The sequence below is a fragment of the Streptomyces sp. NPDC055140 genome (genome assembly GCF_053607285.1).
This window is the reverse complement of record NZ_JBSGTG010000004.1, coordinates 4,934-60,518: the sequence shown is the minus strand read 5'-3', so window position 1 is coordinate 60,518 and position 55,585 is coordinate 4,934. Positions and strand designations below refer to the sequence as shown.

54 protein-coding genes and 7 tRNA genes (1 of these 61 only partly in view) are annotated in these 55,585 nt (G+C 70.6%); 45 read left to right on the top strand and 16 right to left on the bottom strand.

Annotated elements, in window-relative coordinates; all coding sequences use genetic code 11:
* Positions 1-1,381, top strand: the 3' portion of a protein-coding gene (locus ACWFR4_RS10410) for an MFS transporter (RefSeq protein WP_453651909.1). 170 nt of this gene lie to the left of the window's left edge; the window shows 1,381 of its 1,551 coding nt (coding positions 171-1,551); its start codon lies off the left edge, out of view; it ends in the stop codon at positions 1,379-1,381.
* A gap of 133 nt (positions 1,382-1,514) precedes the next feature.
* Here ACWFR4_RS10410 and ACWFR4_RS10405 read toward each other — a convergent pair whose 3' ends face one another.
* Positions 1,515-2,186, bottom strand: a complete 672-nt coding sequence (locus tag ACWFR4_RS10405) for a lysophospholipid acyltransferase family protein (RefSeq protein ID WP_453651907.1) — start codon at positions 2,184-2,186, stop codon at positions 1,515-1,517.
* Positions 2,187-2,470: 284 nt separating this feature from the next.
* Between ACWFR4_RS10405 and ACWFR4_RS10400 the strand changes: the two genes are divergently transcribed.
* From ACWFR4_RS10400 to ACWFR4_RS10390, 3 genes are all read left to right on the top strand, one after another.
* The gene (locus tag ACWFR4_RS10400; RefSeq protein WP_453460406.1) at positions 2,471-3,652 is read left to right on the top strand and encodes a glycerophosphodiester phosphodiesterase; all 1,182 of its coding nucleotides are present in this window, start codon (positions 2,471-2,473) and stop codon (positions 3,650-3,652) included.
* A gap of 102 nt (positions 3,653-3,754) precedes the next feature.
* Positions 3,755-4,273 (top strand): RNA polymerase sigma factor, encoded by a 519-nt coding sequence (locus tag ACWFR4_RS10395; protein ID WP_453651905.1) that lies wholly within the window; start codon positions 3,755-3,757, stop codon positions 4,271-4,273.
* Between the two features lie 37 nt (positions 4,274-4,310).
* The gene (locus ACWFR4_RS10390; RefSeq protein ID WP_453460401.1) at positions 4,311-4,808 is read left to right on the top strand and encodes a GNAT family N-acetyltransferase; all 498 of its coding nucleotides are present in this window, start codon (positions 4,311-4,313) and stop codon (positions 4,806-4,808) included.
* 16 nt (positions 4,809-4,824) lie between these two features.
* On the opposite strand, the gene ACWFR4_RS10385 is transcribed toward ACWFR4_RS10390, so the two are convergent.
* Together ACWFR4_RS10385 and ACWFR4_RS10380 are read right to left on the bottom strand one after the other, a co-directional pair.
* Positions 4,825-5,250 (bottom strand): hypothetical protein, encoded by a 426-nt coding sequence (locus ACWFR4_RS10385; RefSeq protein ID WP_453651903.1) that lies wholly within the window; start codon positions 5,248-5,250, stop codon positions 4,825-4,827.
* A 7-nt stretch (positions 5,251-5,257) separates the two neighbouring features.
* The gene (locus ACWFR4_RS10380) at positions 5,258-5,617 is read right to left on the bottom strand and encodes a hypothetical protein (protein WP_266668480.1); all 360 of its coding nucleotides are present in this window, start codon (positions 5,615-5,617) and stop codon (positions 5,258-5,260) included.
* A gap of 539 nt (positions 5,618-6,156) precedes the next feature.
* On the opposite strand from ACWFR4_RS10380, the gene ACWFR4_RS10375 reads away from it, so the two are divergent.
* From ACWFR4_RS10375 to ACWFR4_RS10335, 9 genes are all read left to right on the top strand, one after another.
* Positions 6,157-7,194 (top strand): methionine ABC transporter ATP-binding protein, encoded by a 1,038-nt coding sequence (locus ACWFR4_RS10375; RefSeq protein WP_453460395.1) that lies wholly within the window; start codon positions 6,157-6,159, stop codon positions 7,192-7,194.
* Positions 7,191-7,940: a methionine ABC transporter permease gene (locus ACWFR4_RS10370; protein WP_453460392.1), complete on the top strand. Its 750-nt coding sequence runs from the start codon at positions 7,191-7,193 to the stop codon at positions 7,938-7,940. Before ACWFR4_RS10375 ends, ACWFR4_RS10370 begins: the two co-directional genes overlap by 4 nt.
* A 66-nt stretch (positions 7,941-8,006) precedes the next feature.
* Positions 8,007-8,837 carry a MetQ/NlpA family ABC transporter substrate-binding protein gene (locus ACWFR4_RS10365; protein WP_453460389.1) on the top strand — a complete coding sequence of 277 codons (831 nt, stop codon included), beginning with the start codon at positions 8,007-8,009 and terminating at the stop codon, positions 8,835-8,837.
* A gap of 8 nt (positions 8,838-8,845) precedes the next feature.
* Positions 8,846-9,679 carry a MetQ/NlpA family ABC transporter substrate-binding protein gene (locus ACWFR4_RS10360; RefSeq protein ID WP_453651901.1) on the top strand — a complete coding sequence of 278 codons (834 nt, stop codon included), beginning with the start codon at positions 8,846-8,848 and terminating at the stop codon, positions 9,677-9,679.
* A 130-nt stretch (positions 9,680-9,809) separates the two neighbouring features.
* Positions 9,810-10,457: a GNAT family N-acetyltransferase gene (locus tag ACWFR4_RS10355; RefSeq protein ID WP_453651899.1), complete on the top strand. Its 648-nt coding sequence runs from the start codon at positions 9,810-9,812 to the stop codon at positions 10,455-10,457.
* A gap of 81 nt (positions 10,458-10,538) precedes the next feature.
* Complete coding sequence (cbiE, locus tag ACWFR4_RS10350) at positions 10,539-11,750, top strand: precorrin-6y C5,15-methyltransferase (decarboxylating) subunit CbiE (RefSeq protein WP_453460381.1); 1,212 nt, start codon at positions 10,539-10,541, stop codon at positions 11,748-11,750.
* Positions 11,751-12,105: 355 nt separating this feature from the next.
* Entirely contained in the window at positions 12,106-15,606 is a 3,501-nt protein-coding gene (cobT, locus tag ACWFR4_RS10345) for a nicotinate-nucleotide--dimethylbenzimidazole phosphoribosyltransferase (RefSeq protein ID WP_453651897.1), read from the top strand.
* 167 nt (positions 15,607-15,773) lie between these two features.
* Positions 15,774-17,009 carry a uroporphyrinogen-III C-methyltransferase gene (gene cobA / locus ACWFR4_RS10340; RefSeq protein WP_453651895.1) on the top strand — a complete coding sequence of 412 codons (1,236 nt, stop codon included), beginning with the start codon at positions 15,774-15,776 and terminating at the stop codon, positions 17,007-17,009.
* Between the two features lie 88 nt (positions 17,010-17,097).
* Positions 17,098-17,925 (top strand): TrmH family RNA methyltransferase, encoded by an 828-nt coding sequence (locus ACWFR4_RS10335; RefSeq protein ID WP_453460373.1) that lies wholly within the window; start codon positions 17,098-17,100, stop codon positions 17,923-17,925.
* 7 nt (positions 17,926-17,932) lie between these two features.
* On the opposite strand, the gene ACWFR4_RS10330 is transcribed toward ACWFR4_RS10335, so the two are convergent.
* The gene (locus ACWFR4_RS10330; protein WP_453651893.1) at positions 17,933-19,198 is read right to left on the bottom strand and encodes a serine/threonine-protein kinase; all 1,266 of its coding nucleotides are present in this window, start codon (positions 19,196-19,198) and stop codon (positions 17,933-17,935) included.
* A 196-nt stretch (positions 19,199-19,394) separates the two neighbouring features.
* On the opposite strand from ACWFR4_RS10330, the gene ACWFR4_RS10325 reads away from it, so the two are divergent.
* The 4 genes from ACWFR4_RS10325 to ACWFR4_RS10310 all read left to right on the top strand — a co-directional run bounded on the left by ACWFR4_RS10325 (position 19,395) and on the right by ACWFR4_RS10310 (position 21,590).
* Positions 19,395-19,670, top strand: coding sequence for a hypothetical protein (locus tag ACWFR4_RS10325; protein ID WP_453469594.1), 276 nt, complete (start codon positions 19,395-19,397; stop codon positions 19,668-19,670).
* A 209-nt stretch (positions 19,671-19,879) separates the two neighbouring features.
* Positions 19,880-20,086 carry a hypothetical protein gene (locus tag ACWFR4_RS10320; RefSeq protein ID WP_453469595.1) on the top strand — a complete coding sequence of 69 codons (207 nt, stop codon included), beginning with the start codon at positions 19,880-19,882 and terminating at the stop codon, positions 20,084-20,086.
* 199 nt (positions 20,087-20,285) lie between these two features.
* Complete coding sequence (locus ACWFR4_RS10315) at positions 20,286-21,236, top strand: phosphotransferase family protein (protein ID WP_453468644.1); 951 nt, start codon at positions 20,286-20,288, stop codon at positions 21,234-21,236.
* Positions 21,237-21,305: 69 nt separating this feature from the next.
* Positions 21,306-21,590, top strand: a complete 285-nt coding sequence (locus ACWFR4_RS10310) for a TFIIB-type zinc ribbon-containing protein (RefSeq protein WP_453468645.1) — start codon at positions 21,306-21,308, stop codon at positions 21,588-21,590.
* A 54-nt stretch (positions 21,591-21,644) separates the two neighbouring features.
* On the opposite strand, the gene ACWFR4_RS10305 is transcribed toward ACWFR4_RS10310, so the two are convergent.
* From ACWFR4_RS10305 to ACWFR4_RS10285, 5 genes are all read right to left on the bottom strand, one after another.
* Positions 21,645-21,716 (bottom strand) — tRNA-Val (locus ACWFR4_RS10305).
* Between the two features lie 42 nt (positions 21,717-21,758).
* Positions 21,759-21,830: transfer RNA gene (locus ACWFR4_RS10300), tRNA-Val, on the bottom strand.
* Positions 21,831-21,873: 43 nt separating this feature from the next.
* Positions 21,874-21,945: transfer RNA gene (locus ACWFR4_RS10295), tRNA-Val, on the bottom strand.
* Position 21,946: 1 nt separating this feature from the next.
* Positions 21,947-22,020, bottom strand: a tRNA-Cys gene (locus ACWFR4_RS10290).
* 37 nt (positions 22,021-22,057) lie between these two features.
* Positions 22,058-22,130 (bottom strand) — tRNA-Gly (locus ACWFR4_RS10285).
* Positions 22,131-22,275: 145 nt separating this feature from the next.
* Between ACWFR4_RS10285 and ACWFR4_RS10280 the strand changes: the two genes are divergently transcribed.
* Genes ACWFR4_RS10280 through ACWFR4_RS10270 form a run of 3 tightly spaced genes read left to right on the top strand, consistent with a single transcriptional unit; the run spans position 22,276 to position 25,032 of the window.
* Positions 22,276-23,331: a chorismate-binding protein gene (locus ACWFR4_RS10280; RefSeq protein ID WP_453651891.1), complete on the top strand. Its 1,056-nt coding sequence runs from the start codon at positions 22,276-22,278 to the stop codon at positions 23,329-23,331.
* Positions 23,328-24,149 (top strand): aminotransferase class IV, encoded by an 822-nt coding sequence (locus ACWFR4_RS10275; RefSeq protein WP_453651889.1) that lies wholly within the window; start codon positions 23,328-23,330, stop codon positions 24,147-24,149. The genes ACWFR4_RS10280 and ACWFR4_RS10275 overlap by 4 nt, the downstream gene beginning before the upstream one ends.
* A gap of 58 nt (positions 24,150-24,207) precedes the next feature.
* The gene (locus ACWFR4_RS10270) at positions 24,208-25,032 is read left to right on the top strand and encodes a GNAT family N-acetyltransferase (protein WP_453468648.1); all 825 of its coding nucleotides are present in this window, start codon (positions 24,208-24,210) and stop codon (positions 25,030-25,032) included.
* Between the two features lie 19 nt (positions 25,033-25,051).
* On the opposite strand, the gene ACWFR4_RS10265 is transcribed toward ACWFR4_RS10270, so the two are convergent.
* A complete protein-coding gene (locus tag ACWFR4_RS10265) occupies positions 25,052-25,573 on the bottom strand; it encodes a DsbA family protein (RefSeq protein ID WP_453468649.1) in 522 nt (173 codons plus the stop codon).
* Positions 25,574-25,802: 229 nt separating this feature from the next.
* Here ACWFR4_RS10265 and ACWFR4_RS10260 point away from each other — a divergent pair, with 229 nt between their 5' ends.
* Both ACWFR4_RS10260 and ACWFR4_RS10255 read left to right on the top strand, forming a co-directional pair.
* Positions 25,803-26,240, top strand: coding sequence for a hypothetical protein (locus ACWFR4_RS10260; RefSeq protein WP_453468650.1), 438 nt, complete (start codon positions 25,803-25,805; stop codon positions 26,238-26,240).
* Positions 26,241-26,408: 168 nt separating this feature from the next.
* Positions 26,409-26,588: a hypothetical protein gene (locus ACWFR4_RS10255; RefSeq protein ID WP_453468651.1), complete on the top strand. Its 180-nt coding sequence runs from the start codon at positions 26,409-26,411 to the stop codon at positions 26,586-26,588.
* A gap of 13 nt (positions 26,589-26,601) precedes the next feature.
* Here the strand turns inward: ACWFR4_RS10255 and ACWFR4_RS10250 are convergent, their stop codons facing one another.
* On the bottom strand, positions 26,602-27,162 hold the full coding sequence (locus ACWFR4_RS10250) for a CGNR zinc finger domain-containing protein (RefSeq protein ID WP_453651887.1): 561 nt from the start codon (positions 27,160-27,162) through the stop codon (positions 26,602-26,604).
* A 254-nt stretch (positions 27,163-27,416) separates the two neighbouring features.
* Positions 27,417-27,830: an SsgA family sporulation/cell division regulator gene (locus ACWFR4_RS10245; protein ID WP_003959770.1), complete on the bottom strand. Its 414-nt coding sequence runs from the start codon at positions 27,828-27,830 to the stop codon at positions 27,417-27,419.
* Positions 27,831-28,020: 190 nt separating this feature from the next.
* On the opposite strand from ACWFR4_RS10245, the gene ACWFR4_RS10240 reads away from it, so the two are divergent.
* From ACWFR4_RS10240 to ACWFR4_RS10225, 4 genes are all read left to right on the top strand, one after another.
* Entirely contained in the window at positions 28,021-28,467 is a 447-nt protein-coding gene (locus ACWFR4_RS10240) for a TIGR02611 family protein (RefSeq protein WP_453469834.1), read from the top strand.
* Between the two features lie 85 nt (positions 28,468-28,552).
* Positions 28,553-28,624, top strand: a tRNA-Val gene (locus ACWFR4_RS10235).
* Between the two features lie 327 nt (positions 28,625-28,951).
* Entirely contained in the window at positions 28,952-29,398 is a 447-nt protein-coding gene (locus ACWFR4_RS10230; RefSeq protein ID WP_453466977.1) for an SRPBCC family protein, read from the top strand.
* 53 nt (positions 29,399-29,451) lie between these two features.
* A tRNA-Val gene (locus ACWFR4_RS10225) sits at positions 29,452-29,523 on the top strand.
* Between the two features lie 75 nt (positions 29,524-29,598).
* Here ACWFR4_RS10225 and ACWFR4_RS10220 read toward each other — a convergent pair.
* Positions 29,599-30,324: an exonuclease domain-containing protein gene (locus tag ACWFR4_RS10220; RefSeq protein WP_453466979.1), complete on the bottom strand. Its 726-nt coding sequence runs from the start codon at positions 30,322-30,324 to the stop codon at positions 29,599-29,601.
* 169 nt (positions 30,325-30,493) lie between these two features.
* On the opposite strand from ACWFR4_RS10220, the gene ACWFR4_RS10215 reads away from it, so the two are divergent.
* The 3 genes from ACWFR4_RS10215 (at position 30,494) to thrS (ending at position 34,458) form a co-directional block, all read left to right on the top strand.
* The gene (locus ACWFR4_RS10215) at positions 30,494-31,060 is read left to right on the top strand and encodes a DUF4365 domain-containing protein (RefSeq protein ID WP_376257391.1); all 567 of its coding nucleotides are present in this window, start codon (positions 30,494-30,496) and stop codon (positions 31,058-31,060) included.
* Between the two features lie 40 nt (positions 31,061-31,100).
* Complete coding sequence (locus tag ACWFR4_RS10210) at positions 31,101-32,318, top strand: hypothetical protein (protein WP_453466983.1); 1,218 nt, start codon at positions 31,101-31,103, stop codon at positions 32,316-32,318.
* A 163-nt stretch (positions 32,319-32,481) separates the two neighbouring features.
* A complete protein-coding gene (gene thrS / locus ACWFR4_RS10205; RefSeq protein ID WP_453466984.1) occupies positions 32,482-34,458 on the top strand; it encodes a threonine--tRNA ligase in 1,977 nt (658 codons plus the stop codon).
* Between the two features lie 31 nt (positions 34,459-34,489).
* Here the strand turns inward: thrS and ACWFR4_RS10200 are convergent, their stop codons facing one another.
* Positions 34,490-35,158: a potassium channel family protein gene (locus tag ACWFR4_RS10200; RefSeq protein WP_453466986.1), complete on the bottom strand. Its 669-nt coding sequence runs from the start codon at positions 35,156-35,158 to the stop codon at positions 34,490-34,492.
* Between the two features lie 66 nt (positions 35,159-35,224).
* Here ACWFR4_RS10200 and ACWFR4_RS10195 point away from each other — a divergent pair, with 66 nt between their 5' ends.
* Positions 35,225-35,791, top strand: coding sequence for an HIT family protein (locus ACWFR4_RS10195; RefSeq protein ID WP_116503347.1), 567 nt, complete (start codon positions 35,225-35,227; stop codon positions 35,789-35,791).
* 54 nt (positions 35,792-35,845) lie between these two features.
* Here ACWFR4_RS10195 and ACWFR4_RS10190 read toward each other — a convergent pair whose 3' ends face one another.
* On the bottom strand, positions 35,846-37,513 hold the full coding sequence (locus ACWFR4_RS10190; RefSeq protein ID WP_453466990.1) for a hypothetical protein: 1,668 nt from the start codon (positions 37,511-37,513) through the stop codon (positions 35,846-35,848).
* A 189-nt stretch (positions 37,514-37,702) separates the two neighbouring features.
* On the bottom strand, positions 37,703-39,910 hold the full coding sequence (locus ACWFR4_RS10185; protein WP_453651884.1) for an elongation factor G-like protein EF-G2: 2,208 nt from the start codon (positions 39,908-39,910) through the stop codon (positions 37,703-37,705).
* Positions 39,911-40,179: 269 nt separating this feature from the next.
* On the opposite strand from ACWFR4_RS10185, the gene pgsA reads away from it, so the two are divergent.
* The 15 genes from pgsA (at position 40,180) to ACWFR4_RS10110 (ending at position 55,477) form a co-directional block, all read left to right on the top strand.
* Complete coding sequence (gene pgsA, locus ACWFR4_RS10180; RefSeq protein ID WP_453466993.1) at positions 40,180-40,854, top strand: phosphatidylinositol phosphate synthase; 675 nt, start codon at positions 40,180-40,182, stop codon at positions 40,852-40,854.
* On the top strand, positions 40,851-41,756 hold the full coding sequence (locus tag ACWFR4_RS10175; RefSeq protein ID WP_375996668.1) for a phosphatidylinositol mannoside acyltransferase: 906 nt from the start codon (positions 40,851-40,853) through the stop codon (positions 41,754-41,756). The genes pgsA and ACWFR4_RS10175 overlap by 4 nt, the downstream gene beginning before the upstream one ends.
* A complete protein-coding gene (locus ACWFR4_RS10170) occupies positions 41,753-42,913 on the top strand; it encodes a glycosyltransferase family 4 protein (protein ID WP_453466997.1) in 1,161 nt (386 codons plus the stop codon). Before ACWFR4_RS10175 ends, ACWFR4_RS10170 begins: the two co-directional genes overlap by 4 nt.
* Positions 42,914-43,012: 99 nt before the next feature.
* Complete coding sequence (locus ACWFR4_RS10165; RefSeq protein ID WP_266566506.1) at positions 43,013-43,558, top strand: LemA family protein; 546 nt, start codon at positions 43,013-43,015, stop codon at positions 43,556-43,558.
* A gap of 238 nt (positions 43,559-43,796) precedes the next feature.
* The gene (pdxS, locus tag ACWFR4_RS10160) at positions 43,797-44,645 is read left to right on the top strand and encodes a pyridoxal 5'-phosphate synthase lyase subunit PdxS (RefSeq protein WP_362906110.1); all 849 of its coding nucleotides are present in this window, start codon (positions 43,797-43,799) and stop codon (positions 44,643-44,645) included.
* Positions 44,645-45,250 (top strand): pyridoxal 5'-phosphate synthase glutaminase subunit PdxT, encoded by a 606-nt coding sequence (gene pdxT / locus ACWFR4_RS10155; protein ID WP_453651882.1) that lies wholly within the window; start codon positions 44,645-44,647, stop codon positions 45,248-45,250. The genes pdxS and pdxT overlap by 1 nt, the downstream gene beginning before the upstream one ends.
* Before the next feature lie 75 nt (positions 45,251-45,325).
* On the top strand, positions 45,326-46,078 hold the full coding sequence (locus tag ACWFR4_RS10150) for a YebC/PmpR family DNA-binding transcriptional regulator (RefSeq protein WP_453468143.1): 753 nt from the start codon (positions 45,326-45,328) through the stop codon (positions 46,076-46,078).
* Positions 46,079-46,183: 105 nt separating this feature from the next.
* Positions 46,184-46,732: a crossover junction endodeoxyribonuclease RuvC gene (ruvC, locus tag ACWFR4_RS10145; RefSeq protein WP_116503365.1), complete on the top strand. Its 549-nt coding sequence runs from the start codon at positions 46,184-46,186 to the stop codon at positions 46,730-46,732.
* Positions 46,729-47,337, top strand: a complete 609-nt coding sequence (gene ruvA / locus ACWFR4_RS10140) for a Holliday junction branch migration protein RuvA (RefSeq protein WP_453651880.1) — start codon at positions 46,729-46,731, stop codon at positions 47,335-47,337. The genes ruvC and ruvA overlap by 4 nt, the downstream gene beginning before the upstream one ends.
* Before the next feature lie 53 nt (positions 47,338-47,390).
* The gene (ruvB, locus tag ACWFR4_RS10135) at positions 47,391-48,455 is read left to right on the top strand and encodes a Holliday junction branch migration DNA helicase RuvB (RefSeq protein ID WP_453651878.1); all 1,065 of its coding nucleotides are present in this window, start codon (positions 47,391-47,393) and stop codon (positions 48,453-48,455) included.
* 165 nt (positions 48,456-48,620) lie between these two features.
* Positions 48,621-49,121 carry a preprotein translocase subunit YajC gene (yajC, locus tag ACWFR4_RS10130; RefSeq protein WP_453468145.1) on the top strand — a complete coding sequence of 167 codons (501 nt, stop codon included), beginning with the start codon at positions 48,621-48,623 and terminating at the stop codon, positions 49,119-49,121.
* A 139-nt stretch (positions 49,122-49,260) separates the two neighbouring features.
* Positions 49,261-51,042, top strand: a complete 1,782-nt coding sequence (gene secD, locus ACWFR4_RS10125; protein ID WP_453468147.1) for a protein translocase subunit SecD — start codon at positions 49,261-49,263, stop codon at positions 51,040-51,042.
* Between the two features lies 1 nt (position 51,043).
* A complete protein-coding gene (secF, locus tag ACWFR4_RS10120) occupies positions 51,044-52,165 on the top strand; it encodes a protein translocase subunit SecF (RefSeq protein WP_453468148.1) in 1,122 nt (373 codons plus the stop codon).
* Positions 52,162-52,710 carry an adenine phosphoribosyltransferase gene (locus ACWFR4_RS10115; protein WP_453468149.1) on the top strand — a complete coding sequence of 183 codons (549 nt, stop codon included), beginning with the start codon at positions 52,162-52,164 and terminating at the stop codon, positions 52,708-52,710. Before secF ends, ACWFR4_RS10115 begins: the two co-directional genes overlap by 4 nt.
* A gap of 169 nt (positions 52,711-52,879) precedes the next feature.
* Positions 52,880-55,477, top strand: a complete 2,598-nt coding sequence (locus ACWFR4_RS10110) for a RelA/SpoT family protein (protein WP_453468150.1) — start codon at positions 52,880-52,882, stop codon at positions 55,475-55,477.
* Positions 55,478-55,585: the final 108 nt, after the last annotated feature.

Here is a 55,585-nt window from a genome sequence, read left to right as displayed (position 1 = left end):
TACGCAGCTCCTGTGGATCGGCGACGTCTACTCGTTCGTGATCGCGGGACTTCTGGTCTCCATGGGCAGCCTCGGCGACCGCATCGGCCGTAAGAAGCTGCTGCTCACCGGCGCGGTCGCGTTCGGTGCGGTCTCGGTGCTCAACGCGTACGCGACGAGCCCCGAAACGATGATCCTGGCCCGGGCCCTGCTCGGCGTCGCGGGTGCCACGCTGATGCCCTCGACCCTCGCCCTGATCCGCAACATCTTCACCGACCCGCGCGAGCGTTCCCTCGCCGTCGGCATCTGGGGTGCGGCGGCCTCGGCGGGCGCGGCCGTGGGCCCCGTCGTCGGAGGTTTCCTGCTCGAACACTTCTGGTGGGGCTCGGTCTTCCTGATCAACCTGCCCGTGATGGCGGTCCTCGTCGTCGTCGGCATCAAGCTGCTGCCCGAGTCGAAGAATCCGGCGGGCGGCCCGTGGGACCTGATCAGCGTCGTCCTGTCCCTCGTCGGCATGATCGGCGTCGTCTACGCGGTCAAGGAGGCCGCGTCGCACGGCCTCGGCTGGCAGGTGCCGGCGTCCGGCGTGCTCGGACTGGCCGCTCTGACGTGGTTCGTCCGACGCCAGCTCACGCTGCCCGCACCGCTCCTCGACATGCGGCTGTTCCGCCACCGCGGATTCTCGGCCGCGGTGCTCGCCGACCTGCTCACCATCCTCGGCCTGTCGGGTCTGGTGTTCTTCCTCTCCCAGTTCCTGCAACTGGTCCAGGGACGCGGCCCGTTCGAGGCCGGTCTCGCCGAACTGCCCGCCGCCATCGGCGCGGTGGCGGCCGGACTGGTCGCCGGTACGGTCGCGCGCCGGTTCTCCGTGCGCTCCGTCGTCGCGGGCGGCCTCGCCGCGGTGGGCCTCGCCCTGGCCGGGCTGACCGGGCTCAGTCAGTCGACCGGCTATCCGCTGCTCGGATCGGTGCTCCTGATCGTCGGCGTGGGCGCAGGGTTCTCGTTCACCGTCACGGCCGACGTGATCCTCTCCAGCGTGCCGAAGGAGCAGGCGGGCTCGGCCTCGGCGGTCTCCGAGACGGCGTACGAACTGGGCGCGGCCCTCGGTATCGCCCTGCTCGGCTCCATCGTCACGGGCGTCTACCGGGACTTCACGGCCCCGGCCGGCACCCCGCCCGAGGTGGCGTCGGCCGCCCACGAATCCCTGGGCGGCGCGGTCGAGTCCGTCTCGGCGCTGCCCGCGCACACCGCGAGCGAACTGATCTCGGCGGCGCAGGACGCCTTCGCCGACGGGCTGCGGGCGGCCGCGGGGGTCGGCGCGGCGGTACTCCTCGCGACGGCGGTGGCGGCGTGGTTCCTGCTGCGCGGCCAGAGGCTGGAGGACGGCGTCGAACACCCGTGACGGACGCGGCCGTACGGATGACGACACGGCCGTACGGATGACGCACCTTCACCGGGCGTCCAGGCGTCCATACGCATGACGAAGGGCCGCACCCACCGGGTGCGGCCCTTCGTCATGTTCAAGTGCGACCCGCTCAGGCGGCCTTCGCCTTGGTGGCGTACATGTCCACGTACTCCTGGCCGGACAGGCGCATGACCTGCGCCATCACCGAGTCCGTCACGGCGCGCAGCACGTAGCGGTCGCGGCCCATGCCGTCGTAGCGGGAGAACTCCATCGGCTCGCTGAATCGGACCGTGACGCGGCCGGGCCGCGGGAGGCCGCTGCCGCCCGGCTGGAGCTTGTCCGTGCCGATCATCGCGAACGGGACGACGGGCGCACCCGTCATCAGGGTCAGCCGGGCGATGCCGGTGCGGCCGCGGTAGAGCCGGCCGTCGGGGGAGCGGGTGCCCTCGGGGTAGATGCCGAAGACCTGGCCCTCCTCCAGGACACGGCGGCCCGTCATGAGCGCCGCGACACCGCCGTTCGCGCCGTCCCGGTCGACCGGGATCATGCCGACGCCGGTGAAGAACCACGCCATGACGCGGCCCTTGAGGCCCTTGCCGGTGACGTACTCGTCCTTGCCGATGAACAGGACCTGACGGTCACACACGATCGGCAGCACGATCGAGTCGATGAAGGTCAGGTGGTTGCCCGCGAGAATGACCGGACCGGTGCCCGGGATGTTCTCGGCGCCCTCCACCCGGGGGCGGAACATCAGGCGCATGATCGGTGAGAGCACTGCCTTGATGAACGCGAAACGGGACAACGGGCCCTCCGGTGTCAAGGGGTGGCGGCCTAAGCCGTGGCTGGATGAGCTGAAGTCTGCAGGTGAGGACGATACTCGCGGCCCCCGGCCCGTTGCACATCGGGTTCACGCACTCGATACGCAGTGTTGACCCATATTTACGCTCCGTTGGCCGTCACGCGGCGCGCAGGAGTCACTCCGCATCACCCTTCCGTTCGGTCCAAGGTCTCCCACTGGTCACTCCCGCACACCTACGATCGGTGCGCTTTGACAGGTGCAAGGCAGCGATGTGGGAGGAGTGCTCAATGGGCAAGCGGAAGTCACAGGAGTCCCGGGGGTCGCAGCTCGGCCGCCGTTCGGTACTGGGCGCGGCGGTGCTCGGCGCGGGCGGAGCCGTCCTGGGCGCGCCCGGCGTGGCGAACGCCGACGAGCGGAGCAGTGGCGGACATCACGGTGGTGGTGGCTACAAGAGCCTGCCCGCGCCCACCGTCATCGCGCACCGGGGTACGAGCGGCTACCGGCCGGAGCACACCTTCGGCTCGTACCAGCTGGCCCTGGACATGGGCGCGCACGTCATCGAGGCGGGCGACCTCGTGCCCACCAAGGACGGTCACCTCGTATGCCGTCACGAGCCGGAAATCGGCGGGACGACCGACGTCTCCGCGCACCCCGAGTTCGCCGGCCGCAAGACCACGAAGAGCCTCGACGGGGTCGCCACGACCGGCTGGTTCACCGAGGACTTCACGCTCGCCGAGCTGAAGACCCTGCGCGCCAAGGAGCGCATCCCCGCCAACCGCCAGCGCAACACCCTCTACGACGGCCGCTGGGAGATCCCCACCTTCGAAGAGGTCCTCAAGTGGCGGGAGCGGCAGAGCCGCGAGCGCGGCAAGGAGGTGTGGATCCACGTCGAGACCAAGCACCCCACCTACTTCCGCAAGCTCGGCCTCGGTCTGGAGGAGCGTGTCGCCACGCTCCTGCGCAAGTACCGCGTGAACAGGACGAACTCGCCGGTCTTCCTCCAGTCCTTCGAGCCGACCAGCATCCAGCGCCTGAACAAGCTGGTCGACAACCCGCTCGTCGTGCTCCTGTCGACCGCGAACTCCCGCCCCTGGGACTTCGTCGACGCCGGTGACCCGCGCACCGTCGCCGACCTCATCACCCCCAAGGGCCTCGACGAGATCGCCTCGTACGCCGAGGGCATCGGCCCGACGCTCGACCTCGTCATCCCCAAGGACAAGGACGGCAAGCTCCTCGCGCCCACCACGCTCGTCAAGGACGCGCACGCCGCGGGCCTGATCCTGCACCCGTACACGATGCGCAACGAGAACACCTTCCTGCCCGCCGACTTCAAGAAGGGCACCGACCCGAACGCCTACGGCGACGCGTTCGGCGCCTTCAAGGCCTACCTGGCCACCGGCATCGACGGCATCTTCTCGGACAACTGCGACACGGCGCTCCTCGCCCGTGAGGACTTCCTGAAGGCCTGACCTCCGTCAGCACGCCGTCAACACCGCGCACCCCGGCCCCGGTTGGGGTGACGCACGGCCGCCCCGGCAACCACACGCCCGGGCGGCCGCGTCCCGCCCGGCATGACGTACGACCTGGTCATCGACACCCTGCGCCCGCTCATCGCCGCCGAGGTCTCGGCGGAGGCCCACGCCGGCGCGGGCGAACCCGGCGACCTCGAACAGGCCGTCTGGCTGCGCCTGCTGGAGCGCATCGACACCGACGGCCCGCCCGCCGACCCCGCCGCCTGGCTCACCGCCGCCGTCAGATCCGAGGCCCGCCGCACCCGGCACGCCGCGCTGCGGGAGATCCCGTACGTCACCGAGCCGGCCGACGACTTCGAACACGGCCCGGAACAGCGGGCGCTGGCCGGCGACCGCCACCGCGCGCTGCACGCCGCCGTGCGCAGACTGCCCGGGCGCTGCCCCCGCGTCGTGGCCGCATTCCTGTCGCCGCAGGACCTCACCTACCGCGAGATCGCAGGCGAGTTGGGTATCTCACAGGGCAGCCTCGGTCCGGAACGTTCCAGATGTCTGGGATGCCTGCGCAGAATGCTGGCAGCAGAGGTTGCGGCTCCTGAACCCTGGGGAAAGGAGCGATAGACAACCGGCGGAGCAGGTGAGCGGGAGGCATGCACACATGGGCATGAGCGTGATCATCTCTGCGGCGACCGAGCAGGACGCCGAGAAGATCCTCAAACTTCAGTACCTGTGCTACCAGAGCGAGGCCGAGCTCTACGGCGACTACTCCATCGAGCCGCTGACGGAATCTCTCGACTCGGTCAGGGCCGAACTCGCGGGCGGCACGGTCCTGGTGGCCCGGCTCGGGGAGGAAGTCGTGGCCGCGGTGCGGGGCGCCATGGACGCGGACGGCACGGCCCGGATAGGCAAGCTCGTCGTGCACCCGCGCATGCAGCGCCACGGCCTGGGCGGGCGGCTGCTCGACGCCGTCGAGACGAAGCTCGGCGCGGACGGCGCGGCCAAGCGCTTCCAGCTGTTCACCGGCCATCGCAGCGAGCACAACCTGCGGCTCTACCGGAAGCACGGCTATGCGGCCGTGTCCACGAAGCGCGTCGACGAGCGGCTCACCCTGGTGACGCTCGCCAAGGACGCGGAAGCGGGCGCCTTCGTCGCCTAGGGCCTGCCGACATGCCCTAGGCGGCAGCCCTGCGCGCCTTGTTGAGCCAGAACATGGCAGTCACCGGGAGCAGTACCGGAATGAACAGATAGCCCATGCCGTAGTCCGACCAGACCGTGGCGTCCGGGAACGCCGACGGGTCCGCCAGCGTCCAGGTCCCCACGGTCAGTACGCCCACGAGCTCGGCGGCGCAGCACACCAGCGCCGCCCTGCGGGCCTTCTCCCCGCCGCGCACGAGCGAGTACGTGATGAAGCCGTACACGATGCCCGCGAGCGCCGACAGCGAGTAGGCGAGCGGCGCGTGGTCGAACTCCGTCGAGATCTGGACGGCCGAGCGCGAGACCGCGCCGACCACCATCACGCCGTACAGCCACACCAGCAGCGTGCCGGGGCCGCTGGTCAGTCTCTGCGGCTTGCTGCCGCTCTCGCTCTGTGAGGTCACGGACACCTCAGCCTCCCCAGATGTCGTAGAGCCGCACTTGCAGGACGGCCAGCACGATGCCGCCGGCCGCCACCGTCACCGAACCCCAGCGGGTGCGCTCGGCGAGCGACATGAAGCCGGCCGCCGGGATGCACGCGAACGCGCCGATCAGATAGGCCACGAAGATCGTCGTGCCCTGGTCGGGCTTCTCGCCGCGCGCCAGCTGCACGATGCCGACGATCAGCTGGACCGTGGCGAGCAGTGACACCACCGCCATACCGATGAAGTGCCAGTCCTTGGTCGGCTGGTCGCGGTAGGCGGCGAAGCCGCACCAGGCGGCGAGCGCGAGCGCGGCGACAGCGGTCGCGACCGTCAGGGCATCAAGCATGCCGAGACCCTATTACGGCCGAAAAGGCCCGCTGCGCGCGGCCCCGCCACCGTGGCGTTGGCCACAGCGCGCCGCGTGCGGGGCCGGGCGTGGGCGACGGCGTGAACCACCTCCTGCCCCTGCCCGCACTGGCCGCACGGCTCGCTCGGGCGGCGTCCGGGCCGGGCCTGCCACCGTCCAGGGCTGTCCGCTATTCGGACAGCGGTTCGGGGATCCGGGCGCACTTCTGCTTTACTTTTCGCATGACCACGACGAGCAGCCGCACCCTTGCGACCGAGGCGACGATGACGCCCGGTGCTCGTTGTATGTGTCGAATGTGCGCCTTCTGAGGGCCCCCGCACCGCCTGTTTCTCGCGCCCCGAAGCGAAACGCCGTGCCCTGTCCGTGCCGATGCCGTACGTGACCGGGCCGCCCCGCGCACAGTCCCCCTGGTTCCACCGCCACAGCGAGAACCGTGCTGCGTCCAGGCCGATCCCGACCATGAATGCCCGCCGCAGGCGCTCACCCGCGCCGCGCAATCGACAGTGACGGAATCCCACGTGATCACCACCCAGGGCCTCACCAAGGTCTACCGCTCGCGCGGTCGAGAGGTCACCGCCCTCGACGGCGTCGATCTGCACGTCCGCGAGGGCGAGGTGTACGGCGTCATCGGCCAGTCCGGCGCCGGCAAGTCCTCCCTCATCCGCTGCGTCAACCTCCTGGAGCGTCCCACCTCCGGCACCGTGACGGTCGCCGGACAGGACCTCACCGCCCTCGTCGGCCGCGGCTCCCGCGCCGGCAAGGAACTGCGCGAGGCACGCAGCCGTATCGGCATGGTCTTCCAGCACTTCAACCTGCTGTCCTCGCGCACGGTCCAGGACAACATCGAGCTGCCGCTCGAAATCCTCGGCAAGTCGGGTAAGGAGCGCTCCCGCAAGGCGCTGGAGCTCCTCGACCTGGTAGGCCTCGCCGACAAGGCCAAGGCCTACCCGGCCCAGCTCTCCGGCGGCCAGAAGCAGCGCGTCGGCATCGCCCGCGCCCTGGCCGGCGACCCGAAGGTGCTGCTCTCCGACGAGGCCACCAGCGCCCTCGACCCCGAGACCACCCGCTCGATACTCCAGCTCCTGCGCGACCTCAACCAGCAGCTCGGCCTGACCGTCCTGCTCATCACGCACGAGATGGACGTCGTCAAGACGGTCTGCGACTCCGCCGCCCTCATGGAGCGCGGACAGATCGTCGAGTCCGGCACGGTCAGTGAGCTGCTCGCGACCCCGGGCTCCGAGCTCGCCGCCGCGCTCTTCCCGGTCAGCGGCGACGCGAGCGGCACGGACCGCACGGTCATCGACGTCACCTTCCACGGCGAGTCGACGACCCAGCCGGTCATCTCGCAGCTGTCGCGCACGTACAACATCGACATCTCGATCCTCGGCGCCGCGATGGACACCGTCGCGGGCAAGCAGGTCGGCCGCATGCGCATCGAGCTGCCCGGCCGCTTCGACGAGAACGTCGTGCCGATCGGCTTCCTGCGCGAGCAGGGCCTCCAGGTCGAGATCCAGGGTCACGAGCCCGTACTGCTGAAGGAAGGTGTCACCAAGTGACCTGGTCGGAGATGCAGCCGCTGCTGTCCCAGGCATGTTGGGACACCCTCTACATGGTCGGCTGGGCCACGCTGATCGCCGTCGTCGTGGGTCTGCCCCTCGGTGTCCTGCTGGTCCTCACGGACCGCGGCGGCCTGCTGCAGAACGCCGTGGTGAACAAGGTCATCGGGCAGATCGTGAACATCGTCCGCTCGATGCCCTTCCTGATCCTGATGGTCGCGCTGATGGGCTTCACGCGCTGGATCGTCGGCACCACCATCGGCCGCGAGGCCGCCATCGTGCCGCTCGCGATCGGTGCCATCCCGTTCTTCGCGCGGCTCGTCGAGACCTCCGTGCGTGAGGTCGACGGCGGTCTGATCGAGGCCGTGCAGTCGATGGGGGGCAACACCTGGACCGTGGTCCGCAAGGTCCTCGTGCCCGAGTCGCTGCCGTCGCTGATCTCGGCCACCACCACGACGATCATCGCGATCATCGGCTACTCCGCGATGGCCGGCACGGTAGGCGCGGGAGGCCTCGGCGACCTCGCTATCCGCTACGGCTACCAGCGCTTCGAGGCCGAGCTGATGTGGATCATCGTGGCGATCCTCGCCGTCACCATCGCCATCATCCAGTTCGCGGGCGACAGCGGAGCCCGCGTCCTGCACCGCCGGACCGGCAAGGGCGGCGAACCGCTCCGCTTCCGCGCCTTCGCCGGTCTGCTGCCCGGTGCCGTCACCGCCGACGCCACCCCGGCCAAGACCCGCTGACCCGCTGATCACTGTCTCCCCGCCCCACCCGGCGGGTTGCACCACCCATGGAGAAAGGCACTTTTCGTGCGTAACACCACCAAGATCACCGCTGCTGTTCTCGCCACCGGCGCCCTCACCCTGGGCCTGACCGCCTGCGGCTCCGACAAGGGCGACACCAAGGCCAAGGCGTCCGACCCGCTCGTCGTCGCGGCGACCCCCGTCCCGCACGCCGAGATCCTCGAGTACGTGAAGGACCACCTGGCGAAGAAGGCCGGCCTCAACCTCGAGGTCAAGGAGTTCACCGACTACGTCACGCCGAACACGGCGACGGAGGACGGGTCCGTGGACGCCAACTACTTCCAGACCCAGCCGTACCTGGAAGACTTCAACAAGAAGAACGCCACGCACCTGGAGTCGGTCGCCACGGTCCACCTCGAGCCGCTCGGCCTCTACTCCCAGAAGGCCAAGGCGCTCGGCGACCTGAAGAAGGGCGGCACCATCGCCCTCCCGAACGACGCCGACAACGAGAGCCGCGCCCTGCGCTTCCTCGCCGCCAACAAGCTCATCACGCTCAAGAGCGGCTCCGAGGCCACCGCGACCCCGCAGGACATCGCGAAGAACCCGAAGGACCTCCAGTTCAAGGAGGTCGAGGCGGCCCAGACCCCGCGCTCCCTGCAGGACGTCGACGCCGCGGTGATCAACGGCAACTACGCCATCGGTGCCCACCTCAATCCCGCCAAGGACTCCCTCGCCCTGGAGTCCACGAAGAACAACGCGTACAACAACGTCCTCGCCGTGAAGAAGGGCAACGAGGACGACCCGCGCGTGAAGAAGCTCGCGAAGCTGCTGACGTCGCCCGAGGTGAAGAAGTTCATCGAGGACAAGTACGCCGGCTCCGTCCTTCCCTCCTTCTGATCGCCGCGATGCGCACCGTCACGATTCCCGCAGCCGTCATCGCCGGAGCCCTCGCGCTCGGCCTGACGGCCTGCGGGTCCGGCGACTCGGGGTCCGGCTCCGGCGACAGGAGCGGCAAGCTCGTCGTCGGCGCCACCCCGACGCCGGCCGGCGAAGTCCTCACGTACGTACAGCAACACCTGGCGAAGAAGGCCGGACTCGACCTGGAGATCAAGGAGTTCACGGACTACGTCCTGCCGGACACCGCCCTCCAGGACGGCACCCTCGACGCCAACCTGTACCAGCACAAGCCCTACCTGGACGACTTCAACAAGTCCAAGGGCACCACCCTGAGCGCGGTCGCCGAGGTGTACCTGCCGCCCATGGGGGTCTACTCCAAGAAGGTCGACGACGTCACCGAGCTCCGTAACGGGGCGACGGTGGCACTGCCGAACGACACCACCAACGAGGGCAGGGCGCTCGAACTCCTGGCCTCCAAGGGCGTCATCGGGCTCAAGAAGGGCGCCGGCGCCAACGCGAGCCCGCAGGACATCGCGTCCAACCCGAAGAAGCTCGTCTTCAAGGAGCTCGAACCGGCCCAGCTGCCCCGCTCGTTGGGCGACGTCGACGCGGCCGTCATCAACAACAACTTCGCGCTCGACGCGAACTTGAGCCCGAAGAAGGACGCCATCCTCGTGGAGTCCGTGAAGGGCAACCCGTACAACAACGTCCTCGCCGTCAAGAAGGGCAACGAGGACGACCCCAGGGTCAAGAAGCTTGCCACGCTGCTGACTTCGCCCGAGGTGAAGAAGTTCATCGAGGACAAGTACCAGGGCTCGGTGCTTCCGGTCACCGCCGGCTGACACCACCCGCAAGCACCGCACCTTCACGGGGTCCTCTTCCGCACCGGGAGAGGACCCCGTGGTGCAGTTACGTGCCTTCATGCTGCATGCTGGGCACTTCACCAGGCCATGAAGGTTACGGAGCGGCGCCATGACTACTGGTACTCGGGGCTTCCCGGACATCTCCATCAGCACGGAGCGGCTGGTCCTGCGCGCCCTCGAGGAGGACGACGCCCCCGCTCTCGCCGAGATGATGAACGACGAGATGGTCGCCGCCTGGACCTCGGTGCCCCAGCCCTTCGGTGAGGACCAGGCCCGCACCTGGATCGCCCAGTACGCCCCCACCGAGCGCATCGCGGGCCGCGGCCTCGACCTGGCCGTCACCGAGTTCCTCACCCAGCGCCTGGTCGGCATCGTCCAGCTCAGCAAGACGAACTGGCACGTGGGCTCCACGGAGCTGTCGTACATCATCGCGCCCTGGGCCCGCGGCGAGGGTTACGCGTCCGAGGCGGCGCTCGCCACCGCCCGCTGGCTCTTCCGTGAGCAGGGCCTGGAGCGCCTGGAGCTGCGCACCGCGGCCGACAACACCGCCTCCCAGCAGGTCGCCCAGAAGATCGGCTGCATCAGCGAGGGCGTCCTGCGCAACGCGTGCATAGCGCGTACCCGTACCGAGGACGGCGGCTGGGAGGACCTGCGGACCGACTTCATCGTGTGGAGCCTGCTGCCCGAGGACCTCGACGGCGTCTCCGACGAGTTCGCCGAGACCGGGGGATACACGGCCTTCTCGGACTGGAACTGACCCCAAAGGTCGCACCCAGGTACACCAGGTACGCTCACCGAGCCCGTTCGACCCGCGAGAACCCCCAGGAGACTGACGACGATGGCCGACCGGGTCACGGTGATCGGCTGGGACGGCTCGCCCCTGACCGCGGCGGCACGCTCCGCCCTCGGCGCCGCCACCCTCGTGGCGGGCGCGGGCCACCACCTCGCCCTTCCCGAGGTCCAGGGCCGCGCCGAGCGGATCAGGCTCGGCAGCGTTTCGCTCGCCGCCCGCCGCATCGCCGCCCACCGCGGCACCGCCGTCGTCCTCGCCGACGGAGACCCCGGCTTCTTCGGAGTCGTACGCACCCTGCGCGCGCCCGAGTTCGGCCTCGAGGTCGAAGTGGTCCCCGCCGTCTCCTCCGTGGCCCAGGCCTTCGCCCGCGCCGGCATGCCCTGGGACGACGCCCAGGTCGTCGTCGCCCACCGCCGCACCCTGCGCCGCGCCGTCAACGTCTGCCGCGCCCACCCCAAGGTCGCCGTTCTCACCTCGCCCGGAGCGGGCCCCGCCGAACTCGGACTGCTCCTCGAAGGCGTCCACCGCACCTTCGTCATCTGCGAGGAACTCGGCACCGACCGCGAGCAGGTCACCGTTGTGACCAGCGACAATGCCGCCGACCACACCTGGCGCGACCCGAACGTCGTCATCGTCATCGGCGGCCCGACCGCCCCGTCCGACGACAGTGCCTGGCTCGCCGGAGGCGCCCCCTCGGCCATCCCGCGCGGCTGGGCACTGCCCGCCGCCGAGTACGGCGGCCGCCTCGGCGAGGGCGAGACCGAGCCCCTGCGCGCCGCCCAACTCGCCCGCACCGGACCGCGCGTGGGCGACCTCGTCTGGGACATCGGCTGCGGCAGCGGAGCCTTCACCGCGGAGGCCGCCCGCTTCGGCGCCGCCGTCATCGCCGTCGACCGCGATCCCGACGCCTGTGCCCGCACCCTCGCCACTGCCCGCCGCTTCGGAGTGCAGCCGCAGATCGTGCACGGCACGGCGCCCCACATCCTCGAAGACCTGCCCGAACCCGACGTCGTACGCATCGGGGGCGGGGGAGCGGCCGTCGTCTCCGCCGTCGCCGACCGGCGTCCCGAACGCATCGTGACGCACGCCGCGACACGCGATGCCGCCGAACTCATCGGCAGGGACCTGACGGAGCACGGCTACCGGGTCGAGTGTTCGCTCCTGCAGTCCGTCGAGCTGGACACTCGCGCCTGGACCGAGAAGGAGCGAACCGTGGGGTTCCTGCTCTCCGGGGAGTTGCCCGACCGCAACCCGTGACCCCGTCGCTCCGGGGCGCGCGGTAGGCTGGCCGATCGTTGTACTGCACCTGGACGTCCGGCTTTCCGTCGGTCAATGTCCGGAAAACGCGCCACTTTTGGGGTGCGTGTGGTACGGCAGGACCGGAGGATGCGCAACGTGGCGCAGTCCACAGCGGGCCGTGCCCGATCCAGGTGCGGTGGCAGCCGGCCGACCGGGACAATACCTGTTGTCCTCAGCCGGCTCGTGCCGCACGGCACTCACGCTCGTTCTTCATGACGGGCGGTCGGTGCGCCGCTCCGGTCACTGGGGTCGCATCCCCGGCCGACGGCCGGGGGCTGCCGAAGAAGCACTAACCGATGGGCGAGGGGTACGCATGACCGACACCGGCCAGGTTCCGGGCGAGGGGCTGCCGGAGAACGCAGGCACGGTGGAACAGCCGGGCGTCCCCGCCCCGGGTGCGTACACCTTCCTCGACCCCTCCGAAACCCCCACCGAAGACGACGATCTGCTGCTGATGCCGGGTTCGCAGGGCGCCTGGGGCGAGCCGCAGGCCGCCCCGATGCCCGCCCCGCACGAGCCGGGCCCGCACGAGACGGCGGGCCGGGACAGCGGCCAGGTCGACCTGAACGGCGTCCGAGTGCCGGGGCCCTCGCCCGCCCCGCACCCCGGGCCCGCGCGTCGCCCGCTGCACATGGGCCCGCCCGTGCCGGACGGCACGGGCAGCCCCGTCCGTTCGCTCGCCGACCGCGGCCCCGCGCACACACCGCCGAACCCCATGCCGGTACGTCAGGCGGCCCCGTCCACCACGGAGCCCGAGTACCTCGACATCCCGCGCGACGCGACGGGCGCCCCGGTGCCGCAGCTCGGTGAGATCCCGCCGCAGGGCGCCGCTCCCTGGGGCGCGCAGGCGCCGCAGCAGGGCTTCGAGGCGCCCGCCGCAGAGGTCGCACAGGAGCTCGCACCGGAGGCCGCAGCAGAAACGGTCGTGCCGGACGCCACTCCCGTCGCACCGGCCGCCCCGACGCAGCAGACCGTCGGCGACGCCCCCGTGTTCGCCCAGGCGCCGCATCATCCGCAGGACCTGCGGGACCCGCACGCCGCGCAGGCTGAGCAGACGCCGGAGGGCACGGTGGCCCCGGAGTTCGCCGTCCCCGAGGCGGTGCCGGTGTACGCGGCGGCTCCCGACGGTGTCCTGTTCGCCGAGGAGCAGGCCGCGCCGGCCGAGTACGCCGTCGACTACTCCTCCGCTCCGAACGGTGTGCAGTTCGCGCCGGTCGCGCAGGGCCCCGAGGACGCGCAGTTCGCGGTGCAGTCCGAGCCGGTGGCCGCCTACGCAGGGCATCAGCAGATGGCCGCGCACCCCGGTGAGCTGCCCGTCGGCCCGCACTCCGGCCAGTTCGCCATGGCGCCCGAGGCGGTTCAGGGCCAGCACTTCCCGCAGGCTCCCGCCGAGGGTCCGACGGACCAGGCGGCGCAGCCGCTCGGCCAGTTCGTGCCCGTCGAGGGGATGATCCCCACCACGCCGCACCTGGCGCCGACGCCGCCGCAGCACATGGTCGTGCCGCCGCTGCCCGAGCCCGCGGCCGAGTTGCCCGAACCGGTGGCGCCCGCCGCCCCGGCTCCCGTCCTCATCGACGAGGGCCCCCAAACACCCGACGCGGACCAGGTCCCCCAAGCGCAAGAAGCACACGAAGTCCACGTGGTATCCGAGACACACGAAGCGCACGCGGTCGACGACGCGGCGCACGCGATGAACGAAGCGCACGCGATGAACGAAGCGCACGCGACGAACGAGCCGCAGGCGACGCACGAAGCCCTTGAGCTTCCCCAGGCCGCTGAGATCCCCGAGGCGGCTGAGCTCTCCGGGACCGCCGGGGCGTTCGAGGCGCCTGAGGCGTTCGAGGCGCCCGCCGAGGCCTCTCCCGTCCTCCCCGACGCCGTCGCCGAGACCCCCGTCCCGGCCGAAGTGGAGCCGGAGTCCGCTCCCGAGGCCGCCGAGCCCGTCGCGGAGACGGAGCAGGTGCTCGTGGAGGCTGAGCCGGAGACCCTCGTCCCCGCCCCCCGCGAGGCCGACCCCGCCCCCCAGGACGTGGCGGACGCGACCCCCGAGACGCTGCCGGCCCCGGCCGACGACCTCGCGGGCCCGGCCGCTCCCGGCTACGACGAGGCCGAGCGCGAGGCCGTCCTGCGCGTCATGCGCGAGCGCCGCGACATCCGTAACGGCTTCCGCAGCGACCCGATCCCGCACGACGTGCTGCTCCGTGTCCTGGAGGCCGCCCACACGGCGCCTTCCGTCGGCCACTCGCAGCCCTGGGACTTCGTCGTCATCCGCTCCGCGGAGACCCGGCGCACGATGCACGAACTCGCCATGCGCCAGAAGGACGCGTACGCCAAGTCCCTGCCCAAGGGCCGCGCGAAGCAGTTCAAGGAACTGAAGATCGAGGCCATCCTCGACACCCCGGTGAACATCGTCGTCACCGCCGACCCGACGCGCGGCGGCCGCCACACCCTCGGCCGCCACACACAGCCGCAGATGGCCCCGTACTCCTCCGCGCTCGCCGTCGAGAACCTGTGGCTCGCGGCCCGCGCCGAGGGTCTCGGCGTCGGCTGGGTCAGCTTCTTCGACGAGCGCGAGATGGTCCGCACCCTCGGCCTGCCCGACCACCTCGAGGTCGTCGCGTACCTCTGCGTGGGCTACGTCGACGAGTTCCCGGACGAGCCCGAGCTGATGCAGGCCGGCTGGTCCAAGCGCCGCCCGCTGTCCTGGGTCGTCCACGAGGAGACGTACGGCCGCCGCGCCCTGCCCGGCGAGGACCCGCACGACCTGCTCGCCGAGACCGTCTCCAACATCCGCCCGCTGGACGCCAAGGCGCTCGGAGAGGCGTGGGAGCGGCAGAAGCGGATGACGAAGCCGGCCGGCGCGCTCGGCATGCTGGAGATCATCTCGGCCCAGCTCTCCGGTCTGTCCCGGATGTGCCCGCCCCCGATCCCCGAGCCCGCGGCCGTCGCGATCTTCGCGGGCGACCACGGCGTGCACGCCCAGGGCGTCACCCCGTGGCCGCAGGAGGTCACGGCCCAGATGGTCGCCAACTTCCTGGGCGGCGGCGCGGTCTGCAACGCGTTTGCGAACCAGGTCGGTGCCGAGGTCTGCGTCATCGACGTGGGCGTGGCGAGCGAGCTCCCGGCGACCCCGGGCCTGCTGCCCCGCAAGGTCCGCGCCGGCACCGCCGACATGACCACCGGGCCCGCCCTGAGCCGTGAGGACGTCAAGGCGGCCATCGAGGTCGGCATCGAGACGGCCCGCGACCTCGTCGCGGCCGGCAACAAGGCGCTCCTCACCGGCGAGATGGGCATCGCCAACACCACGGCGTCGGCCGCCCTGATCTCGGTCTACACGGGCGTCGACCCGTCCGAGGTGACCGGTCGCGGCACGGGCATCAACGACGAGACCCACGCCCGCAAGGTCGAGGTCGTCCGCCGCGCGCTCGACCTCCACCAGCCGGATCCGGCCGACCCGATCGGCGTCCTCGCCGCGGTCGGCGGCCTGGAGCACGCGGCGATGGTCGGTCTTCTCCTGGGCGGCGCGTCGCTGCGCACCCCGGTGATCCTGGACGGCGTCAGCGCCGGAGCGGCCGCCCTGGTCGCCCGCGCCGTCGCCCCCGAGGTCCTCGCGGCCTGCATCGCGGGCCACCGCAGCGCGGAGCCCGGCCATGTGGCGGCCCTGAACAAGCTGGGCCTGCGCCCCCTGATCGACCTGGACCTCCGCCTCGGCGAGGGCACGGGAGCACTCCTCGCCCTGCCGATCGTCCAGAGCGCGGCCCGTGCCATGCACGAGGTGGCGACGTTCGACTCGGCGGGCGTCACGGAGAAGTAGCAGGGCCGAGGGCGGCAGCCCTCACCGCCACAGGGGCGGGCCGGGACACGGGTCCCGCCCGCCCCGTACGCTGAACCCGCACGTCAAAGGCCCGCTCCAGCGCCGAAGCGAGCCTCGTACAGGCATCACCCGTCACACGCGCCACCCGCACGAGGAGCCGCACGCCCATGGCCGCAGAACACCCCGCGTACCCCGTAGGCCTCCGTCTCACCGGCCGCCGCGTAGTCGTACTCGGCGGCGGCCAGGTCGCCCAGCGCCGCCTCCCGGCCCTCATCGCGGCGGGCGCCGACATCCACCTGGTCTCGCCCACCGCGACGCCCTCGGTGGAGGCCATGGCGGACGGCGGTGAACTCACCTGGTCGCGGCGCCCGTACGCGGACGGGGACCTGGCCGACGCCTGGTACGCCCTCATCGCCACCGGCGACCGCACCGCGAACGAGGCGGCCTCCGCCGAGGCCGAGCGCCACCGTGTCTGGTGCGTCCGCTCCGACGACGCCGACGCGGCCACCGCCTGGACGCCGGCCACCGGCCGTTCCGAGGGTGTCACGGTCGCCGTCCTGACCACCGACGTCGCCGGCCGCGACCCCCGCCACACGGCGGCCGTGCGCGACGCGATCGTCGAGGGCCTGCGCGACGGCACGCTCGTCGCCCCGCACCACCGCACCCGAACCACCGGCGTCTCCCTGGTCGGCGGCGGCCCCGGCGACCCCGACCTGATCACCGTCCGCGGCCGCCGTCTCCTCGCCGAGGCCGACGTCGTCATCGCGGACCGGCTCGGCCCCCGCGACCTGCTCGACGAACTCCCGCCGCACGTCGAGGTGATCGACGCGGCGAAGATCCCGTACGGCCGGTACATGGCCCAGGAGGCCATCAACAACGCGCTCGTCGAGCACGCCAAGCAGGGCAAGGCCGTCGTACGACTCAAGGGCGGCGACCCGTACGTCTTCGGCCGCGGCATGGAGGAGGCCATCGCGCTGGAGGCCGAGGGCATTCCGTACACGGTCGTCCCCGGCATCTCCAGCTCGATCTCCGTCCCCGGCGCGGCCGGTATCCCGGTCACCCACCGCGGCGTCGCCCATGAGTTCACCGTGGTCAGCGGCCATGTCGCGCCCGACGACGAGCGCTCGCTCGTCGACTGGCCCGCACTAGCCAAGCTGCGCGGCACCCTCGTCGTCCTCATGGGCGTCGACAAGATCGGCAGGATCGCCGAGACCCTCATCGCGCACGGCAAGTCCGCGCAGACGCCGGTCGCCCTGGTCCAGGAGGGCACCACGGCCGCCCAGCGCCGCGTGGACGCGACCCTGGAGACGGTCGAGGAAGCCGTCCGCGCCCACGAGGTGCGGCCCCCGGCCGTCATCGTCATCGGCGACGTCGTCGCGGTGGGCCCGCGGCACACCGCGTGACCCGTCACGAACCCCCACACGTAACCAGCGGTAACAGAACTCGCTCCGAGCCGTTGGCACCGCACCCAGGACAAGGCAGTATCAACCTGTGGCTGAAGCTCAAGGTCTCATCACCATCGAAGATCCCGACGACCCGCGCCTGCGCGACTACACGGGCCTGACCGACGTAGAGCTCCGCCGCAGGCGCGAGCCCGCCGAGGGCCTCTTCATCGCCGAGGGCGAGAAGGTGATCAGACGGGCCAAGCAGGCCGGGTACGAGATGCGCTCCATGCTGCTCTCAGCCAAGTGGGTCGACGTCATGCGCGACGTCATCGACGAGGTCCCGGCCCCGGTCTACGCCGTGAGCCCGGACCTCGCCGAGCGCGTCACCGGCTACCACGTGCACCGCGGTGCCCTCGCCTCGATGCAGCGCAAGCCGCTCCCGACCGCCGACGAACTCCTCGCCACGCAGCGCCGCGTCGTCGTCATGGAAGCGGTGAACGACCACACGAACATCGGCGCCATCTTCCGCAGCGCGGCCGCGCTCGGCATGGACGCGGTCCTGCTCTCCCCGGACTGCGCCGACCCGCTCTACCGCCGCTCGGTGAAGGTCTCCATGGGCGCCGTCTTCTCGGTCCCGTACGCACGCCTCGAATCCTGGCCCAAGTCCCTGGAGTCGGTACGCGAGGCGGGCTTCAGCCTGCTCGCGCTCACCCCCGACGAGAAGGCGAAGAGCCTCGACGAGGCGGCCCCGCACAAGATGGACCGCGTGGCCCTGATGCTCGGCGCCGAGGGCGACGGCCTCTCCACCCAGGCCCTGGTCGCCGCCGACGAATGGGTGCGCATCCCGATGGCCCACGGCGTCGACTCGCTCAACGTGGGAGCGGCGGCCGCGGTCGCGTTCTACGCGGTGGCCACCGGCCGCCCCCGGTCCTGACCGGACCTCAGAGGTAGGGGCGGGGCAACGTCTCCTGCGCGTGCACGCCGTCGCGCGGCTCACCGAGCCCGCGCGACGGCCCCTGGCAGCCCTGCGCCGCCGCGATCCCGAGCGCCACGAGCAGCGTCACCACCACGAACACGAAGAGCCGCTGGCGCAGCAGCCGCGGATTGGCGGGCCGACGCTTCCCGGTCCCCGTCGTACGTGGCCCCTGCCGCCCGCCGTTGCTGCGGGGCGCGGGGCGCGAGCCCGAACGCGTCGTGTTGCGGGGCGCGCCCGGCCGTGTGCTGCCGCCGGTCCGTGAGGAACCGTTGCTCGGCCGCGGCGGGGGAGTGCCCTGCGGAGCGCGGCGCTGCGTGCGCTGCTCCGCGTACTGCTCGGCGAGCCGGCCCGTGGGCCGGTCGGTGTCCCCGCGCGGGGCGGGCGGCCTGGCGTCGCCGAGGCCCTGCGCCTCGCGGGCCGCGATCTCCTTGAGCCGCAGCGACAGTTGGAGCGTGCTGGGCCGCTCCTCGGGGTCCTTGGCGAGGCAGGCCCGGATCAGCGGGGACAGGGCGTCCGGTACGCCGTGCAGCTGGGCCTCCTCGTGCACGACCCGGTACAGCATCACTTCGGAACTGCCGTGCCCGAAGGGCGAGTCGGCCATCGCCGCGTACGCGAGGGTGGCGCCGAGCGCGAAGACGTCCGTGGCGGGCGTGACGGCGGCGCCCCGCACCTGCTCAGGGGCGAGGAACCCGGGGGAGCCGACGGCCGTACCGACGTGGGTGAGCGTGGAGGCGCCGGTCGCCCAGGCGATGCCGAAGTCGATGATGCGCGGGCCCTTGGGCGACAGCAGGATGTTCGACGGCTTGAGGTCGCGGTGCACGACGCCCGCCTCGTGCACGGCGACGAGCCCCTCGGACAGCGCCGCACCGACCGCGGCCACGTCGGAGGCGGCCAGCGGACCCTCTTCGGCGACCTTGTCGTGCAGCGAGGGCCCGGGGACGTACTGGGTGGCGAACCACGGCTTGTCGGTGTCGAGATCGGCCGCGACCAGGCGGGCCGTGCAGCCGCCCCTGATCCTGCGGGCCGCGGAGACCTCGCGCGCGAAGCGCGACCTGAACTCCTGGTCCTCCGCGAGATCGGGCCGGATCACCTTCAGCGCGACCCGCTGGCCACGGCGGTCGGAGCCCAGATAGACGACGCCCATCCCGCCCGCGCCGAGCCGCCGGTGAATCCTGAACGAGCCGACGACACGCGGGTCCTCGCGCCTCAGGCGCATCATCGCCATGTCCATCCCCGCTGCCCGGTCCGTTTGACGAGCGACAGCTTACGTTTCCACGGCCGGGTGCGCGCATAGGCCGCGCCCTCGCGATCCGATCGATTGTCAGTGCCCGGTGGGAAACTTGAGAGGTGGTCAGGGAAAGCGTGAGCGGTGCGGCCCGCGCCTGCCATGATCGCCAACCATCCGTCGTAGAAGGGGGATTGGGCCTGTGAAGGGTGACCGAGTGGAGATAGTCGTGGACGCGGGGGACACGACGCGCACGTACGAGGTGGTGGCGAGCCGGGCGGGCCGCCGGGTCGAGACAGCGGTCCGCAGGGGCGTGGTGGAAGTGAGCGAAGTCACCCGCTCCGGCACTGTCGTCCGTACGGCACGTTTCATGGCGACCCGGGTACTCGCCCTGGTCGAGCAGCCGGTACCCAGGGAGGAGCCCTCGGAAGCGGCGGCCCGCGCCGCGCGTCCCCTCCGGGAAGACCCCGAGGCCTAGCCCGAGACCTAGGTCTCCTTCTCCACCCAGGGGAGTAGGCGAGGGAGCGGCGGTCATCCTCCGGGAGGCCCGGCAATCGGTACGAGGGCATGACGACCGTGGCTCCTGACACGCCTAGATTTGAGGTCAAGCGGCGGGTGCAAGCACTCGTCCCCCGAGGTCAGGTACCCGCCGCTGCCAAACCGAAGATCTTGACCGGGAGAGGAACCATGGCGTACACGGCACCGCGGACTATGGTCCGCACGCAGGGACGCAGGGCATTCGCCGCGTTCGGCGGCCGTCGTTCCGAGCGCCGTCACCCCTTGGTGGCGACGGCCATGGTTCTTCCCCTGGCGGCCCTGCTCGTAGTCGTCTTCGGCGGCTGGGACGCAGTGGTCACACAAGCGTCGTCCGTGGGCGTGATGCTGGGGCGCTGAGCGGCGCCCCAGGCCCGGAAGAGCGGTCCGGGCGGGGACATCCGGCCATGAAACCCCGTGGGGACGGGGGTGCGGCGGACGGCACATGATGGCCGCGCAGCTGGGGAGCTGCGCGGCCATTGTTCTGCCCGCGCACCCGTAAGCCCCATTGTCGGTTTCTGCGTACGCTCGTAACGACACCATCCGGGGGGAAACACCGATGACCGCACCCTTCCTGCTGCCCGCACTCACCGCCACGGCACGCGGCACGGCGCACCGCAGCAGCCAGGGGCCCTGCGCCTGCCCGGCCACAGAAGCCGTACTCGCCGACCGGGCGGACGGCACGGTCGTGCGTCACGGAGACATCGTCGCCAAGGCCCACGCCCCGGGCACGGATCCCGCCGAGCTCAACGCCCGCCTCGCCGCGGCGGCGGCACTCCCCGACATCCTGCTGCCGCCCCTCACACCGGTCGCGGCGGATCTGCACGACCGGCTCGTCACGTTCTGGCCGCACGGCAGCCCCGTGGACCCCGACGCCCCCGAACGCGCGCCGTGGGAGGACGCGGCCACGCTCCTGGCCCGCCTCCACGCGGCGCCCACGGCGGAACTCCCGGGCCCGCTACCGCCGATGCGCGGCCCGGCCAAGGCGGCCCTCGCCGTCGCGCGGCTCCTGGCCGCCGGCCCTCACCCGGCGTCCGCCCCGATCCTGCGCGCCTGGTCGGGCCTGCCGCCCTGGGCCCGCGCCGAGACCCCCGCCCGGCACGCGTCCGCCCTGTGCCACGGCGACCTGCACCTCGGCCAGCTCGTCCGCCGCCCCGCCGGCACCGGCCCCTGGCTCCTGATCGACGTCGACGACCTCGGCACCGGAGACCCGGCCTGGGACCTCGCCCGCCCCGCCGCGTGGTTCGCGTGCGGCCTGCTTCCGGCACAGGAGTGGACGAGGTTCCTCACCGCGTACCAGGAGGCGGGCGGCGCTGCGTCGCTCCAGGGTGACCCGTGGCCCGTTCTCGACGCCCCGGCCCGCGCCCTCACCGTCCAGACCGCGGCGCTCGCCGTGGCCAAGGCCGTCGCGGCCGGTCGGGCGCTCGACGAGGCAGAGGAGGCATTGGTCGACGCCTGTGACCGAATGGCAGTGGTACCGGCCGAGTTGGCACACGGCGTGGCGAAGTAGGGTGCAACGGACCGGTGCCGGGAAGTGTTCCGGCGAAGAAGTGCCGAACGGCGAGGAGTTGAGCCGACCATGCAGTGCCCCAAGTGTCATGCACCGATGCACACGTACAACCGCAATGGCGTCCAGATCGAGCAGTGCAGCGGCTGCCGGGGGATATTCCTCGACTACGGCGAGCTGGAGTCCCTGACGCGCCTCGAGTCCCAGTGGCAGCAGCAGGTGCCGCCGGTGCCTCCGGCCCCGCAGGCTTACCCGTCGGCCCCCGCCCCGGCCTGGGGTGCCCCGCACCACGGCGGTCACCACGGTCACCACGGTCACCACAAGGGCGGCTTCGGCCGGATGCTCTTCTCCTCCTGAGCCGCCCCGCACATGAAGAAGCCCCCGGCCGAAAGGCTGGGGGCTTCTTGAGTGTGCGCGATACTGGGATTGAACCAGTGACCTCTTCCGTGTCAGGGAAGCGCTCTCCCGCTGAGCTAATCGCGCGGGACGGACCAGACTGTATCAGGACCCGTAAGTGGTACTGCGTGCGCGATACTGGGATTGAACCAGTGACCTCTTCCGTGTCAGGGAAGCGCTCTCCCGCTGAGCTAATCGCGCGGGGTTTCGGACCCTCGGGAAGATGACCTTCGCGATGATCCAGTGGACGATACTGGGATTGAACCAGTGACCTCTTCCGTGTCAGGGAAGCGCTCTCCCGCTGAGCTAATCGTCCTTGGAGGTGGAGACGGGATTTGAACCCGTGTAGACGGCTTTGCAGGCCGTTGCCTCGCCTCTCGGCCACTCCACCAGGAGTGTGGGGGTTCGGGAAGATCCCCCACTTCCTGAGCGGACGACCAGGTTCGAACTGGCGACCTCAACCTTGGCAAGGTTGCGCTCTACCAACTGAGCTACGTCCGCTTGTCGTTTCCGTTTCGCTTGCGCGTCCCGGCGACGTGTTGAACTCTAGCGGATTCCTGGGCCAGTACAAAAACGCGTTTGCGCAGCGTGCTGCGGTGCGACCACCCCAGGTCACGCGGGGGACACCCGCCATAGACTCGAAGACGTGCGCGACCTCCCTCACGACCTGCCCCCTCTGGCCCGCTTCGGCGGTCTCGTAGCGACCGAGTTGCGCGACGTGACCAGCGATCCCGAGGCCCTGGACTCCGCCGGCTTCTGGGCCGTGTCCGCGGACTTCGAGGGCCGTCTTGTGTGTGCCCGCTTCGACTTCGTACGGGAGGAGCCCGTGCCCGCCCCGGTCCCCGGGGCCTGGCAGGGGCCCGCGGCCGGTGACTGGACGTCGTCCCTCGACCGGGCCGCGTACACCGAGGGTGTCCGCACGATCCGCACCCGCATCGCGGCCGGCGACGTCTACCAGGCCAACCTCTGCCGCGTCCTGTCCGCGCCTCTGCCCCCGCGAGCGGACGTGGACGCCCTCACAGCGCTCCTCGCGCGCGGCAACCCGGCTCCCTACGCGGGGACCATCCGCCTTCCCGAGCACGGGGTGGAGATAGCCACCGCGTCCCCCGAGCTCTTCCTGAGCCGCACCGGGCGGACCGTCGAGTCCGGGCCGATCAAGGGCACGGGCCGCACCGAGGCGGACCTCCTGGAGAAGGACTACGCGGAGAACGTGATGATCGTGGACCTGGTCCGCAACGATCTCGGACGCGTCTGCGCGACCGGTTCCGTGACCGTCCCGGAGCTGTGCGTCGTCGAGAAGCACCCGGGCCTCGTCCACCTTGTCTCCACCGTCCGCGGTGAACTACGCGACGGCGCGGGCTGGCGTGACCTGCTCGACGCCGCGTTCCCGCCCGGCTCGGTCACCGGAGCGCCCAAGTCCAGCGCCCTGCGCGTCATCGAGGCCCTGGAGACGGCGCCCCGCGGTCCGTACTGCGGCGGCATCGGCTGGGTCGACGCCGACCGGGGCACCGGCGAGCTGGCCGTCGGCATCCGCACGTTCTGGGCCGACCGGGCCGAGGGCGTCCTGCGGTTCGGCACCGGCGCCGGAATCACGTGGGGATCCGACCCCGAAGGTGAGTGGCGGGAGACAGAACTGAAGGCTTCTCGGCTGCTAGCGGTAGCGTCGGGTACGTACCAGGAAAGTGGAGGGATCCCTACGTGAAGATCTGGCTCGACGGCATACTGCAGGACCCCGAGGCCGCCCGTGTCTCGGTGTTCGACCACGGCCTGACCGTGGGCGACGGCATTTTCGAGACCGTGAAGTCGGTCGACGGGAAGCCGTTCGCGCTGACCCGCCACCTGGACCGGCTCGCCCGCTCCGCGCGCGGTCTCGGTCTGCCCGAGCCCGACCTCGACGAGGTGCGCCGGGCCTGCGACGCCGTCCTCGAGGCCAACCCGATGCCGCTCGGCCGGCTGCGGATCACGTACACCGGAGGGCTCTCCCCGCTGGGGTCCGACCGCGGTGACCACGGGCCGACGCTGGTGGTCGCCCTCGGTGAGGCCGCCCGGCGCCCCGACTCCACCGCCACGGTCACGGTCCCGTGGACGCGCAACGAACGCGGCGCGCTCACCGGCCTGAAGACCACCTCGTACGCGGAGAACGTCGTCGCGCTCGCCCGCGCGCGCGAACAGGGCGCTTCCGAGGCTCTGTTCGCCAACACGGTGGGTCAGCTCTGCGAGGGCACGGGGTCGAACGTCTTCGTCGTCCTCGACGGCGAGATCCACACCCCGCCGGTCGCCTCCGGCTGCCTGGCGGGCATCACCCGCGCGCTGGCCGTCGAGTGGACCGGCGCCAAGGAGACCGATCTGCCGTTGGACGTCCTGGAGCGCGCCGACGAGATCTTCCTGACATCCACACTGCGCGACGTGCAGGGCGTGCACCGGGTCGACGGACGCGAGCTTCCCGGCGCGCCCGGTCCCGTCACCGCCAAGGCGATGCGCGTCTTCGACGAGCGCGCGGCGGATGACCTCGACCCGTAGAGCGGACGACTCCTAATCCGGGTGACGTGGTGGTCACAGGGCGGGTAGAACACCCCTGATGACCACCACTCTGCGGCCGACCGAGCCGCTTCAGCGCGATGCCGACGGGACGCGGTCACGCCACTACCAGGTGTGCGTGAACAGCCGTCCCGTCGGGCAGCTGCGTCTGGGCACCCACCCCGTCTACGGCGAGGGGGTGGCCCGGATCCGTGATCTGCGGATCGACGAGGAGGACCGCGGGCGGGGCCGCGGCACCGTCGCCGCGCTCGCCGCCGAGGAGGTGGCGCGCGGCTGGGGTTGCGGCCGGATCGAGGTCTCGATCCCCGCGCCGGCCGAGCGTGCCCTCGCCCTGGCCACCGCCCTCGGCTACGTCGAGCGCAACCGGAACATGGAGAAGGAGCTGCCCGTCGAGCCCCCCACGCTCCCGGCGGGCAGCGCGGGACGGCGCATGACCGGCCCCGAGTTCACCGCGTGGGAGACGCACACGCAGGCCGGTTACGTGCGCACCCTGGTCGAGCGGGGCGTCCCGGAGGCCCAGGCACGCGCCAAGGCCGAGGCCGATCACGCGGCGACGCTCGCGGAAGGGCTCGCCACACGGGACGCGGTCCTGAGCGTGCTCGAAGCGGAGGGCGCGGTCGTGGGCACGCTGTGGGTCGCGCTGCGCGGAGAGAGCGCCTACGTCTACGACGTCGAGGTCGCGGCCGAGCACCGCGGGCACGGCCACGGGCGGTCGCTGATGCTCCTCGCGGAGGCCGAGTCGCACGCCGCGGGCGTCGCCCGCCTGGGGCTCAACGTCTTTGCGGGCAACACCCCGGCCGTCCGCCTGTACGAGTCGCTCGGATACCGGGCGACCGAGTTCCACCTGTACAAGCCGCTGCTCTGAGCGGCCCGCGGGCTCCTGACTACGCGCCGAGCAGCCGGTCGGCGATCTCCTCGACGCGCTCGCGCAGGCCTTCCTGGCTCTTGCCGCCGTCGAGCCGCTCACCGTCGATGACGTACGTGGGTGTGCCCGTGACGCCGATCGCCTTGCCCTCGGCCTGGTCCGCGTCGACGATCAGGATGTGCCGGCCGTCGATGAGCGCGGTGTCGAACTCCTCGGCGTCCAGGCCGAGTTCACGTGCGACCTCGACGAGGAACGGCTCGCCCTTGCGGTCGACCTCCTCGACCCGGCCGAGCACCGCCTCCACGTACGGCCAGCCCTGCCCCTGCTCGAAGGCCTCCTCCGCGGCCTGCGCGCCGGCGAAGGCGTGCTTGTGCTTCTCCAGCGGGAAGTGCCGCAGACGCAGGTCGATGCGGTCGCCGTAGCGGGCCCGCAGCGCGCGCACGTCGTCGAGAGCGGTGCGGCAGTCGGGGCACTGGAGCTCGCACCAGACGTCGAGGACGGGGCGGCCCTGAGGGGCGGAGGCGGGAGAGGCGTCGTTCATGGGACCAGTCTTCCAGCCGGGCGCCGGGGACCCCAACCGGTACCTGCGGCAGACCCCTGATCAGACCCCGGCAGGACCCCTGACAAGCCCGGGACCGGCACCTACGGAGGAGGCCGTACCCGGAAATGTCCCTGAGGTCGGGCTGGACCGTGGCTTCCGGACCCCGGGGCGGTGCAGGATGGAGAGGACGGAATGCTCTGTCGCCCGCTGCCTGTGCCAGGAGGACCGGATGATTGCCGAGACCGTCTGTTCCGCCGTTTCCGTGGCCGGGCTGGGCATCGCCGCGGTCACCGCGTACCGGAAGCGTTTCCTCGCGGCCGCGCGCATAGCGGCGTATTCGCTGGTGCCGATCGGTCTGGTGATGACCGGCGCGGTCGGCTGGCTGGCGGACACCGCTTTCAGCCCGACGGCGTGGGCGGGCTTCGTCGTGCTCGGTGGCGCCTGGCTCCTGTTCATGGTGACCCGCGCGCTGGAGCGCCGCAGCGGTGGCACCCGTAAGGAGCGCAAGGCGGCGAAGGCCGCCGCCGAGACCCAGGCCGTGGCACCCGCAGCCTCCGCCCCCTCGCTGGGGCAGACCGCCCGGCCCGCGGCGGCCCGCCCTGTCGCGAAGCCAGGCTCCGAGGACTTCAGCGACATCGAGGCGATTCTGAAGAAGCACGGCATCTGACCCGAGGAATCTCTCAGGCGGTCGGTCGACCCCGGTCGGAAAACGGAAGTCGCCGGACTCTTCCCGGTCGACCTCGTACCACCCACGTCACGGGATCCGGCGAACTCCCGCTTCTTTTGAGCGTGTTGATCGACTGCGGTGCACCGGCTGCGTCATCATCGCCGCGAGATGCTGGACACAACACAGGGCGGTTCCGCCCCGCAGGCCGACGAGCGACACGAGGCCCTCGCGGCCGACGAACGCCGAGGCTGCCTCTTCGCACTGTCACAGCCGCCCTTGATGATCTTTCTGGCGGTGATCGGCTGTCTGCTGCTCCTGGCTTCGCTGCACGATCTGTTCCTGCTGTGAGGCCCCAGGCCGGTCAGCCCGCCGCCTCCTTGCGGCGCGCCCGGTACGCCGCCACGTGCAAGCGGTTTCCACAGGTGCGGCTGTCGCAGTACCTGCGGGACCGGTTACGGGAGAGGTCCACGAAGGCACGCCGGCAGTCCGGGGCCTCGCACCGCAGCAGCCGCTCCTGCTCCCCGGCGACCACGAAGAAGGCGAGCGCCATCCCGCAGTCGGCCGCCAGGTGGTCGGCCACGGACGCGCCGGGCGCGAAGTAGTGCACGTGCCAGTCGTAACCGTCGTGGTCCGTCAGGCGCGGCGTGGTGCCCGCGGCGGCGACCAGTTCGTTGATGAGCGAGGCAGCGGCGTGCGGATCGGGTGCCGCGAACACGGCGGCGAACCGTCCCCTCACGTGCTGCACCCCGTCGAGGTCACGCTCCGTGAGCGCCCCGACGTCACTGATGTCGTTCCTTCGTACGAATTCGCCCAGGGCTGCCACATCGGCCAGCCCGTCGACGGCCTGCTCGTCGTCCGGTGCGGTGTTCACCAGATCGACCACGGTGTCGAGGGCGCACCGGGTGTCGTGGGTGATCAGCACGATTTGCTCCCTGGCCTGGGGGTCGGGCCTGTGCCCGCCGATGCTGGCCGATGTTATAGGTCCGCCCGGCCGTGTGGCGCCTGGCCGCCGGCCCATGGACGCGCCGACGCCGCCGCCGTGGGTTCCCCCACGGCGGCGGCGTCGGTGTATGCCGTATGCAGTTGTTGTGGCTCGGTCCGTCTCCCCGAGTGGACGGCATCGAGCGGCTCTCGCGGTGCGTGACTCCGGCGGTGCGCCGGCGTCGGCTCCAGGCCTTAGCTTTCGGCCAGGATGTGTGAGAGCTCCGTGTCGAGATCGAAGTGGCGGTGTTCCGTGCCGGGTGGCACGGCCGCGTCGGTCCTCTTCAGGAACGACTCCAGCGCCCTCGCAGGGGCTTCGAGCAGGGCCTCGCCCTCAGGGGAACTCAGAGCGATGCAGACGACGCCTTGGCCGTGACTACGGGATGGCCAGACTCGGACGTCGCCGGTGCCGGTGGGCCGGTGTAGGCCCTCGGCGAGCAGATCGCGGGCGAACACCCACTCGACCGTCTCTTCTGCTCCTGTGTGGAAGGTGGCGTGCACGGCGTAGGGATCGGCCGTGTCATACCGCAGTCCTGCGGGTACAGGCAGTGAGGACTCGCTCGACACAACGAGGCGCAGGTGCAGCTCGCAGCTGACCGTGGTGTTCATAAGCGCCAGGGCCTTTCGCTCAGTGTGCGCTCGGGGATTCGCACGTCGGCGAAATCGACATGCCACCTACGGTGCCGTTGTAAACCCCTCTGAGTGTTTTGAGTGCCTTTAGGTAGCTCGGACGGCGGAGTGTTTCTCGGTCCGGAGCGTCCATTCCGGTGACGGGATTCCGTCGGGTAGGTTTGGTTGTATGAATACGGGGAGTGACGAGGCGGCCGAGTCTGAATCCGTGGCCGCGACGACGGGGGACGGGGCGAAGGCCGAGCCGGAGCTCGGCTCGCGGGCGCCGGAGTTCATCAAGGCCCGCAGAGCCCTGCATCTGAGCTGGCAGGTCGGCGTCTTCGTGATCGGGCTCGCGGTGGTGGTGGCGGGCGTGATCATGCTGCCGCTGCCGGGCCCGGGCTGGCTGGTGATCTTCGGCGGCATGGCGATCTGGGCGACCGAGTTCGTCTGGGCGCAGCTCGTGCTTCGCTGGACGAAGCGCAAGGTCACCGAGGCCACGCAGCGCGCGCTCGACCCCGCGGTGCGCCGGCGGAACATCATCCTGACGTCGGTCGGCGTGGTGATCATCGCGGTGCTCGTGGCGATCTACGTGTGGAAGTTCGGCTTCGAGATGCCGTGGAAGATCAAGGAGTGAGCGGGGTGGTCCGCGAGGGTCGCGCCGGGGGTGTCAGGGCTGGCCGGAGCACCTGCTGACATGCGGTAATGTTCTCTCTGCGCCCGGGCGATTAGCTCAGTGGGAGAGCGCTTCGTTCACACCGAAGAGGTCACTGGTTCGAACCCAGTATCGCCCACCCCGGACCGAGTGCCCCGGAGGCTTCAAGCCTCCGGGGCACTCGGCGTTTCCGCGTCCGGCCGTCATGATCGGCAAGCGCTTTCTGGCTGTGGCGCGCTCCTGGTGTCCGGCGACCGGAACAGGAATCCCATAATCCGTACGGATGCCCGGGATATAAACCCCGCGGGGCCCCATCGGTAATTCGACGGGAGGGCGAACCTGACCCCGTTTCAGAGTTCCCGGACTTCGCCAGGAATCCGGAAGTTCTGACGGTGAATCAATGGCCGTCGCCGTCACGCCAATTCACGTTCAGTTGAGTCACCGCGTAACGGGGGAGACTCGCACCATGGACTGGAACCGCTACCGCTTCCGCACGGTCTGGGACCTGCCCGCGGAGCTCGCCGATGTGTTCGCGGCCCTCGAGCGCGCAGAGGACTACCCCCTGTGGTGGCCCCAAGTGCGCGAGGCGACACCCCTCGACGAGCGCCGCGGCACCGCCCGCTTCCGCTCGCTCCTCCCGTACGACCTGTTCGTGACGGCCACCGCCCTGCGCCGCGACACCGAGGCCGGGGTCCTGGAGATCACCATGTCCGGCGACCTGGAGGGCTGGGTGCGGTGGACCGTGCGCGCGCATGAGGGCGGGACGCGTGCGCTGTACGAGCAGGAGGTGGAGGTGCGCAAACCCCTGTTGCGACGGTTCGCCCTCGTCGGCAGGCCGGTGTTCCTCGTCAACCACGCGCTGATGATGCGGGGTGGGCGGCGCGGGCTCGTCGCGCATCTGCGGCGGCGCTGACCGAACCGGTTTGTTGGAAACCCGCCGGGGCCTGTATGGTTCAACCCGTTCCCGGGCGATTAGCTCAGTGGGAGAGCGCTTCGTTCACACCGAAGAGGTCACTGGTTCGAACCCAGTATCGCCCACCCGGAAGAAAGCCGGTCCGTCAGCTGACGGACCGGCTTTTCTGTGCCCCGGGCCCGAGCCCGTACGGGCAACTCTCAGGCGGCCTCCCGCAGTTCCGTGCGCATCGGCCACGCCGGATCCACCGTCTCCGGATTGCCGCTGCGCGCGAACCACGCCTGCAGCCCACGCGCCTGCGCGGCATGCCACACCGCCTGAAGGGTGTGCAGCTCGGCGGGGGACAGACGCTCCAGGCGGGACGCGAACCGGCGCCCCACAGCCCGTACGACATCCAGGGACGCCTGCGCGTCCGCGGCCGCGTCGTGCGCGCCCTCCAGCTCCACCTCGTAGTGCGCGCACAGGTCCGTCAGGGTGCGGCGGCCCTTGCGGTAGCGGTCCAGGTGTTTGTCGAGGACGCGCGGATCGAGGACGCACAGCGACGAGCTCTCCATGTAGCGGCCGAGCGCGGAGGCGCGATGTCGCCGCAACTCCCGGTCCAGGAGCGTCAGATCGAAGGGCGCGTTCATCACCACGAGCGGGCGGCCCGCCGCGGCCTGCTCGCCCAGCAGCCGGGCTATCTCCTCCATGACGGGAGCCGGCCAGCGGCCGTTGCGCTGGAGGTGCTCGTCCGTCAGGCCGTGCACCTCCGTCGCCCCGGCCGGTACCGGTACCCCCGGATTCACGAGCCAGCGTGAGACACGTGGCCGGCTGCCCGGGGCGTCCTGCACCACGATCGCGGCCGACACGATGCGATCGCTCTCCACGTCCACGCCGGTGGTCTCGGTGTCGAAGGCGGCCAGAGGGCCCTCGTACCAGCACGTCATGTCAATGCAACTCCTCGTTCACACCTGGCAGATGGCCCCTCGCTGCTGCCCGTTTCGGTGATACCCGGGCTGTTTGCGTCGTACGCCGACCGGAGACAACACAGATACGGGTCACGGCAGTTCAGCGGCCCGTCCAGGGGATTCACCTGTTTCGGAAGGCCAGTTGGACATGGCGCTCGCGCAGCCCGAACAGGGTGGGCTGCTGCCCGAGCGGATCGCACCGCCGCGCGGCACACTCGCCACCACCGCCTGCATGGAGACACTCCAGGTGGGCTATCTGCACGCAGTAGCGGCAGCCGCGGGCTGTTCGCTCTCTCAGCCGTTCCCTGACAACGGAATCGACTGGCACGTCAGCCACAGCGCCCCCGGGCACACGGTCGACGACGAGGTCACCATCAAGGTGCAGCTCAAGTGCACGTACCAGCTCCCACCGAAGCCGCCGGGGCCGTCCTTCTCCTTCACGCTCGACAACGCACACCTGGAGAAGCTCGCCCGCACACCGGTGTCGGTGCACAAGATCCTGGTCGTGATGATCGTGCCGCGCTCGCAGGACGACTGGCTGCGGGCCGGCCACGACCGGCTCGACCTGCGGCACTGCTGCTACTGGATCAACCTGGCCGGCCACCCCGTGACAGGGAGGCGCCGCACCACCGTGCGCATCCCGACCTCGCGGATCTTCGACGACCGTGCGCTCTGCGAGATCATGACGCGGATCGGGACGGGCGGGAGGCCCTGAAGGACGCGGGAGGCCCTGACGGACAGGGAGGGAGACCCTGATGCAGCACCGCCCGACCGACGAGCGCCTACGCGCCCTGAACACCGCCCGATCCCACCCCGCCGACCTCGAAGGCCCCGGGCCGGAGCAGGTCGACCCGGTCGTGCTCAACGCATTGCTCGACCGGCACGGCTGGGAACGCCGCGGCGGCGCCACCGGGCGCTATGTGCGCTGGACGCTGCCCGGCGCCTCCGGGCGCACCAGCCTGCTCGTGCCGGAGACCCGCGCCTTCCCCGACAGCGATGACCTGCTCGGCGAGGCCCTCGAGGCACTGGAACGCAGTGGATCGCCCTCCGCGCGGGAGGTACTCGTCTCGCTCGCCGTGCCGAGCGACGAGATCCGCTGGTGGCGCGATGTGCCGGCCGGGCCCGCGGGCAGCGCCGCGTGGCCGGTGGAGGAGCAACTGCGCGCCGCCGCCCGGCGGATGCTGCTGGCCGCCGCGCTCGCCGCCCGGGGCAGGGCCGGCTACTACGGGGCCCGCCACCGCAGGCCCGCCGCCGCTTCGCTGGAGACCGTCCTCGTCGGTGACGCTCCCGGCGGCCGCAGGCTCACCGCGTTCGTGCCCGTCGCCGCGGGCCGCGCGCTCGCCGTCCGGCTCCACCAGGCGCTGTACGCGGCCCGTGAGGCCATCGACTACCGGCGGGCCACCGGCGGCATGGACGCCTTCGACGGCGCGGTCGAGGCGGGGGTGAGCCATGAGCTCGTCGAAGCGCTCGTCGCCCTCGTCCGCGGTACGGAGGGAGCCCGGGTCGGCGTCGAGTGGTCACCGGCGGCCGGGGTGCCCGACGAGTGCACGGCCGGGGACGCCCCCGTCGAGTTCTCGCCCGGCGACCTGGCGGTGCTGCGGGAGGCGAGCGCCCGCTATCTGCAGTCCGAGCCGTCCATCGCCGTCCGCATCACCGGGACCGTCGTGCGCATGCGCAGATCGGGGCCGCGCGGAGAAGGCACGGTGCGGCTGCACGTCATGGGGGGCGCCGATGTACCGCACGTCCGGATGACGCTGGACGAGGAGGCGTACCGGACGGCGGGGCACGCGCATCTCGTGGGGCTGCCGATCAGGGTGCACGGGCGGCTGGAGAGCCGGGGCGGCTTCCGGCGGCTGACCGGGGCCGGCGGAGTGGTGCCCGTACAGGTGGAGGAGGCCGAGCGGGACCGGCTGATGAAGTCGCTCCAGGAGAATCTGGACTTCTTCGAGGAGGCGTGCAGCGGGGACGACTGAGCTCACGGGCTCGTGAGCAGAGGGCTCCCGGTGCATGCACGGGGATCGCGGCGCGGGCCGCGTTGATGCCGTTTCGCGAGTCGGGCCCCGGGCTCGGTACGATCCCCTGTGTATTGCGCGCGTGGCCAGATCATCGCGTGCCCCCTTCAGGTAGGAGAGTCCGGTGTCAGACGTCCGTGTGATCATCCAACGCGATTCCGAGCGGGAAGAGCGCGTGGTGACGACGGGCACTACGGCCGCCGAGCTCTTCGCCGGCGAGCGCACCATCGTCGCCGCCCGCGTGGCCGGCGAGCTGAAGGACCTCGCGTACGCCGTGCAGGACGGCGAGGAGGTCGAGCCGGTCGAGATCTCCTCCGAGGACGGCCTCAACATCCTGCGCCACTCCACCGCCCACGTGATGGCGCAGGCCGTGCAGGAGCTGTTCCCCGACGCCAAGCTGGGCATCGGCCCGCCGGTCAAGGACGGCTTCTACTACGACTTCGACGTGGAGAAGCCCTTCACGCCCGAGGATCTCAAGGCCATCGAGAAGAAGATGCAGGAGATCCAGAAGCGCGGGCAGCGCTTCTCGCGCCGTGTCGTCACCGACGAGGACGCCCGCGAGGAGCTGGCCGACGAGCCGTACAAGCTGGAGCTCATCGGCATCAAGGGCTCCGCGTCCACCGACGACGGTGCGAATGTCGAGGTGGGCAGCGGCGAGCTGACCATCTACGACAACCTCGACGCCAAGACCGGTGACCTGTGCTGGAAGGACCTCTGCCGCGGTCCGCACCTGCCCACCACCCGCAACATCCCCGCGTTCAAGCTGATGCGGAACGCGGCGGCGTACTGGCGCGGCAGCGAGAAGAACCCGATGCTCCAGCGCATCTACGGCACCGCCTGGCCGTCGAAGGACGAGCTGAAGGCGCACCTGGAGTTCCTCGCCGAGGCCGAGAAGCGCGACCACCGCAAGCTGGGCAACGAGCTGGACCTGTTCTCCATCCCCGACCAGATCGGTTCCGGTCTGGCCGTCTTCCACCCCAAGGGCGGCATCATCCGCCGGGTCATGGAGGACTACTCGCGCCGCCGGCACGAGGAGGAGGGCTACGAGTTCGTCTACACCCCCCACGCCACGAAGGGGAAGCTCTTCGAGACCTCGGGCCACCTGGACTGGTACGCCGACGGCATGTACCCGCCCATGCAGCTCGACGAGGGCGTGGACTACTACCTCAAGCCCATGAACTGCCCGATGCACAACCTGATCTTCGATGCGCGCGGGCGTTCCTACCGTGAACTGCCGCTGCGGCTCTTCGAGTTCGGCACCGTGTACCGGTACGAGAAGTCGGGCGTCGTGCACGGCCTCACCCGCGCCCGCGGCTTCACGCAGGACGACGCGCACATCTACTGCACCAAGGAGCAGATGGCGGAGGAGCTCGACAAGACGCTCACCTTCGTCCTCGGGCTGCTGCGCGACTACGGCCTGACCGACTTCTACCTGGAGTTGTCCACCAAGGACCCCGAGAAGTTCGTCGGCTCCGACGAGATCTGGGAAGAGGCCACCGAGACGCTGCGCCAGGTCGCCGAGAAGCAGGGCCTCCCGCTGGTCCCGGACCCGGGCGGCGCCGCGTTCTACGGCCCGAAGATCTCCGTCCAGGCGAAGGACGCCATCGGCCGCACCTGGCAGATGTCGACCGTGCAGCTCGACTTCAACCTGCCTGAGCGCTTCCACCTGGAGTACACCGGCCCCGACGGCACCAAGCAGCGCCCGGTCATGATCCACCGCGCGCTGTTCGGCTCCATCGAGCGGTTCTTCGCGGTGCTCCTCGAGCACTACGCGGGTGCCTTCCCGGCCTGGCTCGCGCCGGTGCAGGCGGTCGGCATCCCGATCGGCGACGCGCACATCCCGTACCTCGAGGAGTTCGCGGTCAAGGCGAAGAAGAAGGGGCTGCGCGTCGACGTGGACTCTTCGTCGGACCGTATGCAGAAGAAGATCAGGAACGCGCAGAAGCAGAAGGTGCCGTTCATGATCATCGCGGGCGACGAGGACATGGCGGCCGGCGCCGTCTCCTTCCGCTACCGCGACGGCTCGCAGGAGAACGGCATCCCCGTCGACGAGGCGATCGAGAAGATCGTCAAGGTCGTCGAGGAGCGCGTGCAGGTCTGACGCCCGCCGCTGACAGCAGCGACGTACGACATCAGGAGGCCCCCGGGAAGTCTTCCGGGGGCCTCTCGTCGCTGTCGCGCCTGAACACCTGGAACATCCAGGACGAGAACGAGCCCGTGATCGCTCCGAGCAACGCCAGGCCGTAGGCCATCAGCGCCACCGCCACCAGACGCCCGAGGGGGGTCACCGGGACCACGTCCCCGTATCCGACGGTCGCCAGCGTCGAGCAGGCCCACCACACGGAGTCCCCGAAGGTACGGATCGTGGCGTGCGGCTGCCCGCGCTCGACCTGGTACTCGGCCAACGCCGCCGCGAATCCGAGCAGCGCGGCGGACATCCCGGCGTAGGTCGCCACGCGCGCGTGCAGGCTGAGCCGCGGTTGTTCGTGCCGCCGCCGCACGGCGTCGTAGGTCCGCACGATCTGCAGTGGGCGCAGCAGCGGCAGCACCACGACCACTGCGTCCAGCCAGTGGCGGCGCACGAACGAGAGCCCCTTGCCGCTGTGGCGCCATCGGACGGCGAAGTCCAGCGCGAAGACGGCCCAGGCGGCGGAGGTCACCGCGAGACACGCGTCGCGCACCGCCTCCGGAAGTCCGTGCCCCAGGACTCTGATCGCGTACGACGCGAGGAACAGCAGGGCCGCCAGCGTCAGCGGGGTCTCCATCCGGTGCTCCCACGGCGTGCGCCGTCTCTCGTCCATCGGTCAAGAATCGCGGGCGGGGACCGGGGCCTGCCCCGCCGACACGCTCCGAACGGGCGAAGTCATATGCTGCACCTCATGACGAGTGAGCCGGAGCAGCACACGGGGCCGGTGGGTGAGCCGGACGGGTTCGGGCGCCTTTGGACGCCGCACCGGATGGCCTACATCCAGGGGGAGAACAAGCCGACCGGACCGGGAGCCGACGACGGCTGTCCGTTCTGCGCCGCACCCGGCATGACCGACGAGGAAGCGCTGATCGTGGCGCGCGGCGCGAGCGTCTACGCGATCCTCAACCTCTATCCGTACAACGGCGGCCACTTGATGGTGCTGCCGTACCGGCACGTCGCCGACTACACGGATCTGGACGACGGCGAGACCGCCGAGCTGGCCCTCTTCACCAAGCGCGCGATGGCCGCGCTGCGCACCGCGTCCGGGGCGCACGGCTTCAATATCGGCATGAACCAGGGCGCGGTGGCGGGGGCCGGCATCGCCGCGCACCTGCACCAGCACATCGTTCCGCGCTGGGGCGGCGACACCAACTTCATGCCCGTCGTGGGTCACACCAAGGTGCTGCCGCAGCTGCTCGGCGACACCAGGACCGCGCTGGCCAAGGCCTGGCCGGACGCCGACTGAGCCGATCGTGACCGGCCGGCCCGGGCGCGTACGCCCCAGGCCGGCCAGGCCCGGCTACGCGTCGTACACGTCGGCGTTCGTGGGCGTCGGGGCCTGGACCAGGCCGCTGAGGAGCGTCGAGCGGGTACCGAACTTCTCGGTGTCCACGCCGTTCTCCTCCAGGACCTTGATGGCCGCCGCGTGCACCACGCGCAGGACCGGGGTGGCCGTGCGCAGCGCGTCGTCCGCCATGAAGCGGTGCCGCCACGGCTTGTCCGCCCACGCGTGCCGCAGTCCGAAGGGCTCGGGCAGGATCAGCTTGCCGCCTATGAAGTCCAGGAGCGGCGGGTACCAGGTGAAGGGCGCGCGCACCGCGAGGCGGACCACCTCGTCGGGCTCGATGAGGGGCAGCTTCTTCTCCACCGTCTCCCAGAACTTGATGGCCTTGGCGACTTCCTTCGTCTTCGGCTCGGGCTTCGTCGTGAACAGGGAGTGCACCGGGCCGAGCGCGTGGCCGGTGATCTCGATGCGCAGCGTCTCGTGCAGCACCGTCACCGTGATCAGCATCGTGATCACCAACTGGCCGTCCCAGAGCGTGAACTGCACACCCAGGTAGTGGCGGTCGCCGCTGCCGAACTGCTGCTCGTTGCAGATCCGCTGTATCTCGTGGTTCTTGATCTGGAAGGCCTCGACGTCGGTGCCGCTGGGGCGGGCCACCTTCTTCGCGTTCTCCCCGATCGGCGAGACGATCCAGTGCTTGATCGACGGTGTCGGGAACCCGCCCGTGTGCAGGGGGCCGCGCTCCAGGAGCCGCAGCTTGTCGTGGATCGCCCGAATGACGTCCCAACTGCGGAACGGGTGGATCTCCGCGCCCTCGTCGCGGGGAATCAACTCCTCGGCGAGCTGCCAGCTGCCCCAGCGGGTGCCCATGCCGAGGATGCCCTTGGGGCCCGCGTAGAACACGGCGTTCGACCGCTGCTCCGCGGTCAGCTTGGCGAGGCTCTGGCGCAGCCGCTCGGCAGCCGTCTCGCCCGGGCTGCCGGGCACCGCCTCCGGGATCTTGGCGCCGATGCCGCCGCCCGCGAGCAGGCTGTCCCAGCGATCCCGCATGTCCTGCGCCGTGCGCTCGCAGATCTGCCGGGCCCACAGCCAGCCGACCACGGGCGCCACGATCGCCGCCCGCAGGTACCAGGCCCAGAAGCCCGTGAACGGCAGCCGGACCATGAAGATCACGGCGACGGCCGCGACCGCCACCATCAGCGCCGTGAACAGCGCGGCCATGCGCTTGTTCTCGTGGCCGGCGATCATGCGGCGGACCTGGAAGACGAGCAGCCACACGATGAGGCCGGGCAGGAAGAGGAGGCCGCACAGCGCCATCACGGCCGTCAGCCAGCTGTCGCGCTGCTTACGGATCCGGTTCGCCGCGAGACAGTGCTCGACGACGACCTGCGGCTCGGTGCCGAAGGATTGGATGAGCGGCTTGCGGGCGCCGCCGAGCAGTCGGCCCTGGACGGCCCGCGAGAACGCCTCGCCCAGATTCGGCGCCGCCAGCGACCAAAGGCCCTTCTTCACATCGGACTTGTGCCACTCACTGTTGGCGGCGAGCAGATCGTCCACCTTCGCGTCCCGGTACGCCGCCGAAGCGAGGGCGTACGTGGCCGCGGTCTGTCCCGCGGAGCCGTGCAACGGCACCTGCGCTCCGGGCCTGAAGTCGAATACGTCGTCCGCCACTGCCGCCCCCATCGCCGCGCGCCTTCGCTCCTGCGGCTTTCCCGACTTCCTTGCCCCGCACACCTGTTGATCAGGTCATCGGCTTGATCAGGTCATCAGCGTATCCGGGCGCACCGACATCCGTCAGGGGACGGCCGAAGCCGCCCGCCCGGAAGGGGACCGGGCGGGCGGCCTGGCTGGCGGGTGGCGGGGGACGGTCAACTACGAGACGTCCTGCGCCTGTTCGCGCATCCTGTCGCCCAACTGCGAAGGCATCGGCTCGTGCCGCGCGTACGCCCGGCTGAACCGCCCCGTGCCGTGCGACAGCGACCGCAGGTCCACCGCGTACCGGCCGATCTCGATCTCCGGGATCTCGGCCCGTACGAGCGTGCGAGACCCCGGCGCCTGTTCCGTGCCGACCACGCGGCCGCGCCGCCCCGACAGGTCGCTCATCACCGCGCCCACGTAGTCGTCCGCGACGAGCACCTGTACCTCGGCGACCGGCTCCAGTAGATGGATCTTCGCGTCAGCCGCCGCCTCCCGCAGCGCCAGCGCCCCCGCCGTCTGGAACGCCGCGTCGGAGGAGTCCACCGAGTGCGCCTTGCCGTCGAGCAGCGTGATCCGCACGTCGATGAGGGGATAGCCCGCGGCCACGCCCTTCGCGGCCTGTGTCCGTACGCCCTTCTCCACGGACGGGATGAACTGCCGTGGCACCGCGCCGCCGACGACCTTGTCCACGAACTCGATGCCGGAGCCGTGCGGCAGCGGCTCCACCTCGATCTCGCAGATCGCGAACTGTCCGTGCCCGCCGGACTGCTTCACGTGGCGCCCGCGGCCCGCGGACCTGTCGGCGAACGTCTCCCTGAGGGAGACCTTGTGCGGTACGACGTCGACCTGGACGCCGTACCGGTTGCGCAGCCGCTCCAGGGCGACGTCCGCATGCGCCTCACCGAGGCACCACAGGACGACCTGGTGCGTCGCCTGGTTCTGTTCGAGCCGCATCGTCGGGTCCTCGGCGACCAGCCGGGACAGGCCCTGCGAGAGCTTGTCCTCGTCCGGCTTGCTGTGTGCCTGGATCGCCAGCGGAAGCAGTGGGTCCGGCATGTCCCACGGCTCCATGAGGAGCGGGTCGTCCTTGGCGGAGAGGGTGTCGCCGGTCTCCGCCCTGCCGAGCTTGGCCACGCACGCCATGTCACCGGCGATGCAGTGGGAGAGCACGCGCTGCTGTTTCCCGAAGGGTGACGAGAGGGCGCCGATGCGTTCGTCGACGTCGTGGTCCTCGTGGCCGCGGTCGGCGAGGCCGTGCCCCGACACATGCACCGTGTCGTCGGGTCGCAGGGTTCCGGAGAAGACCCGTACCAGCGAGATCCGGCCCACGTACGGATCGGACGCCGTCTTCACGACCTCCGCGACCAGGGGGCCGTCCGGATCGCAGACGTTCACCGTGCGCGCGTCGCCCGACGGGGTGGTGACCACGGGGGCCGCGCGCTCCAGGGGAGTGGGGAAACCGCCCGTGATGAGTTCGAGCAGCTCGACCGTGCCGATGCCCTGGCGGGCGCCCGGAGCCGCGGGGGCCGCGGCGAGCACCGGGTGGAAGACACCGCGCGCGACGGCCCGCTCCAGGTCCCCGACCAGCGTCTTGTAGTCGATCTCCTCGCCGCTCACATAGCGGTCCATGAGGGTCTCGTCCTCGCTCTCGGCGATGATCCCCTCGATCAGACGGTTGCGTGCCTCCTCGATGAGCGGCAGCTGATCGAGGTCCGGCTCGGACTCCTTGCGCTCGCCCGACGCGTAGTCGAAGACGCGCTGCGACAGGAGGCCGACGAGGCCGGTGACCGGCGCGTGCCCGTCGGGCCCCGGCTCGCCGTGCAGGGGCAGGTAGAGCGGGATGACGGCGTCCGGGTCGTCACCGCCGAAGAACGTCTCACAGGTCCGCGTCATCTGTTCGAAGTCGGAGCGCGCCGCCTCCAGATGCGTCACCACGATGGCGCGCGGCATGCCGACCGCCGCGCACTCCTCCCACACCATGCGTGTCGCGCCCGCCATGGTCTCGGGCCCGTCGGACGCCGAGACGACGAAGAGGGCCGCATCCGCTGCCCGAAGACCGGCCCTCAGCTCCCCGACGAAATCCGCGTATCCGGGGGTGTCCAGAAGATTGATCTTGTACCCGTCCCATTCGAGGGGCACCAGGGAGAGCTGAACCGACCGCTGCTGCCGGTGCTCGATCTCGTCGTAGTCGGAAACGGCGGTCCCGTCCTCCACCCGGCCCGCCCTGTTCACCGCCCCCGCGGTCAGCGCGAGAGCCTCCACCAACGTCGTCTTGCCCGATCCGCTGTGGCCGACCAGCACCACATTCCTCACGGACGCGGGGTGGTCGGCCGCCGTAGCCCTGCCGGCGGCTCCGGTGTGTGTGTTCGCCTTGTCGCCCATGCCTTGCCTCCCGGTTACTTGCACGGTGAGGTGGCACCCCTGCTGAAGAGGGGGTCCCATTGGGCGCGGACTCGCGGGACCCGCGATGGCGGCTCCGACGACGCCCGCGGTGTCTTCGAGCTTTCCACTCGCGTCACGGTGCGTCCATACGTCGTACGTGATCCCCCGGGGCGCGCGGGTGCCCGTAGGTCGTCCACGCGCGCGCGTGACTACGATGGGCCAGCCGGTGGCCAGAAGGGCCGCGCGGCCATCCGACCCTCGGGAAGGCCATGCTGAACAAGTACGCGCGTGCATTCTTCACGCGTGTCCTCACACCGTTCGCCGCGTTTCTCATCCGTCGCGGGGTCAGCCCCGACGCGGTCACGCTCCTCGGTACGGCCGGGGTCGTGGCGGGCGCGCTGGTCTTCTTCCCCCGCGGGGAGTTCTTCTGGGGCACGATCGTCATCACGCTGTTCGTGTTCTCGGACCTCGTGGACGGCAACATGGCGCGCCAGCTCGGCCGCACCAGCCGCTGGGGCGCGTTCCTCGACTCCACGCTCGACCGCGTCGCGGACGGCGCGATCTTCGGCGGCCTCGCCCTCTGGTACGCGGGATCCGGCGACAACAACATGCTGTGTGCCGTCTCCATCTTCTGCCTCGCCAGCGGCCAGGTCGTGTCGTACACCAAGGCCCGCGGTGAGGCCATCGGCCTGCCCGTGGCGGTCAACGGCCTGGTGGAGCGCGCCGAGCGGCTCGTGATCACCCTCGTCGCCGCCGGCCTCGCGGGGCTGCACAAGTTCGGTGTGCCCGGCATCCAGGTCCTGCTGCCGATCGCCCTGTGGGCCGTCGCCGCGGGCAGCCTCGTGACGCTGATCCAGCGGATGGTGACCGTCCGCAGGGAGTCGGCCGAGGCCGACGCGGAGGCCGCCGCCGAGGCCTCCCAGGAGAGCGGGACCGTATCGTGAGCAACGCGCGCGAACGACTCGTCGACGCCCTCTACGGAGCGGGCTGGAGCACGGTCAAGAAGCTCCCCGAGCCCGTCGCGGTCCGCCTGGGCCGTACCATCGCCGACCTCACGTGGAGGCAGCGCGGCAAGAGTGTCCTGCGCCTGGAGTCCAACCTCGCGCGCGTGGTGCCCGACGCTTCCCCGGAGCGCCTCAAGCAGCTTTCCAGGGCGGGCATGCGCTCGTACCTGCGGTACTGGATGGAGTCGTTCCGGCTGCCGTCCTGGAGCGCGGACCGGGTCAGGAACGGCTTCGACATCGACGACGCCCACCTCCTCACCGACGGCCTCGCGTCCGACAAGGGCGTCATCCTGGCCCTGCCCCACCTGGGCAACTGGGACCTGGCGGGTGCCTGGGTCACCACCAAGCTGGAGACCCCGTTCACGACGGTCGCCGAGCGCCTCAAGCCCGAGACTCTCTACGACCGCTTCGTGGCCTACCGCGAGAGCCTCGGCATGGAGGTCCTGCCGCACGAAGGCGGATCCGCCTTCGGCACGCTCGCACGCCGACTGCGCGCCGGCGGCCTGGTCTGCCTGGTCGCCGACCGCGATCTGTCCGAGTCCGGCGTCGAGGTGAAGTTCTTCGGCGACACCGCGCGCATGCCCGCGGGGCCGGCGATACTCGCCCAGCAGACCGGCGCCCTGCTCCTCCCGGTGACCCTCTGGTACGACGAGTCGCCCGTCATGCGCGGACGCGTCCACGCCCCCATCGAGGTGCCCGAGACAGGTACCCGCGCCGAAAAGACGTCTGTCATGACGCAGGCGCTGGCCGACGCCTTCGCCACAGGGATCGCCGACCACCCGGAGGACTGGCACATGCTGCAGCGCTTGTGGCTCGCTGACCTCGAGGAGCGCCGACCGTGAAGATCGGCATCGTCTGCCCGTACTCCTGGGACGTGCCGGGCGGCGTCCAGTTCCACATCCGCGACCTCGCGGAGCACCTCATCGCCCTGGGGCACGAGGTGTCCGTCCTCGCCCCGGCCGACGACGAGACCCCGCTGCCGCCGTACGTCGTCTCGGCGGGCCGTGCCGTCCCCGTGCCCTACAACGGCTCGGTCGCCCGGCTCAACTTCGGCTTCCTGAGCGCCGCGCGCGTGCGCCGCTGGCTGCACGACGGCACGTTCGACGTGATCCACATCCATGAGCCGGCCTCGCCCTCGCTGGGGCTGCTCTCCTGCTGGGCCGCGCAGGGCCCGATCGTCGCCACGTTCCACACGTCGAACCCGCGGTCCCGCGCCATGATCGCCGCGTATCCGATCCTCCAGCCCGCCCTGGAGAAGATCAGCGCGCGGATCGCGGTGAGCGAGTACGCGCGCCGCACGCTCGTGGAGCATCTCGGCGGGGACGCGGTCGTCATCCCGAACGGCGTCGACGTGGACTTCTTCGCCCGCGCCGAGCCCAAGGCCGAGTGGCAGGGCGGCACCATCGGCTTCATCGGGCGCATCGACGAGCCCCGCAAGGGTCTTCCCGTACTGATGAAGGCCCTGCCGAGGATCCTGGCCGAGCGGCCCGGGACCCGGCTGCTCGTGGCCGGACGCGGCGACGAGGAGGAGGCCGTCGCGAGCCTGCCCGTCGAGATGCGCGAACGTGTCGAGTTCCTCGGCATGGTCAGCGACGAGGACAAGGCCAGGCTGCTGCGCAGCGTCGACGTGTACGTGGCCCCCAACACCGGCGGCGAGAGCTTCGGCATCATCCTCGTCGAGGCCATGTCGGCGGGCGCGCCCGTCCTGGCCTCGGATCTCGACGCGTTCGCGCAGGTCCTCGACCAGGGCGGCGCGGGCGAGCTGTTCGCGAACGAGGACGCGGACGCCCTCGCGGACTCGGCCGTCCGGCTCCTGGGCGACGCCGACCGGCGCGAGGAGCTGCGGGAGCGCGGCAGCAAGCACGTGCGGCGCTTCGACTGGTCGACCGTGGGGGCGGACATCCTGTCCGTGTACGAGACGGTGACCACCGGCGCCGCGGCCGTGGCCACCGACGAACGCAGCGGACTGCGGGCCCGGTTCGGGCTCGCCCGCGACTGACGGGACGTACCGGCGCGCCACGCGCACAAACCGGTACGTCCCTCCCGTCCTGTACGCGGCTGATCGCCGGTGCGGTGCACGGCTGTAGCCTTTGCGCCCGTGACCTCCACTTTGATCTGGATCGCGGTCTTCCTCATCGCGGTCGGCCTCTACCTGAGCTGGACAGCGGGCCGTCTCGACCGGCTGCACGCCCGGATCGACGCGGCCCGCGCCGCCCTCGACGCCCAACTGCTGCGCCGCGCCTCGGTGGCGCAGGAGCTGGCCACCTCCGGAGTGCTCGACCCCGCCGCCTCGATCGTCCTGTACGAGGCCGCGCACGCGGCACGGCAGGCCGAGGAGGACCACCGTGAGGTCGCCGAGAGCGAGCTGAGTCAGGCGCTGCGGGCCGTGTTCGGCGAGGCCGGGCAGATGGAGGCGGTGCGCGCCGCCCCTGGCGGCCCCGACGCGGCCGAGGAGCTCGCGCAGGCCGTCCGCAGGGTGCCGATGGCCCGGCGCTTCCACAACGACGCCGTACGGGCCGCACGCGCCCTGCGCAGGCACCGCACGGTGCGCTGGTTCCGGCTCGCGGGCCACGCGCCGTTCCCCCTGGCCTTCGAGATGGACGACGAGCCGCCCGTCGCGCTCGCCGACCGGCCCACCACATAAGCGCTCGCCGACCGACCCACCACATAAGGGACCGACCGGCCCACTACGTAACACGGTGGTGATCAGGCGCGTTCGCGGAGAATGAGCCACCGGTCGGACATTGGCCCTTGATGTGGACTGGTCGCGGGGCGTTTCCTCTGTGGAGTAGTAACCCCCCTTTTTCCACCGAGCGAGGTCACCCGTGTCCAGCACCCCCCAGTCCGTCGAAACCACCGGCACCGCGCGCGTGAAGCGCGGCATGGCCGAGCAGCTCAAGGGCGGCGTGATCATGGACGTCGTCAACGCCGAGCAGGCGAAGATCGCCGAGGACGCCGGCGCGGTGGCTGTCATGGCGCTCGAGCGGGTGCCGGCCGACATCCGCAAGGACGGCGGCGTGGCCCGGATGTCCGACCCGAACATGATCGAAGAGATCATCGAGGCCGTCTCCATCCCGGTCATGGCCAAGTCCCGCATCGGTCACTTCGTCGAGGCCCAGGTCCTGCAGTCGCTCGGCGTCGACTACATCGACGAGTCCGAGGTGCTGACCCCGGCCGACGAGGTCAACCACAGCGACAAGTTCGCGTTCACGACCCCCTTCGTGTGCGGCGCCACCAACCTCGGCGAGGCCCTGCGCCGCATCGCCGAGGGCGCGGCCATGATCCGCTCGAAGGGCGAGGCCGGCACGGGCAACGTCGTCGAGGCCGTCCGCCACCTGCGCCAGATCAAGAACGAGATCGCCAGGCTGCGCGGCTTCGACAACAACGAGCTGTACGCCGCCGCCAAGGAGCTGCGCGCCCCCTACGAGCTCGTCAAGGAGGTCTCCGAGCTCGGCAAGCTGCCGGTGGTGCTGTTCTCCGCCGGTGGTGTCGCCACGCCCGCCGACGCCGCCCTGATGCGTCAGCTCGGCGCCGAGGGCGTCTTCGTCGGCTCCGGCATCTTCAAGTCCGGCGACCCCGCCAAGCGCGCCGCCGCCATCGTGAAGGCCACCACCTTCTACGACGACCCCAAGATCATCGCGGACGCCTCGCGCAACCTGGGCGAGGCCATGGTCGGCATCAACTGCGACACCCTCCCCGAGACCGAGCGCTACGCGAACCGGGGCTGGTAATGACCTCTCCCGTAGTGGGCGTCCTCGCGCTCCAGGGCGACGTACGGGAGCACCTCGTCGGCCTGGCCACGGCGGACGCCGTGGCCAGGCCCGTGCGGCGGCCCGAGGAACTCGCCGAGGTGGACGGCATCGTCCTGCCCGGCGGGGAGTCGACCACCATCTCCAAACTGGCCGTCCTGTTCGGGCTCATGGAGCCCCTGCGCGCGCGTGTGCGTGAAGGCATGCCGGTGTACGGCACCTGCGCGGGCATGATCCTGCTCGCCGACAAGATCCTCGACCCGCGTTCGGGCCAGGAGACGGTCGGCGGGATCGACATGATCGTGCGCCGCAACGCCTTCGGACGTCAGAACGAGTCCTTCGAGGCGGCGGTCGACGTGCGCGGCGTGGAGGGCGACCCCGTGGAGGGCGTCTTCATCCGCGCCCCCTGGGTCGAGTCGGTGGGCGCCCGTGTCGAGGTACTCGCGGAGTACGACGGGCACATAGTCGCTGTACGGCAGGAAAACGCCCTAGCCACGTCCTTCCACCCCGAACTGACCGGCGACCACAGGATGCACGCACTGTTCGTCGACATGGTGCGGGCGAAGCTGGTGGCCGGGTCCTTGTAGGATCTCGGGGGGTCCCCCGGCCCTTGAGGCCAGGGGGAGTTCGTACTGGGTTGGTTACGCGAAGGAGACAGGCAGATGTCCGGCCACTCTAAATGGGCTACGACGAAGCACAAGAAGGCCGTGATCGACGCCAAGCGCGGCAAGCTCTTCGCGAAGATGATCAAGAACATCGAGGTCGCTGCCCGCACGGGCGGCTCCGACGTGTCCGGCAACCCGACGCTCTTCGACGCCATTCAGAAGGCCAAGAAGAGCTCGGTCCCGAACAAGAACATCGACTCCGCGGTCAAGCGCGGTGCCGGCCTCGAGGCCGGTGGCGCCGACTACGAGACGATCATGTACGAGGGCTACGGTCCCAGCGGTGTCGCGGTGCTCATCGAGTGCCTCACCGACAACCGCAACCGTGCCGCGTCCGACGTGCGTGTCGCCATGACCCGCAACGGCGGCAACATGGCCGACCCCGGATCCGTCTCGTACTTGTTCAACCGCAAGGGTGTCGTGATCGTCCCCAAGGGTGAGCTGTCCGAGGACGACGTCCTCGGTGCCGTGCTCGACGCGGGCGCCGAAGAGGTCAACGACCTCGGTGAGTCCTTCGAGGTGCTCAGCGAGGCCACCGACCTGGTCGCCGTGCGCACCGCGCTCCAGGAGGCCGGCATCGACTACGACTCGGCCGACGCCAACTTCGTCCCGACCATGCAGGTCGAGCTGGACGAGGAGGGCGCCCGCAAGATCTTCAAGCTCATCGACGCGCTCGAGGACAGCGACGACGTGCAGAACGTCTTCGCCAACTTCGACGTGAGCGACGAGGTCATGGAGAAGGTCGACGCCTGACACGCAGGCAGCGCACGGGCCGACGGGACACACACCCCGTCGGCCCGTCGCATTGTCAGCGGTACCCGATAGCCTGCACAAACTGGCTATCGAAGGAGGGGCGGGGTGCGCGTACTCGGCGTGGACCCGGGGTTGACCCGGTGCGGTGTCGGCGTGGTCGAGGGGGTCGCGGGGCGGCCCCTGACGATGCGTGGTGTCGGCGTCGTACGGACCCCGGCCGACGCGGAGTTGGGCCACCGCCTCGTCGCCATCGAGCAGGGCATCGAGCAGTGGCTCGACGAGTACCGGCCCGAATTCGTCGCCGTGGAGCGGGTGTTCAGCCAGCACAACGTGCGGACGGTCATGGGGACGGCCCAGGCGAGCGCGGTCGCCATGCTCTGCGCCAGCCGCCGCGGCATCCCCGTGGCCCTCCATACGCCCAGCGAGGTCAAGGCCGCCGTGACGGGCAGCGGACGGGCCGACAAGGCGCAGGTGGGCGCCATGGTGACACGCCTGCTGAGACTGGACGCACCCCCCAAGCCCGCCGACGCGGCCGACGCCCTGGCCCTCGCCATCTGTCACATCTGGCGCGCCCCCGCGCAGAACAGACTCCAGCAGGCCGTCGCCCTGCACGCATCGAAACCTGCCACAGCACCGAAAGGCCGTATCGCATGATCGCCTTCGTCAGCGGCCCGGTGGCCGCCCTCGCCCCTGACACCGCGGTGGTCGAGGTCGGCGGCATCGGCATGGCCGTCCAGTGCACCCCGAACACGCTCTCCGGGCTCCGCATCGGCCAGCAGACCAAGCTCGCCACCTCCCTCGTCGTACGCGAGGACTCGCTCACGCTCTACGGCTTCGCCGACGACGACGAGCGGCAGACCTTCGAGCTGCTCCAGACCGCCAGTGGTGTCGGACCCCGGCTCGCGCAGGCCATGCTCGCCGTGCACAGCCCCGACGCCCTGCGCCGCGCGGTGGCCTCCGGTGACGAGAAGTCGCTCACCGCTGTGCCCGGCATCGGCAAGAAGGGCGCCCAGAAGCTGCTCATCGAACTCAAGGACCGGCTCGGCGCGCCCCTCGGCACCGGTACGGGCGTGGGCGCCCCCGTGACCTCCGGCTGGCGCGATCAGCTGCAGGCCGCGCTCATCGGGCTCGGCTACGCCACCCGCGAGGCCGACGAGGCCATTGAGGCGGTCGCCCCGCAGGCCGAGGAGGAGGGCGGCACGCCGCAGGTCGGCAGGCTCCTCAAGGCCGCGCTCCAGACGCTGAACCGCACCCGCTGACCGGGCCCGCGCCCGCTCCCCGCCCGAACCACCACCACCGCGAGGCACACCTCATGAACTGGGACGACGCGACGCCCGACACCGAGCGGCTCGTGGGCTCTGTCGCCGACCGCGAGGACCAGGCGGTGGAGGCCGCCCTGCGCCCCAAGGACCTGGGCGAGTTCATCGGCCAGGAGAAGGTCCGCGAGCAGCTCGACCTGGTCCTCAGGGCGGCACGCGCGCGTGGTGCCACCGCCGACCACGTTCTGCTCTCCGGAGCGCCCGGCCTCGGCAAGACCACACTCTCCATGATCATCGCGGCCGAGATGGGTGCCCCCATCCGGATCACCAGCGGCCCGGCCATCCAGCACGCCGGCGACCTGGCCGCGATCCTCTCCTCCCTCCAGGAGGGCGAGGTCCTCTTCCTCGACGAGATCCACCGCATGTCCCGCCCCGCCGAAGAAATGCTCTACATGGCGATGGAGGACTACCGGGTCGACGTCATCGTCGGCAAGGGGCCCGGTGCCACGGCCATCCCGCTGGAACTGCCCCCGTTCACCCTCGTCGGCGCCACCACGCGCGCGGGCCTGCTGCCCCCGCCACTGCGCGACCGCTTCGGATTCACGGCGCACATGGAGTTCTACGAGCCGGCCGAGCTGGAGCGCGTCATCCACCGCTCCGCGAACCTCCTCGACGTGGAGATCGACGCCCAGGGCGCCGCCGAGATCGCCGGCCGCTCCCGAGGCACCCCCCGTATCGCCAACCGACTGCTGCGCCGGGTCCGTGACTACGCGCAGGTCAAGGCCGACGGTCACATCACCCGTGACATCGCCGGGGTGGCCCTCGGCGTCTACGAGGTGGACGGCCGCGGCCTCGACCGGCTCGACCGCGCCGTCCTCGAAGCGCTGATCAAGCTCTTCGGCGGCGGGCCCGTCGGCCTCTCCACCCTCGCGGTCGCCGTGGGGGAGGAGCGCGAGACGGTCGAGGAGGTCGCCGAACCCTTCCTCGTACGCGAAGGCCTGCTGGCTCGTACTCCGCGCGGGCGGGTCGCCACCCCCGCGGCCTGGGCGCACCTCGGCCTCACGCCGCCCCAGCAGACAAGGGGCACAAGCGGACAACAGGACCTGTTCGGGGCGTGATCGCGCAGCGTAGTCGCGAGGTCAGGAACCCCGGTGGCATGTTGAGCGTTGTTCCTTGAGCGTGGACTCGCTTAGACTCCGCCGATGCCGCCCTTGTGGACGGCGTGCCCACCCCCATCCAACAGGCCGCTTACGTGCGCGGTCGTGCGAAGGAATTTCCGTCCCGTGAATATCGTGACCCTCCTCCCGTTCATCGTGCTCATCGGGGCCATGTTCCTGATGACCCGCTCCGCCAAGAAGAAGCAGCAGGCGGCAGGCCAGATGCGGGACCAGATGCAGCCCGGTTCCGGCGTCCGCACGATCGGGGGCATGTACGCCACCGTCAAGGAGGTCCACGACGAGATGGTCCTTCTGGAGGTGGCCCCCGGCGTCCACGCCGTCTACGCGAAGAACTCGATCGGCGCCGTCCTCGGCGACGACGAGTACAACCGCATCGTCCACGGCACCGAGAGTGATGACAACGATGACCACGACGCCCTCGGCGCCGATGGTGCGATCGTGCCGGACGACGCTTCCTCCCTCACCGAGACCGACGAGCCCGCCGACGCTTCGGACGACTCGCGCATCGACCTCGGCAAGAAGGACGAGGCTGCTGCCACTGACGCAGCCCCCGAGGCCGACGGCGCCGAGCCGAAGAAGACCGACGGCGAGTCCGACGCGAAGTAGTCACGCCCCCAGGACCGCGCGCGCCCGCTCGCGCTCCGCGGTCCCGGACGTGTGATTTCCGCACGGATTCTCGACACCATTTCATGGCCGTCCGGGCACGTACCCCGCTGCTGGACGGATGGAGAGGGAGAACGAGAAGGTGGCAGCACCCAAGAAGGGCCGAAGTCACGGCGCCCAGAGCAGGCCGGGCCGCACACTGGCCTTCATCCTGATCGCGATGGTGGCGCTGACCGGCGGGATGTTCCTGTCCGGCCACACCACGCCGCGCCTGGGCATCGACCTCGCCGGTGGTACGAGCATCACGCTCAAGGCGAAGAGTGAGCCGGGTCAGAAGAACGCGGTCAACCAGACCAACATGAACACGGCCGTGAGCATCATCGAGCGCCGCGTCAACGGTCTGGGTGTCACGGAGTCCGAGGTCCAGACCCAGGGCTCCGACAACATCATCGTCAACATCCCCAAGGGGACGAACGAGGCGCAGGCGCGCGAGCAGGTCGGCACGACCGCCCAGCTCTACTTCCGCCCCGTGATCACCGTGGCCGCCGGTGCGCCCACCCCCGAGCCCTCCGCCAGCCCTTCGGGCTCGGGCAAGAACAAGGCGACCGACAAGGCGACCGACAAGGCCACGGACGGCGGCAAGGGCAAGGCGTCCAGCACGCCGACCCCCACGCCGACCGCGTCCGCGACCTCGCAGGGCCGTGCCGTCACCGACGCACTGAAGGCCGACTCCTCCCCGACGCCGAGCGCCGGCTCCTCCGCGAGCGGCAAGCCCACCCCCTCGGCGAGCTCCACCCCGGACCCGGCCACCGCCGCGCTGCAGAAGAAGTTCACGGACCTCGACTGCACCGACAAGGCCGCCCGCAGCCAGGTCACCTCGGGCGTCAGGCCCGAGGACCCCGCCGTGGCGTGCGGTAAGAACTCGTCCGGTCAGTGGGAGAAGTACATCCTCGGCCCCGCCGAGGTGAACGGTAAGGACGTCGACAAGGCGCAGGCCACGATCAACCAGCAGACCGGTGCCTGGGTCGTCAACATGGACTTCACGGGCGGCGGCTCGAAGAAGTTCGCGAAGATCACCAGCAAGCTCTCGCAGCAGCAGCCGCCGATGAACCAGTTCGCCATCGTGCTCGACGGCGACGTGGTCTCGGCCCCAAGCGTCAGCTCGACCCTGAGCGGCAGCGCGGAGATCTCCGGCAGCTTCGACCAGCAGTCCGCCCAGGACCTCGCCAACGTGCTGTCCTACGGTGCGCTCCCGCTCTCCTTCCAGGAGCAGAGCGTCACGACGGTCACCGCGGCCCTCGGCGGTGAGCAGCTGCACGCCGGCCTGATCGCCGGTGCCATCGGCCTCCTGCTGGTCGTGATCTACCTGGTGGTCTACTACCGCGGCCTGTCGCTGATCGCGCTCGCCTCGCTCCTCGTGTCCGCGGTCCTCACCTACGTGATCATGACGCTCCTCGGCCCGGCCATCGGCTTCGCGCTGAACCTGCCGGCGGTCTGCGGCGCGATCGTGGCGATCGGTATCACGGCCGACTCGTTCATCGTGTTCTTCGAACGCATCAGGGACGAGATCCGTGAGGGTCGCTCGCTGCGGCCCTCCGTCGAGCGCGCCTGGCCGCGGGCCCGGCGCACGATCCTGGTCTCCGACTTCGTGTCGTTCCTCGCCGCCGCGGTGCTGTTCGTCGTCACCGTGGGCAAGGTCCAGGGCTTCGCGTTCACGCTCGGCCTGACCACCGTGCTCGACGTGGTCGTCGTCTTCCTGTTCACCAAGCCGCTGATGACGATCCTGGCCCGCAAGAAGTTCTTCGCGAGCGGACACCCGTGGTCCGGGCTCGACCCGAAGCGCCTCGGCGCCAAGCCGCCACTGCGCCGCACACGCCGTGCCCCCGGCTCTCCCGTAGGCCCTGTCGACACGAAGGAGGCGTGAGATGTCGAAGCTCGGCCATCTCGGCGCCCGGCTCATCCGCGGTGAAGTCGGCTACGACTTCATCGGCAAGCGCAAGATCTGGTACGGCATCTCGATCCTGATCACCATCACGGCCATCGTCGGCCTGGCGGTGCGTGGTCTGAACATGGGCATCGAGTTCGAGGGCGGCGCGGTCTTCACCACCCCGAAGACCAGCGTCTCCGCGGGCACGGCGGAGCGCTCCGCCGAAGCGGCCTCCGGGCACGACGCGATCGTGCAGGAGCTCGGCACCGGCGGTCTGCGCATCCAGATCTCCGGCGTGGACACCGCGAAGTCCGACCAGATCAAGACCGAACTCGCCAAGGACCTGAACGTCCCCGAGGCGAAGATCAACGCCGACCTCGTCGGACCCAGCTGGGGTGAGACGATCGCCAACAAGGCCTGGACCGGCCTGATCGTCTTCATGATCCTCGTGGTGATCTATCTGGCCATCGCCTTCGAGTGGCGCATGGCCATCGCGGCCCTGGTCGCACTGATCCACGACATCACGATCACGGTCGGGATCTACGCCCTGGTCGGCTTCGAGGTCACCACGGGCACGGTGATCGGTCTGCTGACCATCCTCGGTTACTCGCTCTACGACACGGTGGTCGTCTTCGACTCCTTGAAGGAGGGCACGAAGGACATCACCAAGCAGACCCGCTACACGTACAGCGAGATCGCCAACCGCTCCATCAACGGCACGCTGGTGCGTTCGATCAACACCACGATCGTCGCGCTGCTGCCGGTGGCGGGCCTGCTGTTCATCGGTGGCGGTTTCCTCGGCGCCGGCATGCTCAACGACATCTCGCTGTCGCTGTTCGTCGGTCTCGCGGCCGGTGCGTACTCGTCGATCTTCATCGCCACTCCGCTCGTCGCCGACCTGAAGGAACGCGACCCGCAGATCAAGGCTCTGAAGAAGCGCGTGCTCGCCAAGCGCGCGGCGGCGGCCGCCAAGGGCGAGTCCGCCGAGGCCACGGAGCCGCAGGGCGACGACTTCGACGACGACCCGTCGGACGACGAGTCCGCTGCGGTCGTCGGCCCCCGCCACCAGCCCGCGTCGCGCAACCGCGGTCGCGGTCGGCCCTCGGGGAAGGGCCGATGACCGAGCTCGCAGAACTCTCGACGCTGCTCCTCAGCCGTATCCGCGATGTGCCGGACTACCCGGAGCCGGGCGTGATGTTCAAGGACATCACCCCGCTCCTGGCGGACCCGTCGGCCTTCACGGCGCTCACCGACGCCCTCGCGGAGCTCTGCGTCGCGAACGGCGCCACCAAGGTCGTCGGCCTGGAGGCGCGCGGGTTCATCCTGGGCGCCCCCGTCGCGGTACGCGCCGGGCTCGGCTTCATCCCCGTACGCAAGGCCGGCAAGCTCCCCGGGGCGACGCTCAGCCAGTCGTACGACCTGGAGTACGGGTCGGCCGAGATCGAGGTGCACGCCGAGGATCTGGTCGCGGGCGACCGCGTCATGGTGATCGACGACGTCCTCGCCACCGGCGGCACGGCCGAGGCGTCGGTGCGGCTCATCCGGCGCGCGGGCGCCGAGGTCGCCGGCATCGCCGTCCTGATGGAGCTGGGTTTCCTGGGCGGCCGCGAACGGCTGCTTCCGTCTCTTGACGGCGCCCCGCTGGACGCAGTGCTCATGGTCTGAACACCTGGTCACAGGCGTAAGGGCGGGCCCGGAGGAATCCGGTGCCCGCCTTTTGCGTTTGCCCTGATGAAAGCCGTCCCACCGGCCGAAGGCGAGCGGGCGGCCCAGTGTCGATACCATGGGCTCTCCGGGACCTGAACGGGGGACCCGTCGCGCACGAGGAGCGCCGTTGCCAGACGAGGCCAAGCCACTCTCCCCCAGCGCCGAGCGCGTGGGGGTACCCACAGCCGCCAAGCCCGACCAGAAGGCCGACCAGGCCGCGGCTCCCGCCGTCATGCCCGCGAAGCCCGGGGAGACCGGCAAGACCGGGCCGAGCTCCAGCGGCACCCCGGAAGGCAAGACGGCCGAGCAGCAGTCGCGCCCCAAGCCCCCCGCCGGCAAGAGCCCGGCCCCCGGCCCCGCTGCCGTCGCCCCGGCTCCGGCCGCACCGCCCACGCCGCCCGTGGTGCGCCCCGCGGCAGGCCAGCCCGCCCGCTCCGGCTCCTCGAACCGCGTCCGTGCCCGCCTCGCCCGTCTCGGCGTGCAGCGCTCGAACCCGTACAACCCCGTTCTCGAGCCGCTGCTGCGGATAGTGCGCAGCAACGACCCGAAGATCGAGACGTCCACGCTCCGCCAGGTCGAGCGCGCCTACCAGGTCGCCGAGCGCTGGCACCGCGGCCAGAAGCGCAAGAGCGGCGACCCGTACATCACGCACCCGCTGGCCGTGACGACGATCCTCGCCGAGCTCGGCATGGACCCCGCGACGCTCATGGCGGGCCTGCTGCACGACACCGTCGAGGACACCGAGTACGGCCTGGACACCCTGCGCCGCGACTTCGGTGACCAGGTCGCCCTCCTCGTCGACGGCGTCACCAAGCTCGACAAGGTCAAGTTCGGCGAGGCCGCACAGGCCGAGACCGTGCGCAAGATGGTCGTCGCGATGGCCAAGGACCCGCGTGTCCTGGTCATCAAGCTCGCCGACCGCCTGCACAACATGCGCACGATGCGTTACCTCAAGCGCGAGAAGCAGGAGAAGAAGGCCCGCGAGACGCTGGAGATCTACGCTCCGCTGGCGCACCGCCTGGGCATGAACACCATCAAGTGGGAGCTGGAGGACCTCGCCTTCGCGATCCTCTACCCCAAGATGTACGACGAGATCGTGCGTCTGGTGGCCGAGCGCGCGCCCAAGCGCGACGAGTACCTCGCCATAGTGACCGACGAGGTGCAGAGCGACCTGCGCGCCGCCCGCATCAAGGCGACCGTCACCGGCCGCCCGAAGCACTACTACAGCGTCTACCAGAAGATGATCGTCCGCGGCCGTGACTTCGCGGAGATCTACGACCTGGTGGGCATCCGTGTCCTGGTCGACACGGTGAGGGACTGCTACGCCGCCCTCGGCACGGTGCACGCGCGATGGAACCCGGTCCCCGGCCGGTTCAAGGACTACATCGCGATGCCCAAGTTCAACATGTACCAGTCGCTGCACACGACGGTGATCGGCCCCAACGGGAAGCCCGTCGAGCTGCAGATCCGTACGTTCGACATGCACCGCCGTGCCGAGTACGGCATCGCCGCGCACTGGAAGTACAAGCAGGAGGCCGTCGCCGGCGCCTCCAAGGTGCGCAGTGACCAGCCGAAGGCCACCGGCAAGGACGACCACCTCAACGACATGGCGTGGCTGCGCCAGTTGCTCGACTGGCAGAAGGAGACGGAGGACCCGGGCGAGTTCCTGGAGTCCCTGCGCTTCGACCTCTCGCGCAACGAGGTCTTCGTCTTCACGCCGAAGGGCGACGTCATAGCGCTCCCGGCCGGAGCGACCCCCGTCGACTTCTCCTACGCGGTCCACACCGAGGTCGGTCACCGCACCATAGGAGCGCGGGTCAACGGGCGGCTCGTACCGCTCGAATCGACCCTGGACAACGGCGACTTGGTGGAGGTCTTCACCTCCAAGGCGGCCGGCGCCGGGCCCTCGCGGGACTGGCTGGGCTTCGTCAAGTCGCCCCGCGCGCGCAACAAGATCCGCGCCTGGTTCTCCAAGGAGCGCCGCGACGAGGCGATCGAGCAGGGCAAGGACGCCATCGCGCGCGCCATGCGCAAGCAGAACCTGCCGATCCAGCGCATCCTGACGGGCGACTCCCTGGTCACGCTCGCGCACGAGATGCGCTACCCCGACATCTCGTCCCTGTACGCGGCGATCGGCGAAGGCCATGTCACCGCGCAGAGCGTCGTCCAGAAGCTCGTGCAGGCCCTCGGCGGCGAGGAGGCCGCCAACGAGGACATCGCCGAGAGCGCACCCCCGTCGCGCGGCCGCAAGCGCCGTGCGAACGCCGACCCCGGCGTGGTCGTCAAGGGTGTCGAGGACGTGTGGGTCAAGCTGGCCCGCTGCTGTACGCCCGTCCCCGGCGACCCCATCATCGGCTTCGTCACGCGCGGCAGTGGCGTATCGGTGCACCGCAGCGACTGTGTGAACGTCGAGTCGCTGTCCCGCGAGCCCGAGCGGATCCTCGAGGTCGAGTGGGCGCCCACGCAGTCCTCGGTCTTCCTCGTCGCCATACAGGTCGAGGCTCTCGACCGCTCGCGACTGCTCTCGGACGTCACCAGGGTCCTGTCCGACCAGCACGTCAACATCCTGTCCGCGGCCGTGCAGACGTCCCGCGACCGGGTGGCCACCTCCCGCTTCACCTTCGAGATGGGTGACCCCAAGCACCTGGGTCACGTCCTGAAGGCGGTCAGGGGAGTGGAGGGCGTCTACGACGTGTACCGCGTGACGTCGGCGCGCAGGCCGTAGTCGACCGACATGAGAGGGGCCCCCCCGCCCCGCGCCCCGGGGGCCCCCCCAAAGCATAAATAACATCCCCCCCCCACGAGCACGACCCCAAAGCACCGGAGGGGGAGC

Excerpts from the sequence above, each read along its gene's own strand:
- ACWFR4_RS10115 (WP_453468149.1), top strand. The coding sequence starts at position 52,162 with ATGACCGAGCTCGCAGAACTCTCGACGCTGCTCCTCAGCCGTATCCGC.
- ACWFR4_RS10400 (WP_453460406.1), top strand. The coding sequence starts at position 2,471 with ATGGGCAAGCGGAAGTCACAGGAGTCCCGGGGGTCGCAGCTCGGCCGC.
- ACWFR4_RS10260 (WP_453468650.1), top strand. The coding sequence starts at position 25,803 with ATGATTGCCGAGACCGTCTGTTCCGCCGTTTCCGTGGCCGGGCTGGGC.
- ACWFR4_RS10230 (WP_453466977.1), top strand. The coding sequence starts at position 28,952 with ATGGACTGGAACCGCTACCGCTTCCGCACGGTCTGGGACCTGCCCGCG.
- ACWFR4_RS10330 (WP_453651893.1), bottom strand. The coding sequence starts at position 19,198 with ATGGACATGGCGATGATGCGCCTGAGGCGCGAGGACCCGCGTGTCGTC.
- ACWFR4_RS10320 (WP_453469595.1), top strand. The coding sequence starts at position 19,880 with ATGGCGTACACGGCACCGCGGACTATGGTCCGCACGCAGGGACGCAGG.
- cobT (WP_453651897.1), top strand. The coding sequence starts at position 12,106 with ATGACCGACACCGGCCAGGTTCCGGGCGAGGGGCTGCCGGAGAACGCA.
- ACWFR4_RS10355 (WP_453651899.1), top strand. The coding sequence starts at position 9,810 with ATGACTACTGGTACTCGGGGCTTCCCGGACATCTCCATCAGCACGGAG.
- secF (WP_453468148.1), top strand. The coding sequence starts at position 51,044 with ATGTCGAAGCTCGGCCATCTCGGCGCCCGGCTCATCCGCGGTGAAGTC.
- cobA (WP_453651895.1), top strand. The coding sequence starts at position 15,774 with ATGGCCGCAGAACACCCCGCGTACCCCGTAGGCCTCCGTCTCACCGGC.
- cbiE (WP_453460381.1), top strand. The coding sequence starts at position 10,539 with ATGGCCGACCGGGTCACGGTGATCGGCTGGGACGGCTCGCCCCTGACC.
- ACWFR4_RS10190 (WP_453466990.1), bottom strand. The coding sequence starts at position 37,513 with ATGGGGGCGGCAGTGGCGGACGACGTATTCGACTTCAGGCCCGGAGCG.
- ACWFR4_RS10245 (WP_003959770.1), bottom strand. The coding sequence starts at position 27,830 with ATGAACACCACGGTCAGCTGCGAGCTGCACCTGCGCCTCGTTGTGTCG.
- ACWFR4_RS10210 (WP_453466983.1), top strand. The coding sequence starts at position 31,101 with ATGCAGCACCGCCCGACCGACGAGCGCCTACGCGCCCTGAACACCGCC.
- ACWFR4_RS10240 (WP_453469834.1), top strand. The coding sequence starts at position 28,021 with ATGAATACGGGGAGTGACGAGGCGGCCGAGTCTGAATCCGTGGCCGCG.
- pgsA (WP_453466993.1), top strand. The coding sequence starts at position 40,180 with ATGCTGAACAAGTACGCGCGTGCATTCTTCACGCGTGTCCTCACACCG.
- ACWFR4_RS10360 (WP_453651901.1), top strand. The coding sequence starts at position 8,846 with ATGCGCACCGTCACGATTCCCGCAGCCGTCATCGCCGGAGCCCTCGCG.
- ACWFR4_RS10390 (WP_453460401.1), top strand. The coding sequence starts at position 4,311 with ATGGGCATGAGCGTGATCATCTCTGCGGCGACCGAGCAGGACGCCGAG.
- ACWFR4_RS10265 (WP_453468649.1), bottom strand. The coding sequence starts at position 25,573 with ATGAACGACGCCTCTCCCGCCTCCGCCCCTCAGGGCCGCCCCGTCCTC.
- ACWFR4_RS10150 (WP_453468143.1), top strand. The coding sequence starts at position 45,326 with ATGTCCGGCCACTCTAAATGGGCTACGACGAAGCACAAGAAGGCCGTG.
- ACWFR4_RS10270 (WP_453468648.1), top strand. The coding sequence starts at position 24,208 with ATGACCACCACTCTGCGGCCGACCGAGCCGCTTCAGCGCGATGCCGAC.
- ACWFR4_RS10215 (WP_376257391.1), top strand. The coding sequence starts at position 30,494 with ATGGCGCTCGCGCAGCCCGAACAGGGTGGGCTGCTGCCCGAGCGGATC.
- ruvB (WP_453651878.1), top strand. The coding sequence starts at position 47,391 with ATGAACTGGGACGACGCGACGCCCGACACCGAGCGGCTCGTGGGCTCT.
- ACWFR4_RS10185 (WP_453651884.1), bottom strand. The coding sequence starts at position 39,910 with ATGGGCGACAAGGCGAACACACACACCGGAGCCGCCGGCAGGGCTACG.
- pdxT (WP_453651882.1), top strand. The coding sequence starts at position 44,645 with ATGACCTCTCCCGTAGTGGGCGTCCTCGCGCTCCAGGGCGACGTACGG.
- ACWFR4_RS10200 (WP_453466986.1), bottom strand. The coding sequence starts at position 35,158 with ATGGACGAGAGACGGCGCACGCCGTGGGAGCACCGGATGGAGACCCCG.
- ruvA (WP_453651880.1), top strand. The coding sequence starts at position 46,729 with ATGATCGCCTTCGTCAGCGGCCCGGTGGCCGCCCTCGCCCCTGACACC.
- ACWFR4_RS10220 (WP_453466979.1), bottom strand. The coding sequence starts at position 30,324 with ATGACGTGCTGGTACGAGGGCCCTCTGGCCGCCTTCGACACCGAGACC.
- ACWFR4_RS10395 (WP_453651905.1), top strand. The coding sequence starts at position 3,755 with ATGACGTACGACCTGGTCATCGACACCCTGCGCCCGCTCATCGCCGCC.
- ACWFR4_RS10255 (WP_453468651.1), top strand. The coding sequence starts at position 26,409 with ATGCTGGACACAACACAGGGCGGTTCCGCCCCGCAGGCCGACGAGCGA.
- ACWFR4_RS10315 (WP_453468644.1), top strand. The coding sequence starts at position 20,286 with ATGACCGCACCCTTCCTGCTGCCCGCACTCACCGCCACGGCACGCGGC.
- ACWFR4_RS10380 (WP_266668480.1), bottom strand. The coding sequence starts at position 5,617 with ATGCTTGATGCCCTGACGGTCGCGACCGCTGTCGCCGCGCTCGCGCTC.
- ACWFR4_RS10310 (WP_453468645.1), top strand. The coding sequence starts at position 21,306 with ATGCAGTGCCCCAAGTGTCATGCACCGATGCACACGTACAACCGCAAT.
- pdxS (WP_362906110.1), top strand. The coding sequence starts at position 43,797 with ATGGCCGAGCAGCTCAAGGGCGGCGTGATCATGGACGTCGTCAACGCC.
- ACWFR4_RS10195 (WP_116503347.1), top strand. The coding sequence starts at position 35,225 with ATGCTGCACCTCATGACGAGTGAGCCGGAGCAGCACACGGGGCCGGTG.